Source organism: Bradyrhizobium sp. SBR1B (assembly GCF_014198205.1).
Taxonomy (GTDB): Bacteria; Pseudomonadota; Alphaproteobacteria; order Rhizobiales; family Xanthobacteraceae; genus Bradyrhizobium.
Map to the genome: position 1 here is coordinate 169,764 of NZ_JACIHC010000003.1, position 52,600 is coordinate 222,363.

A 52,600-nucleotide genomic window follows, 5' to 3' on the forward strand; every position below is an offset into this window, starting at 1 on the left:
CGGCGATGCCGTGGTCCGAGGCCGACTACGACCGTCTTACCGACCTCTACGCCGAGCACGCCGGAAACGTCCGCATCATCGCCGCGCTGATGGGGCGGTCGGCAACCGCTATCTGGACGAAGGCGAGCAACCTCGGACTCGCCGTCACCGGCAACGACGTGAAGCTGCGCCGCTGCCTCGGCGAAGGCTGCCGCGGCCAGAAGCTATTCATGAGCCCCGACAAGGGCACCCGCATCTGCCCGCGCTGCAAGAACGACCGTCACCTTCCCTGGGGAGTCTACTGATGTCCAACATCGTCAATCTCAACGATCTCCGCAGCAAGCCCGAGCCCGCCGTGGTGCATGCCGACCGCGTCATGACCGTCTTCGGCCGCGAGTACACGGTACGCCGCAGCTCCATGAACGGCAGGATCGGCTGGTTCAGCGTCCGCGACGGCGAAGGCCAGATGATGTTCGTCCGCGCCGGCGATCTGCCGGACTCTCAGATCGCCGACCTGATCGGCGCCTGGGCCGACGGCTACTCCGTCGGCCGCAAGGAGGCGGCGCGCGCCGCCGTGCTCTTCAAGGGAGACATCGTATGAGCCGCCGCCGTCAGAACACCGATCTCTGGAAGCGCGTCGCGACCGCTCTGGAGCTGGTCTACAAGAAGTCGTGGCGACGCCGCGGCGAGGAGTTGTTTAGGCTCGAACGCGGCGAGCTGCGCCTCGCCGACAACGCCGCGCTCCCCGAGGACGCCGTTCGGACCACCGAGGACGTCGTGGCGTGGGCGATGCACGACCGCGTTGCCGCGCTGCGCGAAGAAGCCGACGCGCTCGAGCAAGCCGCCATCGCCTTCGAGAGCGAGAGCGGCGCGCGACGCGCCGCCGTCGACGCTGCGCGATACCAGGACGCGCAGGAATACGCGAAGCGTCTGCAAGATGCGTGGTGCGAGGCGAACGTGATCGACTGGAAGAAGATGGAGGCTGCGTGATGGTCGGAGGATTCCCAATCAAGCGCGCGGCGACGCCGGCGCGGGTCGAGATGCAGACGGTCGCCCCCGAGGCTATCCAGTACGACGAGGACGGCCGCCGCATCATCACCGCGCCGATCGTGCCGGCGCCGACGCGCCCTCCGCCGTCGTTCGCCCGCCCGCTGCCGCCGATGCCGACGGCGCCGCGGCCCGGTGGTCTGCCACCGCGGCCCACGACGCCGGTGAAGCCGACCATCAAGCGCGATAGTCCGCTGCCGACAGCGGCGAAGGCTCCGGCTCCGACCGCGGTCCGCCCGCCCCCGCCGACGCCGTACGTGCGCAAGCAGCCGGCGCAGTATGTGGATCCGGAAACGATCCCGTACGACCGTCCGCCTTCGTGGAGCAATCGCCGGTGACACAGCAGTCGGAGCAGCCGGAGATGGACTTCGGCGCGTTCGCCACGCCCGCCGCGAACCATGCCCGCAGCCGCAATTCGCCGCCGGCGCCTGACGCCGACGGTCTGTTCGACGCTCATGGCGCCTCGATCATCTGCGGACGCCGGCAGTGCTGGTTCGAGCCGGAGGGAGAGCTGTTCGCCGTCGTGCAGTTCAAGGAAACGCGCATCAAGCTTACGGCCATCGCGCCGGGACGCTGGGATCCTGTCGCCGTTCTCGCGGCCTGCATCAAGGCGCACGGCGGCCGGGTATACGAAGTTGACTACGAAAAGGTGGTGCCGACGAATCCAGGCGGCCTGGACGAGATCAGGATCGCGCGCGTCGTCGGCGCCGACGGACTGCGGCCGTATCTGTCGAAGACGGGCAGGTACTTCGAGGCTCCATATGGCGTGTGGGCTCCGGTCGAGCGGCCGCTCGAGACGGAGCAAGGATTCCACCAAACGTTCCGTGTGTCGGCAGGCAAGCCGACATGGGCGTTCAGGATACTGCTGTGGCGTCACGGCGCACCGCCAACGAGCGACTACCGCGTCCGCCGAGCGCTGCGCGCCCTCGAAGACGTCGGCCTCGTCCACATCAAGCTTGGCCCCCGCGGCGGCATGGCGACGGCCAGCTGCACCTGGACGCCGCGCGCCTATCTGGCGCCGGCGCAGCTCTCGCCTGCCGACGAGGAAGCCCTGGAGATGCTGGCATGAAGAAGACCGACGAAGCGATCCTGCGCGCGCTGGGCGCCGGCTGCAAGATGTTCGACGAGTACGAAGCGGGCTACAAGTCGCGGCGCGCATTCCAGTGGTACTTCGTGCAGCTCCCGGACGGCTCCGACAAGAAATCAGTGTCGAAGTCTGCGACACGGCGGCTCAGGTACGCCGGTCTGATCGAGGGCGACTATCGAAACACCGCATACGGCGTCGATTGGAAGATCGAGCTGTCGCTCACCGACGCCGGCCGCGAGGCAGCCGTCGAGCTGCCGCCGCTCGACCTCAAGAAGCACTTCGCAGAGAAGAAGCCGTACTGGAAGCCCGCCGAGCGCGCGGTGCTCGAAAAGATCCGCGCCGGCGTCGACGCCAGCGAAGACGGATGGTTCGATCTGATCGCAGACGGCAGCTGCGAGTCCCTGTACACCTGGACGCTGCTCAAGATGAGAGACGCCGGTCTGGTCACCAAGCGCCCCGACCGCAAGTATTACGGATCGCCGCTGCTCGTCTCGATCACCGACGCCGGCCGCGCGGTGCTCGCAAAGTACGCCAAGGCCCCTGCAGCGGCAGATGACGCATGATGATGCGGGTTAACGATTTCATCCGAATCCTAGTCGCTCTACGCGACGGCGGCGAGGTCGTCTGGCAATCCGATTTGGACGACCCGGACGGCGGTGTCTGCTCGGCGTCGCATCGTAGCGGGCTCCAGCGCGCCGTCCGTCTCGACGACATCTTACGCTGCGTCAGCGCTGGCCTCATCGTCCCCAACCATGGCTTCGATAACGGACTCCGCTTTCGACATGAGTACCGGCTGACCCCCGCTGGCATCAATGCCGCGAAGCACCTCAAGGTGCCCCTGGCGCGCGCGCTTGCGACGAAACCACGTATTACGAATTCGTAACCGTTTCACGGTGTCACCTCCGGGGGGAAGTAACGGGGGGTGTCGAGGAAGTAGACTTCACGCGTGACGGCGTCACCTGTAACGCTTCCTCGACATCAGACAGCAGAATGCGGGTAAGATACCGTGAGATAATGAGAAGCTAACGGGTACCCTTCCCTATGGCGCCGTCGAGCAGGCGGTGGATCTCGCGGTCGAGGTCGACCGGCGGCGCCTTCCTGGCGACCGAGAACCCCACAGGCAGCATCGCTTTCAGGTCACTGACCATCGGTGCCAAGATGTGCAGCAGGACGGCCGCCGCGATGCACGGCGGGATCGTCCAGCGCGCGATCAGGAGCAGCAGCTCGGTCACCGCTTCCGAGCCTTCTTCTTGGCGGCCGGCGGGCGCCGGTGCGCCGTCGCAGCTTCGGCCTGGCGGGCTCGGCCGGCGGGTCCGGGAAGTGCACGAAGCCGATCGGCTGGCGCAGGCCGCGACCGCTTTCGTGGGCGGTGATCGGCGGAGGCACCAGCGCGACGTCTTCCCCCTTGCAGTCCAACTCGCGTCGGCGCGGTCGCATCGTCTCGTCAGTGCTCTTAGCGGTAGGTTTCGCGGGCGCCGAGGCTGCCGAGGTCTAGAGTAACCAAAATGCTGGTGCCTCCTACTTCTCACCAACTCAGATCGACAAGCGGATGCGATGATTTCTGCAATTCTCGATCATCGACTTGCTTTTCGCCTGATCAAGAGCGACGCTATTCGGACCAGCCCCTTGGGAAGCAAACATGAGAGCATCAAATCATCCCTGTGATCGCTTGGTATCAGATGCAGTTGCTGCTTTCGAGCGTATCGCGAGCGGTAAGCCCGCAAATTGCGCGAAAGAGGTCACTGACGCACTGGCCAAATACGACTTGATTCAACCGACCGTTCGGGTGGTGGGGCGAGACTCCTTAGGGCCGGTTCTGCGACATGGGCATTCGTTGCTGCCTGACGTCGAAAAGCAGTGGATGTTGCTGCGAAGCAATGGCGCCGAGCAAGGACTTTAACCGCCCGTTCCTTGCACGACAGCTGGCTGGACTATCTCTACTGGGATAAGGAGCTGGGCGGTTGTCATACGCGTCTCTTCTTGTGTCGCGCACCCCATAAACGCGTCAAATACCCCATAAATGGGTCATGGCGTACTTCGTTAACCATGTTTTCCCTGCGCTCGCTTCTGCTTTCGCTCAGGTTACGACCAGCGGAGGCTGGCGCTGGCATTCGCGGGGCGCCACTTGCGACGTGAATGTCCCGATGCCTAGCTGCCGATCGCAGAGCCCATCACGCCCGTGAAGATCCGCATCTCGATCAGATGCGGGCTGGCGTGGCGGGCCCCTTAGGACGAAGCAGAGGCGCAGCAGCGGGCGCCGCCCGACGGATCGCTGCAGATCGTAGGCAACGGTGAAAAAGAAGACCTGCCGGCATAGACCACGGCTGCATATCCGTCGACAGGACCGTCGGCTCCAACTAGACCTGATACGAAGTCGTCCTCGGCAAGCGGAGAGCGCATGACCAAAGTTTGTTCGCGTTGTCTCCAGAAAGGGCCACTTCGCGATTGGATCCAGGAAGTCGGATCCGACGACGACTGCGATTTCGATTCGACTCACACTGGCGTCGCCTGCGTCGAGGTAGAAGAACTCGCCGAAGAGGCGGATCGCTGGTTCCAAAACCATTATCAGCCTGGCGGTGAAACGGTCGAGATCGATTCCGACCCGGACAGCGACCGGGTCTATCACGGCACTTACGGACAACCGTACGAAGAGATCTTCGCCGAAGAGTTCGGCTCGTCGGGCGATGTGCTTCAAGCCGTACTGGACGCGCTGCCCGATGCGTCCCACTACGAAATCGCGCAAGGCGGGGAGCGCTACTACACGGACGCGTACAACTTCGAACCGATCGAAACCGCTCGCGCCAGGGAAAAGGCCGATCAGGACGATTATTGGTTCGCCAACAGGTACACGTTCGAATGGGAGGACTTCTGCAAGGAAGTGCAGTTCTCCTCGCGCTTCTTCGGCATCAAGGAACGCCTCGATGCCCTGTTCGGCAAGCCCGAGGAATATGGCGAAGGTCCCGTGAGGCCACTCTACGAACTCGCCCCAGGCCAAACTCTTTATCGCGCGCGCCTAATGCACTCCGATCTGAGCGAGCAGGCGCTACAAACAGATGGCGCACGGCTCTTGGGCGCTCCACCGGCCTCAAGGACAACGAGTGGGCGCATGAATGTCGAATTCATCCCAGTTTTCTACGCAACGTTCGCTGGCGCGACCGCAATCGCCGAACTCAGGCCAAGCATCGGTGACTCGATCGCAATAGGCAGATTCACCACTCGCGTGCCCCTCAAAGTCTTCGACTTTACGGTTTTTGACCGTCGCGCCGCCGATCGGGCGCACTTCCACATGCACAGCCGTTACGAATTCATCGACCAGATGCAAGCCCAAATCAGCCGGCCTGTGCGACCGCACGAACGGCAACGCGAGTACATCGCCACGCAAATCGTCGCGGAATACCTCAAGTCGTACTTCGGTTGCGACGCGGTTATCTTCAAGTCGTCGATGCAGAGGGACGGCACAGAAGACAACCGCAACATCGTCATTCTGCACCGGGATGTCTTCGTGGCAGACGATCATCCCGGTGTGGTTACGTACGTCGACTGGTCGATGAGGAACGTCGTCGACGTCAGATATACCGTCGTCGACGGAATGGCGTTCTAGGACGCACCGATCCTTAGCGGCCCAGCGACGTGATGATGCCTAGGCGACCGCGATCCACGTGCATTCCCTCTCTGCGGTCGCTATCCGGCGACCACGCCTGCGTTCCGTTCGCCGGAGCGAGCCCAAAGCAGCGCAAGCGGTCCGAGCGAAATCCCGACGGCGAGCACCACAAAGACCAGCAGCCACCCGCCCGCGCTTTGCGGCCCTCCGGCGAGATCGAGGGCCAAGCCCGTCCCCCAGGCGCCGGCGGCCGAAAGTCCGAAGCCGACGGTGGAATGCAGTGCCAGCGTGGCGCCCCGGTGATCGCGGGTAGCCGCCGCCGACATGCCGGCGGTCAGCGCGCCGGAATCTGCAGGCACTGTCAGCCCGTATGCGAGCAGCAGGAGCGCGAGAGTCCACACCGGGGCATCCACGTTCAGTCCCAGCAGCAGAGCCACCGCCGCCGACGCAACCATCACGACCGTGATGGCGCGGTGACGGCCGAACTTCAGCGCTGCTTCGTTGCCCAAGATGCTGGCGGGCATGGACAGGATGGCGAAGACGAAGCTCACCGTGACGGGCGATAGCCACGCAGGGGCGCCCTGATGCGCGATCACAAAGGTCCAGAATCCGACGAGCCAGGTCCGGATGCCGTAGAGCTCGAAGCAGTGAGAGCCATAGCCGAGAATATAGCCGAGCGCCTCGCGGTTCTTGAAAACCGGGTTGAAGTCCAGGAGGCGCCTCTGCTTCGGCTCGGGCCGACGCGCGTCCATCAGGACGCATGCGATCACCATTGCGATGGGGCCTAGGCCTGTAAGAACGAAGGCCCACCGCCAACCCCACCCGTCGGCTATGACCTGGGCAGCCAGGAAGGAGATGCCGACGCCCAGCGAGAAGCTCGACGTGTAGAGCGTGACAGCGCGCGAGGTGTCGCCCCCTGGCAGGCGGTCGGTTAGAGCTTTCAGGCCAGGCATGTAGGCTCCGGCAAAGCCAAGCCCCGCCAAGGCCCAGATGGCCGTGCCCGACCAAAAACCCTGCGCGAACACTCCGAATGCGATCGTTGCCAATCCGCTTACGACCGAGCCACAGAGCAATACCAGACGCGCGTCGATCCGGTCGGTGAGCGTCGTCAGCACCGGAACAGCGAGCATGTAGCCGAACGCGTAGCCGCTCGCCATGAGCCCGCCTTCCGCAGCGCTCAGTCCCCACGCCGGCATGAGATGCTGGGCGAGATTGGCGGAGAGGGCGACATGCGGCAGCAGATTACCGATCTGTCCGACACACATCGCCAAGATCAGTGACTTGCCGCTCAGGGCTGCGCTTCGACCGATCATCTGTCCGTCCGGCCGATTACGAACACCCGCATCCGGCGGCACCAGTCTTTTTCGCGGCTTCATCCGCCGCACAGCAGGCGGTGGGTTCGCTCTTGGCCTGGCCGCCGCAGCATCCGGATGCGGCGAGCAGGCCCTCGACCCCTCCTCGCGTGCAGACGCCGGTCTCTGGCAGCACAAGTTCGACTCGCTCGGCAGCCTTCTTATCTCCGGCGATGTCCGCGGCGATCGAGCGGACCTGCTCATACCCTGTCATCATAAGAAAGGTCGGAGCGCGCCCGTAGGCCTTCATGCCCGCGAGATAGAATCCGCGATCATCCTGCTCGAGTTGGCGCGCGCCATGCGGCCGCACGGTGCCGCAGGAGTGCTCGTTCGGATCGATCAGCGGCGCGAGCGCGACAGGCGCTTCGATCGCCGGATCCAGCCGCAACCTGATTTCGCTCAGGAAGCCGAAATCGGGGCGGAAGCCAGTCGCAACCACCAGCTCGTCGGCCACGACGCGACGCCCACCGCAGCCGGACGAGGTCGCTATCGTAAGGCGGCCGTCCTCTTGCGCGATGGCTCCAACGGGGAAGCCAGCCTCGACCTGGACCTGTCCTGAGGCAACTAGCGAGGCGAAGTGTGTACCGAGCTCGCCGCGTGCGGACAGCTTGTCGTTCGCCCCGCCTCCAAAACTCTTTTCGGGGTTGCCGCTGCGGAGCAGCCAGATCGGGCGCGTGCCCGGCTCCTGCTGCGCGAGGGTGACCAGATCGATCAGGGTGCCGATGGCTGAGTGCCCTGCGCCAAGCACGGCAATGGTCTTGCCGGCATAGCGCGACCGGTCCCTGCCGAGGACGTCGGGCATGCCATAGGCGATCTTCGCCTGCGCCTCCCGTTCGCCGATCGCGGCCAAGCCGCCGGCGCCGGCCGGATTGGGCGAGGCCCACGTTCCGGACGCGTCGATGACGGCGTCGGCCCGCAGCGCCTCCGGCCCCTTGCCGTTCTGAAAGCGGACCTCGAAGGGCACGGTCTCGCGCCCCTTGGTCTTCGCCTTGTCGAAGCCGACCCGCCCGATGGCCGTTACACGGCTGTTCGTCCGGATCACGTCGCGCAACGCGGTCTTGGTTGCGAGCGGCTGGATGTAGCGTTCGAGGAGTTCTGCGCCGGTCGGGTAGACGTGCGGATCCGGCGAATTCCAGCCGGTCGGCGCGAGCAGCCGCGCCGCTGCCCGGTCGACGTTGTATTCCCAAGGCGAAAAGAGCTGCACGTGCTGCCACTGCCGCACGGAGTGTCCGGCTTCCGGCCCGCCCTCGAGCACGATTGGCGTCATGCCTCGCTCCACCACGTGGGCCGCGGCCGCGAGCCCGACGGGACCGGCGCCGATGATGGCGACCTTCTTCGCTTCGCTCATGCATATTCTCCCATGAAACTAGAATGATCGAAATTTGGCGCCCGCGAACACTACGCGGCGCTCTTCGTCTCCTTGCATCCGGCCTGGTCGGCGCAGCACTCGGCGACGAGGAAGTCGACCAGCTCGCGCATCGTGCCGTAGTTGGCGTGGCAGACGAGCGTCGTGGATTCGCGGACCTGCGTGATGAGGCCTACCGACACCAGCGTCTTGATGTGATGCGAAAGGGTGGACGCGGCGATCTTCAGCCGGTCCTGCAACTTGCCGACTGGCATCCCGGGCTCGCCGGCGCGGACAAGCGTCCTGTAGATCTTGAGGCGCGTCGGATTGCCTAGGGCTTCGAGATGGGCCGCGGCGTCGTCGAGCTTCATGACGTCCTCATGACATATTTACTACGTTGCTCCTACAATATTTCTGGAATATTCGAAATACAAGCCCCTTTTCGTTGACCATCGAATGATATTTCGATAAGTCTGGACAGGTCGAATTCCAGGGGAGCCTCTATGAGCGACCGCGTCTACAACGTCCTCTTCCTGTGCACCGGCAACAGCGCCCGCTCGATCCTCGCGGAGTCCATCATGCGTAAGGACGGGCGGGGCCGCTTCAATTCATTCTCCGCCGGCAGCCAGCCGAAGGGCCGCATCAATCCGTTCGCCCTCAAGGTTCTCGAACGGGAGAACTACCCGATCGACGGGATGCGCTCGAAGAGTTGGGAGGAATTCGCCAGGCCAGATGCCCCGGTCTTGGATTTCGTCTTCACGGTCTGCGACAACGCCGCCGGCGAAAGCTGCCCAATCTGGCCGGGACAGCCGATGACGGCACATTGGGGCATCGAGGACCCCGCCGTCATCGAAGGCACGGACATCGAAAAGGAGGCTGCATTTTTTGAGGCCTTCCGCTATCTGAAGAACAGGATCGGGGTTTTCGTCAACTTGCCGCTGCGCGGCATCGACAAGCTGTCCCTTGGGACCAAACTGCGCGAGATCGGCCGGATGGACGGAGCTACGACCCCTCATCCAAAGGCAAGCTGATGGACACGTTCGATCTGTCCCGGCGGCTGGCCGCGGAAGCGCTCGGCACCGGCATTCTCGTCGCACCGTCGTCGGATCCGGCATCATGGCCGAGACGCTCACCAAGGACGTCGCGCTGGCCCTCCTTTGCAACACCCTGCCGACCGGTGCGATCCTCGTCGTGCTGATCACGGTACTCGGACCGATCTCCGGGGCGCACTTCAATCCCGCCGTGACGCTCGTCTTCACGGGCAAGCGCGAGCTCCCGCCCCAGGAAGCGCTGCTCTACGTGGTCGCGCAGGTCGCCGGCGGCATTGCCGGCACGATGGCCGCGCACCTCATGTTCGCTCTGCCTATCATCGACTTCTCGATGAAGGCCCGAACAGGCGGCGCGCAATGGTTCGCTGAGGCCGTCGCCGCCTTCGGCCTGGTGGCCACCATCCTCGCCGGCATCCGCTTCCAGCGCGCGGCCGTACCCTGGCTGGTCGGCCTCTACATCACCGCGGCATACTGGTTCACCGCTTCGACCTCATTCGCGAATCCGGCGGTGGCGATCGCCCGTTCGCTGACGAACACCTTTTCGGGAATTCGCCCGGCGGACCTGCCGGGCTTTATCCTCGCCGAGCTGGTCGGCGCATTCGCCGGCATGCTGCTGATGAACTGGATGCTGGGGCGGCCGAAGGCGCGCGGCCCGGTGCCGATCGCGGAGACACTACGATGACCGTCACGATCTATCACAACCCTGACTGCGGCACGGCGCGCAACACCCTGGCCATGATCCGCCAGAGCGGCGAACAGCCGACAGTCATCGAGTACCTGAAGACGCCGCCGAGCCGCGAGAAGCTGGTGGAGTTGATCGCGGCCATGGGAATTCCCGTTCGCGACCTGCTGAGGAAGAAAGGCACGCCCTATGCGGAACTCGGCCTCGACGATCCGAAGTGGACCGACGACGATCTGCTCGACTTCATGGTAAAGCATCCCATCTTGATCAATCGACCGATCGTCGTGACGCCCAAGGGCGTGAAGTTGTGCCGGCCATCCGAAGCCGTGTTGGACATCCTGCCCAACGGGAGGATCGGCCGGTTCGTGAAGGAAGACGGTGAAGTGATTGATGCGTGAGCTACCCGACCTGCCCAACCTCTCGCCGTCCGTCGTTTCTCTTCCTGATCTCTCCCGTCTCAGACCCGTACCCTCCACCCACAAACCGCGGATCCTCCTGCTGTACGGATCACTGCGTCAGCGCTCGTTCAGTCGTTTCGCGGCGGAAGAAGCCGCGCGGCTGCTGGAGGCGTTCGGCGCCGAATGCCGGATCTTCAATCCGTCCGGCTTGCCGCTGCCGGACGATGCGCCGGCGGACCACCCGAAGGTCGCCGAATTGCGCGAACTGTCGGCCTGGTCCGAAGGACAGGTCTGGAGCAGTCCGGAGCGTCACGGCAGCATCACTGGGATCATGAAGGCGCAGATCGACTGGATCCCGCTGTCGATCGGAGCCGTACGGCCGACGCAGGGCAAGACGCTCGCCGTCATGCAGGTGAGCGGCGGCTCGCAGTCCTTCAACGCGGTCAACCAGCTTCGCGTGCTCGGCCGCTGGATGCGCATGATCACGATCCCGAACCAGTCCTCCGTGGCGAAGGCCTACGAACAGTTCGACGATGCCGGGCGGATGAAACCGTCGCCCTACTACGACCGCCTCGTCGACGTGATGGAAGAACTGATGAAGTTCACGCTGCTGACGCGCGATTGCTCCGCCTACCTCACGGACCGGTACAGCGAACGCAAGGAAGAAGCGGCTAAACTGCAGGAACGGCTCGCCTTGAATGGAGCTTTGTGAAGAGGGCGGCCCCGACACTGGGTCGGGGCCGAAAGGCTCACGCCGTGTAGTCGAGCGACTTGAAGCTGAGATGCTTCACGCCCTCGGGCGCATCCGCGAGCTTACGGATGTTCGCCCACGTCTGCTTGTAGTTCGGGATGATGAATTCGTTCACGCCGGGTGAGACGACGTTCCCTTGCACGCCGTTTGCCTGCGCGAAGACCATGAACGTCTGCTTCGGCTTCGCTGTCGGCGTCGGATAGACCATCGCCTGGGTCGAGCCGTTGTCGTTGTAGATCTCGACGAGATCACCCGGCTTGAGCCGCAGCTCGTCCATATCTTGCGGGTTCATCTGAAGGTACGGATACGGCGTCCGATCCGTGACGAACTCGTTGTCCTGGTCGAGATAGGAGCTCTGCCAAGTGATGTTGGCGCGGCCGTTGTTGATCAAGAACGGGAATTTCTTCATCTCGTCTTCTTTGCCGGGCGCCTGCAAGCCGCGCCACTGCGTCTCCATGAATTTGGCCTTACCGTCCTTGCTGTTGAACTTGCCGTCGGCATAGAGTCGCTTGGTGCCGAGGATCCGCTCGGTGCCGCCCGACGCCGGCGACGCCGCCGTCGTTGCGGCAGCCCCCGTGGTTTGGACCGGCTCCTTTCCACGGGCGCCTTCGATGGCCGGCCCCTTCAAGACCTCTCCCGTCTTTGTGCCGGTCGACGTGCCGGCGGCAACAGGGCCGGTAGTCTCAAGCCCGACCGCGGGCTCCTGGAAGCCGTTCGTACCCATGGCGCGCAGCCGGGCATAGGTGACGAACTCGCCGCCCTTCTCATGCTGGTGATAGCCGTCCATGAAGGCATCTTCTTCGGTCTTCCAGTCGAAGCCCTTGAAGCGATCGGCGATCTCGGCCTTGCCCTGTTCGCGCAATACCCGCTCCATGTGATTGGCGATGCGGGCGGCGATCAGGCAATCGGGCATCGCCTGTCCTGGCGGGTCCATATACTTCTCGGTGAGCCGCATACGACGTTCGCCGTTCATCGAGGTGAGATTGGCCTCTCCCGACGTTGCTGCCGGCAGCCAAACGTGGCTCGCCTCGCCGATCTTGGTCGGCACGATATCGACGTCGACGGCAAACAGCCCACCCTTCTTGACCGCGTCGACGATCGCGTTGATCATCGCGGGCCGGTCGCCATAGGGCGCCGTCATCATGGCGTCCTTCACCATATCGGTGCGCTTCTTGTAGGCCTGCTTGAACTTGAATGCGTTCAGCGTGGTCTTGTAGTGATCGCATCCCCAGATGTGATGGACACCGCCCTTGCCTTCGATCAGGAGCTGGTCGACGTATGCGGCGGGCCGTCCCACATGCGCATCGGACGGCCGGGAGTAGCCTTCCTGGTGTCCGCCCATGCGGACGCAACCGCCGCCAGGCCGACCGATATTTCCGGTAGCGAGTGCGACATTCACCAGGGCGCCGTTGGTGCGGTAGTTGTCGTTGCCCCAGATCAGGCCCTTCTCATACGCAAACATCGTTCGCCGCCGCGCGTTGGCCGCCTTGGGCTGCGCGATCCATTCCGCCGACTTGCGAATTTGGTCTGCTGTGAGACCCGTAATCTTCGCTGCGTCCTCAAGGCTGATCTTGTTGGCGGCCTTCATCTGATCGAAGTTGGTCGTCGAGGCGTCGACGAACGCCTTGTCGACCCAGCCCTTGTCCGCGATGTAGTTCGTCCACGCATTGAAAAGCGCGAGATCCGTGCCGGGATTGATAGCCAGATGCATGACGTTGTCTTTGCCGGCTTCGACCTCGCAGGCGTTGACCGTCACCGTTCGCCGCGGGTCGACAATGATGACCTTGGCGGGCTCCACCGGTTCGGAGCCGAACTCGGCCTTCTTCTTGTCGAGCGACGTCCCGCGCAGGTTCGGGACCCAATGATTCAGGAAGTAGTTGGTCTGGGTTTCGAGCGCGTTTGTGCCCACCGCGACGAGAGTGTCCGCCAGCTCCGCATCTTCGTAGCAATTGTTGAGCTCGCCCACGCCCATGTCACGGGTGGCGTGGACTTCCGAATTGTACGCCGGCCGATTGTGAATCCGGATGTTCTTCACCTTCATGGCGCCGAAGTAGAGCTTGCCGGTGCCCCAGGTATTCTCATAGCCGCCGCCAGCGCCGCCATGGTCGAACGCCGAGACGAACACGCCATCTTCGCCCATGTCATTCATCACTGCGACCGTCACGCGTGCGACGAGGTCGAGTGCATCGTCCCAGCTCGTTGGCTGCATCTGCCCGTAGCCAGACCATGGGGTCCGTGAGGCGCTGGAGTTGCGTATTGCGCTGCTGCGAGTAGCTCATCTCCGCCATGCGGGCACCGCGGACCGAGCCCAAGCCCGAATTCACGACGCAGTCCTTGTCGGGCTTGATGACGATGTGCACATCCTGCCCGTTCTGCCGGACGATGTTGTACATTGAAGGCGAATACCACGCGACGGTCTCCGCGCCCTGCTGCTTGCTCAGATCCACACCGAACTTGTTCTGATTGGGCGCCGTTCCGCCCTGTGTACTGGCGGCCCAGGTGTAGGCCTTGTAGCCGCAGCCGACGATGCAGTAGTGGCAGGTTACGTTGGATTCCTTGGCGTCCGCGGGGATGATCGGGAGCCGGTCGATTTGTCGCTTGTAGGTCATGGTCGTTCCTCCCCTAGAGCACGTTGGAAAGGCGGCCGTAGAGCAATTCGTCCAGGCCTTCGGCGTAGATGTCGCCCTTGTCATCGACGCGCAGCACGTACTGCGGGAGGTTTTGCGTCGCCTGGCCCCAGATTTGCTGGCCGCCCGCCTCGCAGTCGAACCGAGAGTAATGGCCGGGACAGTTCATCGTCCGGTCGCCTGTGCTGTAGTTGAGGGTGAAGCCCTTGTGCGGGCAGATCGTCGTGAAGCCTACGATGTCGCCCTCGGCGCCCACCCCGCCCGGCACTTGCTTGCCGAGCTTCAAGAGCACGCCGGGCGCGTTCGCGTCCGGATAGGACACGTTCAACGGCTCGTTCGGCTTGAGGTCCTTGACGTTGGCCAGGCGGTTGACGGGATAGTCCACCCTTGCGGCTGCTGTCGCAGCTTGGGTGGGGGGTGGCGAGATTGAGCTGACGGCAACGCCAGCAGCGGCAAGACCCGCCCCGCTCATGAAGCGACGGCGGCCGACATCGACCATACGATCGCAGCGCGACATGGTGAAAGCTCCTCGGGTTCGCCAGTACGCCTACCGGCGGGCTGTTTCCTCGAAGATCGGCCCGGTACGCCTACCGGCCGGAGCGCTCGCTTCTGTCGCACGCCCTTCACATCGAAGGGCTACGATATGTCGATACGTCTCGACATATTTAATAGTCGAAACGTACTGGCTTGTCACGTGAGCTGTGGGTTAAAGATGACGCACCTAGATGAGTCGCGCGGAGACTACGGTATGCGGAAATCGATGCTGGCCGTTGCCAGCCACGCCAGCACCCGGCCAGTACAAGGCGAGCTGTCCGAGCCCCATGCGATTTCCGCTCTTGCTGCACTTGCTCAGCCCACGCGCCTGGCGATCTTCCGGCTGCTCATCAAGCACGAGCCCGTCGGCATCACCGCCGGCGTGATCGCCGATACGATCGGCGCGCCGCACAATACCCTCTCTAGCCACCTCGCGATTCTGGTGCGGGCCGGCCTATTGCGCTCGTCTCGGGAGGGCCGGACCATCATCTACCGCTCCGACGTCGAGGGCATGCGGTCCCTGCTCGCGTTTCTGGTCAACGACTGCTGCGACGGACATCCGGAGCTTTGCGACCTGGTCGCCGCCGACGCCGTGGCCTGCTGCGCGCCGGCACCGGCGAAGGCGCGACCCACAAAGAAGCCGGTCAAGCGCAAGAGCTGATCCCATAACACCGTGAGGACTAGCGATCCTGAAGCTTGCGGGGCTGTTCGGCGGTCACGCAACCGCCGGGGCCGCGCTCAAAGATCGCTTCGGACTGGTCGGCCACAGCCTTGCCCGCGGGGCCCTAAGCGGCGCATTCCTGCAGGAGACCGCGGTCACTATCGTCACGGGTGGCGGAAGTCTGAATCCCTCGACAACCCGGAAACTATCGTCATCGTCATCCTGACCGGCGCCGTGGCGTCACCCTGACCATTGGCCTCCTGATCGCGGCGCCCGCCGGCACTGACGTTCGGGAGCCGAACTGCAAGAGCCCTCACCGGACAACTACGGGATCGGACAGCAACATCTTGTTGAAGTTGCGTCGATTCGCCGGCCATCACTCTGGTTGATTTTCGCGGACTCAATTACACGCATATCCATGAAAGCCATTTGGGACTACCTGAAAGGCCTGTTCGGGGGCGAGGAAGGGATGCCGCTGCACGGCAAGATCGCCTTGCCACTGGTGGCCGTCGGCGTCGCGCTCCTATCTCCCGGATGGAAAGATGCGGGGCTCGCCTATCTTAACAAGACCTACGGTCTGGGACTGTCGCTCGACGCGCCCTGGTGGGCGGGCGCGATCTGCATAATCCTCGCGGTCGTGGTCTTCCTGGTCGGACATCTGACGTCGTCCCGAAAGCCCGCCGGGCAATTCGTCGCCATCCGGCATCAATCTTTCCAGCCGCTCACCGGACCGCTCCCGCCGGAAGCGTTGCCGCGCAAGATGCGAGGCCGAAAGATCGTTACGTACGATTGCGACCAGTCCAGCTTTCTTAGCCTCGGCGCATTCGACCCGATCGGAGCGGTCAGGCAGCAGCAACGGATGATCACCGAGATTGCCGGCATTCTGAAGGCCGATTCGTCGGCGGCCCTCGGTTACTACGGGATCGTGCACATTCCTCTACAATTTTTGGCGGGATGCGGCGTGTCGTCATTTCCGCAGGTCACGCTTTTCGATCTTCACCGCGAAACGAGCACTTGGCGCGAACTGCAGGCAGGGGCCGGTCCGGACCTTGCGGTGAAGACGGTAAGAACGATCGATCCTCCGCATCCAATCGCCTGCGTGATCCGCGTGGAGGTCAGCTATGGGGTGCGAGACGAAGATGTGGCCGAGGTCGTAGCCGGCCCGTACCGCGACTACTCAATTTCGATAGGCAAGCCGGGCATCGACAAGGTCACGCACTACGGCCAGGTCGACGAGATCAGCGCCGCTTTCCGCAGCGTTCTCGACGAGATCCACGGCGAACTCCCAAGCAACCTCGTCGTTCACCTCTTCTACTCCGGCCCGGTCGGGCTAGGCTTCACCCTCGGCCGTCGCATCAGCAGGACGATCCACAACCCGGTGGTCGTCTACAACTACACCGCCAACACGAAGCCGGCCTATGCCTGGAGCGTGGAGGTCACGAAGGAAGGCAGGCCCGAAGACATGGTGGTGATCTACAAATGACCATGTTCGACCTCAGCGCCGATCTCCAGATCTTCTACGACAAGCATGTCCGGCTCGGGGTGGACCGCCGGAAGAAGCTCGCCGACAATCGCGATCTCAACATCGTTCGACTGAAAAACGGGCTGGATGATCTAGCCGAAGAATCGAAGCGTCCTCGCCCGCATCCTTACGATTGGCAGAATCAGGGCGGCTACGCGATGCACACCCTGAATCAGGATCCCCGCGACGACAACGACTACGACATCGACGTGGCACTGCTGTTCGAACGTTCGGCCCTTCCGGAAGATCCACGGGCTGCGCGTCAGCGTGTCGCCGACGCGCTCTGCAAGCGCTGCACCAACTTCACGCAGGAGCCGACGGCACGCACCAATGCCGTGACGGTGTGGTACGCCGAGGGTTATCACATCGACTTCGCCGTCTACCGAACCTACACCGACGAATTTGGTCGGCAGAGAATGGAGCACGCCAGCACCGAATGGAAGGAGCGGGATCCTCAGGAAATCAACAAATGGTTTCAGAACGCAGTGGGCACGAAAAGCCCGGCCGGCGGCCTCTTGACGAAGGTGCCGGAAGGACAGCTTCGGCGTATCGTGCGCTTCCTGAAGTGGTTCACCCGGTCGCGGCCGTCGTGGAGCCTTCCCGGCGGCCTGATCGTCTCAACCCTCGTCGTCGAGTGCTATAGGCCCAGTTTCGACCGGGACGACGTGGCGCTGTACGACACGATCGTCGCGCTCCGGAACCGCCTCGCCGCCGACATGAGGGTGTACAACCCGGCCGATCGCTCCGAGTTCACGGCCAACTCCGAGATCGCCAATCAGGTGAAGAGGTTCAAGGACCAGCTCGACATGGCCGTCGGCAAGCTCGCTGTGCTCTTCGAAAAGGAATGCAACCGATCCAGGGGGCGGGGCGCTTGGGACTGGATCTTCGTTCATGGCTTCTGGGGCGACAAGGAAGTGGCCAAGGTCGCCATGGACGAGGCGCTCGCAACCGCCGCGCTGCCGACCCCCTACTTCGTCAAAATCCGATGCGAGCTCGCGAGAACAGAAGGGGCAAAGACTTACAAGCGGTACGAAAGCGGCTCCTCCGTTCTGCCGAAGAATGTCGCGCTGAAATTCACCGTCGAGTCCACCAACGTGCCGGCTCCTTACAAGATCGTATGGCACGTGGACAACCATGGAGACGAAGCGGCCGAACATAAGCAACTGACGTGGGAAACGCCCCCCTCCGATAGCTTCGAGAAGTGGACGAGCACGGCCTTCAAGGGGTCCCACCGTATGATCTGCCGCATCTGGAAGGATGGCCGCGTGCAGGCGGAGACATCGCACATCGTCAAGATTGCGCCAGGACGCTGGTGGAGACGGTAGGGCAACAGAGTGGGCCCCTCTTTTTTGAACGCGATGCTGCAAAACTGGCTGCAGATCGGGTTCACCACTCCCACGCTAGACGATAGACCCAGTTCTGCGACGGCTTGTCGATATTCCAGACGATGGAGTGTCCGTCTGCGCTTTTTTCGGCAGTCGGCTCGTTCACTAGATGGTTCTCGGGGGTCTCGCTGCGCGGATAGGCCGCGCGCTGGAAAGAGCCGAAAGCCCTGCTGGAAGAACGAACCTCGAGTCGGATGCTTTGGGTAGGAAATTGGACCGGAATTCCTATCCACTGGCTTTCTGGCGTGAGAAAGACGTTCCAATAGACTGAGTCGACCTTCACATCGAACCACTCGCCGACCGGTTCGTTCGATACATCGATCAGGACGTCATACAGTCGATTGATCGGGCGCCATTGGATTAGCGGCCGTTCCGACGCGTCCCTAACCGTGAGCCGGTGCGTGCTCGACGAAAACTCCGGCTTCACGTCGCCGGTGACGGCGCGCCTCATGGCGAACGTTCTGATGTCGTCACGCAGCCGCTTTAGTTTGAGGCGATCGTGCCAAATGGTTTTGGAAGTCGGCAAGGACAGCGCCTCGTCGGGCACCGGCTTCCAATCGGATAAATCTACGACACGGTCCTGATTGAATATCTCGAAACCAACCTGCGGAGGGGGAGGCGGAGGGGGCGGCGGCTTAAGCAGCCCAATCACGTACATGGCCAACGCAATCGCGATGGCCGCAAGGAGGATGTACTTGATCTTGAAGATCGAGATGAGCCTCACCCACAACGGGGGGCTCTCCGCCGGAACATCTCCGTCTTCGACGTTCTCCTTGTCCTCGCTCTCGAGAACTTTGACCCACCTGTCCTCGCAGAACTTGGCGTTCAGGAAATAGCCGTGGCCCGCGCCGTTGTAATACCTGTCCCGGACCCCGGGACGTTCGAATCCGTATGTGCCCGCAGACCCGTACCCGGTGGTTACGCTCTCGGCCAATGCAGGCCAAGGATCGGCCGTCCCGACCTCGTTTACGATGGATCCTTCGTAGCGATCGTCGATCTGCTCGAACGGGAACTTGCTCTGCACCACGCTACCGCAGAAGATGACGCGGCATAGCTGCAGGTTGAACTGCCGCTTCAGCAGGGTCGCCACAATATAGGTGCCGAAGCTGTGCGCGATAATCGACACTCGCTTGCCCGGGTGTCGCCTAATCGCGTGCTGTATCTGGATCCAAACGTCGTCGATAGCCTGTCGCCTGAAGTATGAAATAGGCAATAGGAATTCGATCAGGTTCATCCTGCCGTAGTTCGTCGGCTCCACGGCGAAACCGGCCTTTCTCAGAGGAGCCGCGACCTCGGATTTCCATCGTGCGATGTCACGGATTCCGTGGACGAGAATGACCAGGTGTTTTTTTGGTGAGAGATTCTGCGCAGCGTTTTCTACGGTATCTTCGGTCAAGGGAATCACCAATTCGATCAGGCAATGGCCGAGCAGACATGGCCTTCAACCTAAGGCAAACACGGGCGTCTGGCGACCGTCATGGTAGCACGGCCTTCGGCCGCGACGGTAAGCGCTTAGTCGCCGAGGCCAATTGCTCGAACTGGCCACCCCAACCAATCCAGGAGCTATGTTGCGTTCGCTTCAGATGTAGAACTTGAAGGGCAGCGGAGCATGGGGCGTGATCGGGCCTGCTGTCAGGATCTCGCCTACCAGATCGGCGAAGCGCAGGGTGACCGGCAGGCCGTCGCAAAACTCGGCGCCGTTGAAGTTGAGCTTCGTCAGCGACATGACGTCCCGCATCACCCGCTCAATGTCGGCCGTGCCACGCCTGATCTCGACCGTCAGCGGATTTGGCACCTCGCGACCCGGATAGGTCCTCAGCCGCGGAATATACCCCCGCGTCCAGAGGTAACCCGACGTCTCGGACGTCACGACTGCCGTGCCGCGCATCACGGCGTTGGCGCCGTACCGAAAGACCTTGATGTCGGCGTTGTCGCGGATCTGGATTCCGACCAACTTCGTCGACTGCGGGACCGCGCTGGCGAATCCGGCCCATTCTTTGGCTTCGAAGTTCGTCTTGCCATGGATGAAGAGTTCTTTCGGCGCCTCGCCGTGATTGTCCTTGTACGCGCGGACGATCATCTCCATCAACTTGGCCGCTTGGTCCTGATCAAGGTGGAAGGCGTCGTTCGTCTCCGAGTACCAAGGCCCGACGGCTCCCCTGAAGACGAGACCGTCTCCCGACCCGAGGAACATCTGCGCGCCGCAGCAAGCGTTGTCGCGCCCGCTGGGCCGATCGATCCGCTTGAACACAAGACCCACGTAGCAGACGCCATCGCGAAGGTCCGCGATGCGCCAAGGCCGACCGCCGATCTTGTAGAAGCTGGTGGTCGACAGATTCCAGGCGATGGTTGCGGGATCCTGCATCTGCGCCTTAGCCTTCTCGGTTGGCGGGTCGAGCGTGGCTTCCTTGACGACCTGGATGACTTGGCCGGTGTCCATCACCCGAGCCTTGAGCTGGTTGTGGAAGTTCAATTCGTATTCGTAGACGGCTGCCGCCTCCATCTCTTCCGGAAACATCGAACCACCGGTCAGAATTGCGCGGGCCGCCTTCATGCCGAGATGGCGCGTGCCCGGCGTGCGAAGCTTCAAGGGCACGGTCGATTTCGGGCGCCCGTACTTGTAGACATCGTCGGGGACGACCGCGAACCACAACTGAGGCCTCGCGTCTTCCTCGCGGAGGTATTTCCTCAGAGCCGCTTCGTACAACGCGACCGCGGAATAGACCGCCTGGTGCCGGTCGGCTCCGAGAATGCGGCGGCTGAGCTCGGCCGCGTCGATCATGCATGTCGCGAACGGCTTGCCCGGCCAGGCAGCGCCGTAGACCGCCTCGAAGCCTGGCCAGACGAAGGTGTTGGCGTCGTTGCGCTTGCGGTTCGGCGCCGGCGGTGGCACGTCGATGAATTTCTCGATAGAGGCGATCCACTTCGAATACTTCTCGAGACCGGCCGGCGTCGCGATCACGCCGACATCCATGCGCGCAGGATTCTGGCCGGACGCGACCGGACCGAACAGGAAGAGACCGTCCTTCGGATGCTCGGCGCACTGGTCGTGCCCGAACGACAACCGCGGTTCGTCGATGTGGATCGCGCGCCAGCCTGTCGTCATTCCTCGTCCTCGTCGTCGATCCCGTCGTCGGGCTCGTCGCCATCATCATCTACGTCGTCCGGCTCCTCGGGTTCGCTCTCTTCGTCGGTGACATCCAAGTCAAAGGGCATGCGCATTTCCGCCGTGAGCTTCAGACCGTCACCGGCGACGGTCCAACTCCGATGCTCACCCAACGCGATCAGCACGCTCTCCGAGCCTGCGCCGAAGAACTCGAAGAAGGCTTGCCAGAGCGGTCGCCACACGTGGTTGAACCAACTCTTGCAGAAGCGCCGCCGCAGCTTGGTCATCTCGCCGGCGTCCTGCAGCGGCGTCTTGCCGTCCCTGGTGAAGACGACGTAAGGGCGCAGCCGCAGCGTCGGGGCCTCGCCGAGGCGGACGATCGCCCGCATGCCGAGATGCCAGTGCGCGTTAAGCCTTTTGCTCTCGCCGACGACCTGCTTGTAGGTCCGCTTGCCTTTTGCGTTCATGTAGTAGACGCGATCGTCGATGAGCAGCCCTTTCGGAAAGAACATGACCGTTCCGGCGGACGCGGGGTAGGGAAGCAGCCCGCGCGAGGCGAGGTGCGCCTCGAACGATTCCCGAAGCATCCGGACCGCCCAGGAGTTCGCGTCGCGGCGCTGCGGCCCCACGGGATCCGTTAGCTTGCCTTCCAAAAATGTGGAGAAGCTCGCCGTCCCGCGGAGCGATACGGTCATCTCGGGAGGCAGATGCGCCTGGATCTCGTGCGCAGCGGCGAAGCTGACCAGCAGTCTGTTGTGCATCGCGTGCGGATGCGGAACGGTCTCGAGTGCCTGCTCGAACTTCTTGTTCTCGCCCTCGTATTCATAGAACGAGATCTCGTCCGGTAGTCGGGCTATCGGCATGATGCTGGTAAGCAGCGGCTCCTCGCCGCGCTCTACGATCACGTCGGACCGCACGGAGGCTTGCCGCCACCGATCAAACTCGGCGGAAAGGTCGGTGACCGCACGTGGCACATCTGCCTTTGCCAGTGTGTTGACCAAGTCAGCAAGCTTCCCGCCCCATCCCGTCGTGAAGTCGATTGCGTTGAGCCGATGGATCTGGATCGGTAGGTCGCCGAACGCGATGTCATCGATCCGCACCGGAATTACGAAGTCCGGATCCTTGAGGGACTTCTTGACCGCGTCGGCCACCGAAATCTCGTTCTGAACACCCGTGCGGTTCGGGTCGCAACTGGCCTTCGAAACCACAAAGATCACCTTAATGGTTCGCTTCCGCAGCGCGTCCTCGATGCTCGTCCAAAACGGTGTACCACCAGCCAGATCGAAGATGTCGGCCCAAACCTTGAACCCAATGCCTGTCAGTCTGGTGCCGAGCCAGCGTACGAACTCGTTGTCGTCCGGAGTAGCGTGGCTGATGAAGATGACGTCACGCTCGGACAATTCGAGGCTCCCGGCCGACCTTCCCGTCGGCACTAACGTTCCGTGGGCAGTATTTGCGGACCAGCGCCCCGACCCCGCGTCTTTTAGCGTCGACCTCGCCCAGCCTCGCTTCTGCCGACGAGAGCCGCCGACGCATCAAGGTTGTACCGCGGCCGGGCGCTATCTCTCAGCAACATTGTCCTCAACTGACGGGAGATTCGGCAACCGTCGTTTTTTCGCTTTGCCGGCTTTTGTTGCGACGCTCGCAGAAACCTGAGGGAAACTACGGACTCGACTCTTTTGTTCGTGATATGTTCTAATCGGGCATGACCCATCGACCCGCGAGCTGGCGCATGCCCACGCCCCGACAAAGGGAAAAGATGGCCCGTGAGGTCGGCAGAAAGGCACCTGCCACACCCGGACCGGCGCCGAGCGACGACCTGCCGCCTGAATACTGGCAGGCGCTTCTAGACGGCCCTTTCGCCGACCGGACCAATCCCATCGCCCGTGCGTCCGGACGCGCGCTGCGGTTGGACGAAATTCCACCGCATTTACTGAGGGTGGGCTGCCGGCGCTGCGGCCGAACCGTCGAGATTCAGAAGGCCGACGCCATTCGGCTGTACGGTCCGGATGCCGTTTGGAAGGACGTCGGCCAGCGGCTGCTGGACAACACGTGCACGATCCGGACGGGTCGCCATGAGGAAGACGGCTGCTGGCCGTCATACGACTGACGGCGGCCGGCCGTGGCGCCGAAGCACCATCCCACCCCGCTCAGCGGTGGCGACCGCAAGGCCCTGCAGAAGGAGCTCGGCCGGGCCCGCGCCATGACCGGCATCCTCGCCTCCCAAGCCGCCGAGGCCCGCGCCAAAGGCGAGGCCCTGATCCGTCAGGCCGACAAGCTGCTCGCGGAAAGCTGGAACGAGCGCATGTGAGCCGACGGCGAGCCGATCGATCCGTCGCCGACCGTCGACCAGGCAATCAACGGCGGCTATAGCTGGCTTCAGATCGAATGCTCGCGCTGCAAGGCCGCTCGCGACGTCGATCTGGCCTCGCTTGCTCACCCATCGACGACCTTCGTGCACGACCTGGCCAGCCGGCTTCGTTGCAGCAAATGCGCCAAAGCCGGCAGGCGCCCGGCCGCCACCCTGCTGCAGCTGGCCCAGCGCGCCCGGCATCCGGATCCGGAGACCTAAGCGTGTGTAATCTCTATTCGATCACCACCAACCAGGCCGCCATCAGCGCGCTGTTTCGAGTCGTCAATCGGTACGTCGGCAATCTCGCGCCGATGCCCGGCGTCTTCCCCGACTACAAGGCACCGATCGTGCGCAATGGCGCCGATGGTCGCGAGCTCGCGACCGCAAGGTGGGGGATGCCGTCGTCCCAGCAAGCTCTCCTGCAGGCGACCAAAAAACGAGCCGAGAAACTGCAGGCGAAAGGGAAGACGGTCGATTTCAAGGAGCTGCTGCGGCTGGAGCCGGACAGCGGCACCACCAACATCCGAAACGTGAAGTCGAAGCACTGGACGCGCTGGCTGGGTCCGGAGCACCGCTGCGTGGTGCCGTTCAACTCGTTCAGCGAGTTCAATAAGGCCGAGGGGGGCGACATCTGGTTCGCGCTCGACGAGACCCGGCCGCTCGCCTGCTTCGCCGGCATCTGGACCGAGTGGACATCGGTCCGGAAGGTCAAGGAGGGCGAGACCACCAACCACCTCTACGCGTTCCTGACGACGGAGCCGAACACGGAGGTCGCTGCGATCCATCCGAAGGCGATGCCGGTGATCCTGACGACGCCCGAAGAGGTCGAGACCTGGATGACCGCGCCGGCCGACGAAGCGCTGAAGCTGCAGCGGCCGCTTCCCGATGGGGCGCTGCGGATCGTTGCCCGCGGCGTCAAGGAAGATCAGGCTGCCGCGGCCTAGTCTCAATCGCTGTCTTCGCACTGCTTGAGCTTGTCCACGACCGCCGAACTCTCGACGACCTTGCCGTCGCGGCTGAGCGGCACGTACGCCGCCTTGCGGCCCTCGGCGTCAGTTACTTCGATGACCTGCGGCATGGTGTCGGGGTACTCGCCGGCGTGTTCTCTGGTCTCCACGCGATAGCCCTCGAAGCGCATGTCACTGCCGTCCATGCCCGGATCCTGCGGCCGCTTTTCGGGCGGCATCGGCGGCAGGTCGGGATCGGCCGCATTCCGAGGCGGCAAACTCCAAGATGGCGGACTTCGATCGAGAAGGCGCCTAAGCTCGTCGACGGCCTCGCCGCGGCGTTCGAGCTCCTCCACCGCAGCGACGACCTCGTCGCGATCGAGAACGTCGAGAAGGTCGTTGACCGTCCGCTCGCAGTCCCGGTCGCCCGGTTCCACGTAGCGCGCCAGGATGGCCTGGGCCCGGTCGACGGCTTCCAGTACCTGCTTTTCCGCGGTCATCGGCCAACTCCACGCAACTCGCACTCGCCGATTCAATGGGCGCACGGACGCGTTGTTCCTCTGTCGGCGCAGCCCGGAACACGTGGAAAAGCGCAGCCCCGGTGATTTCGAATCCCTGGGCTGTGATAGCAGCGCGGAACGCACGGCGGCCGACAAGGATTCGTCGAAGGCCATGGAGCTATTTCGATGCTGATGTTCAAGGAAAGGCGGCCCGTGACCCGGACGCTGCGGGGCTGGGCGATATCGGTGCTGCAGGAAGCCGGCGCCATCCGCGAGTGCGAGGAGCACGGCTGGGTGCAGGACCGCGCCGATCCGCACGCTCGCGAGCGCGCCTTCGAGATCGCACGTCAGGATTCGCCGAGCGGCTTGTCTGCGGAAGAGGCTGTCGCCGAGGTCCGGGATGTTCTGGATTCGATCGGAGACTCCTGCCCGGAGTGCCCGCCCGAATAGACCGCGGCTTCAGCTACCGGGACGTTTTCGACGCGCGTGCGCGAGTTGCCGACCTTCTTGGCGGCCTTCTTCACCGCCGACGCAGAACGGCCGGTCTGCTTCCTATTCGTACGACACCTGTAGTTCTGTCCGCCGGCCACGCGCTGCCGAAACGGACTGACGCTCACATACTTCGCCTGGATGCGTGGCAAAACAATCGCCACGATCCAAGCGGAGCCATGACTCGCTGCGAGAGCTGAACCCTCGTCCTGCGCCAGCTCTTACGGGCGGACCTGAATGATCGTCTTACCTTGACGTCGCTGGGCCGAGTTGAAGGTGGCGACCGCATCGTCGAGGGAGGAGACCTTTCCGATGTTTGTCCGCAGTCTTCCGTCCCGCACCCTCTGGACGATCTCACTCAATTGACCACGATCGGCCTCCACAACGAAGTCGATGGCCAAACCGTCTTGCGGCCGAGCCTCCGCCGGGCTGACGACAACACCAGCGTCCCTCCGGCCCTGACGACCGCTGCAGACTGCTTCTGGATGTCGCCGCCGATGACATCGAATGCAAGATCGACGCTGCCGACATCTTTGAGGGCGTCATTCTCCAGGTCGACGAATTCATTCGCGCCGAAGTCGAGCGCTTTCTGTCGGTCGGCGGCACGCCCTGTTCCGATGACATAGGCGCCGGCCTCTCGCGCGAGTTGAACGACGAGAGAACCGACCGCGCCGGCCGCACCGTGCGCAAGCACGCTTTGACCTGCCTGAAGACGGCCGTGCTGGAAGAGCCCTTGCCAAGCGGTCAAGCCCGAGATCGGCAAACTTGCGCCCACCTTGAAGTCGACATCGCCAGGCAATGGCGCGAGATTGCGCGCCTCGATGGCAATGTATTCAGCAAGCGAGCCATCGCGGTACCAGTCGGCAAGGCCGAATACGCGCTGTCCCACGGACAGTCCCGTCGTGCCGTAGCCAAGCGCCGTGACGATGCCGGCGAATTCATGCCCAGGGATCGACGGAGTTCTGTCCTGTTCGCGGCGATCGGTCCAGGTCGAGGGCCATTCCAATTCCGTCGGAACGAATCCCGACGCGTGAACCTCTACGACGACGTCGTTGATCGCTGGTTGAGGTTCGGGCCGGTCCACCAGCTTCATCCCGCCAAACCCAGCAGCTTGGTTCGTCACAATAATCGCTTTCATCTTCGACTCCTTTACGTGTGGTGTTTTTTCAGGTTCCGGACTTCCCGACCGTGCTCAGATCGAGCCGGCCGGTGCCACCGCGGGGAAGTCCCTGTCGGGATGGAACACGTTGTTGAAAAAGTTCGTCAGCGAGTACATGGCGACAAGCGCGACGATCTCCATGACGTTCGCATCCGTGTAGCCGGCATCGCGGACGGCTTGCAGATCGGCGTCGGTGATATGACCACGGCTCTCGATGATCTTGCGTGCAAACTGGACGGCGGCATCCCGCTTCGGGTGGGTTGCGTGACCCTTTCGGGCGAGGATGATGTCCTCGGCCGGCAGCTTGGCCATGCGTTCCGCCGTGAAGCTGTGCACCGTCAGGCAGTAGTCGCAGCCGTTCACTTCGGAGACCGCAAGGCCGATGCTGTCGCGCGTCTTGACGTCGAGCGCCTTGCTCAACGAGCCGAGCAGAGCGGCCCATGCGTTGAACGCGATCGGACTTTGCGCGAAGGTCGCCAGCATGTTTGGCGTGAACCCGATGTTCTCAGTGAACGCATCGAGGGTCGGTTTGGAAGCAGCCGGCACGTGTTCCGGCCTCGGAGCAGCAGCTCTGGCCATGATGTTTCTCCTTGGATGATTGATTTCGGGGTTGGTTATGCGAAGTGCAGCACGTCGGCCACGGGCAGACGCGGCTTCTGCGGCCAGTTGCCGGGTCGCTCCGGCCCGACGGTCAGCAGCATGACCGGGATTTCGTCTTCGGCCAGGCTGAACTCTCGTTGCACGGCTTCTGCATCGAAACCGATCATCGGTGTCGAACCGAGGCCCAGCGAGCGGGCTGCATAGACGATGGCCGCGGCGCCGAAGGTCGCGGTGCGTACGGCCTCGTCGCGCTGGCGCTGCGGGTGATTGTCGTAGAGGCCGCGCGCAGGCCCCTCCCATTCCGGCACCAGATGTGCCGGCATGATTCCGGCTTCCACGACCGGTGCCAGGCGCGCAGGGACGGTGCTGGCATCAGCCAATTGGCCGATGATGATGAAAGTCACGGCCGCTTCGATGATTGCGGGCTGATTCCAGGCGATCGGAAGCAGCCGCGACTTCGCTTCGGATGAGCGCACGGCGATGAAGCGCCAATTCTGCAGATGGAAGGATGTTGGCGCTGAAGTGCCTATCCGCACCAGGTCGCGGATCTGATCATCGCTTAGAGTGGCGGTCGAGTCATAGTACTTCGCAGCACTGCGGCTCAGAATGGTTTCGATGACGGCGTTTGTCGGAAGCTTTCCCCCGAGCCAGCGGGAAGTTTCGCGGTGGGCAGCGGTTGTCGCGGTGTCGTGCATTGGGTGACTCCCTCATCAGGTGATAACGGAGCCCAACCTACTGACAGATTTGATCGTTTCGAGCCTCTATCGGCTCAAATTGATGCTCAAAAGGATCGTTCTGGGGACGACCCGGACTCATCGCCGTTGTGCGCCAGTCGGCGCCATTCCCCTGGTGTCATCCCCATCCTCTCCGCAAATACACGCCGGAATGCCGAGACGGATTGATACCCGACCCTCTCAGCCACATCTTCCGTGCTGATCCTTGGCTTCTTGAGCTCGTTGGCGGCCATGCTCATGCGAAGATCGGTCAACAGATCGAGGGCGGAGCGGCCCAACTTGTCCTGAAACTGGCGCATGAATGTCGCGCGTGACATGCCGCATAGATCGGCTAGATCGGGAAGCTTCCAAGGTCGCGCAGGATCCGCAAACATCGCCGCAATCGCCGGTGCCAATCTCGGATTGCCAGCAAGGGCCAACAAGCCTTCGGTGGATTGGCCGGCTTCGCTCGCGGCGCGCAGAACGAGAGTGAACAAAACCGAAGAAAGCGCGTTGAGAATGGCGCGTCCTCCCGCTCTGTCACCAGCCGACTCCAATCGCATCAAGCTCACCAGTCCGGAAAGTTGACTCGATGCCGACGCGATGTCCTCTTGCCCGTGGTTCTTCATAGCCCGCACGACCAGATTTGATGGCAGGTAGTTGCGGATCAATCGATCATGAGGTGGCACGACGAAAAATCGTCCGCAGAGCAGATCGAGCCGCTCCCCGGATTCATCGTTCTCGCTCAACATCCATCCAGCGGAGCCCCTGCTCTGGTGCGTGCTGACGGGCGTTTTGCCGCTGCCGTCGTGCAACGTATGCGATGAACCGTGAGGAAGCAGCACGATATCTCCGCTCTCAAGCTCCTGCACCGTCTTCGAATCAGGATCTTCGAAAATGGCGCGGCCCTTGACTATGACATGGTAGGGGATCTCGTTTGCCGCTGCCCTGGGCCAGATAATCCGCCATGGTGCGCCGTAGGCGCAGCGGACCTCAAGTTGGCCGGTAACGCTGATGATCTGCAGCAGATGACTCAACCAGTCGCTTTGAGACATAAGACCTCAAGACGTGAATCGCGACGGAGCATATCAATTTAGCGGCTCCTCGGCCAAAGGCTTGGCGTTCTGTCCTTCTCCAGCGCGGCGCTCGACAAACGAGCGCAGAGCGCGGAGAACCGCTTGACCAGACGGACGAACCTTTCTTGCGAGGTCCGCGTCAAACTCGAACCAGCGCCCTCTATGCGGCCAAGCCGCCAGATGGAGCACGTCGACGCTTCTGATAGGTAGTTTCCAACGACAGATCGCCATGCGCTGGCTCATTCCCGCCCTCCAAATCGTCATCGCGTTCGCGAGCGCGTTCAACGTCATCCGTTTCAGGTTGGACAACCTGCTGATAGAGGGGGCGGCCGAGCTCGATCGACTTACGCTTGCGGCTCTCGTCGCAATCGCCGTGCTCACGGCTGCCGTCCTCGCTCTCTTCTGGCGAGTTCCTGCCGTATTGCCGCGGCGCGCGCCGCTGGCGTTTCTTATGGTCGCGTTGAGTGCGGTGTGCGGCTTTGTGCCGCAAACACTTCAGAAGCAGCGCCGTGCCGCGGAGTACGTTGCAAGCCAGGCGCGAGAAGAACATCGCGATAAGGTGTTGGCGCGCGAACTGCGCTGGTGGGCCGAGGATATCGATAAGCGCATCGCTGCGTCGCATCCGCTTGAACAAGATCAAGCATGGGCCCTTCTCGATGCCGTCAGCAGCGCCGGCGACAGGGACGATGGCCCTAACCCTCAGAGCGCTCGAGCACTGGAGCTCCTGCGAATGGCCCTTGCGGCGAGGCTCATCGACGTCAACGCCGATGAACCCGGCCATCGGCTCAAGGATCCGATAGCCCGACCGCTGTTTCTGCAGTTCTACATGGAGCGCATCGGGCCTCTCCGGTATTCGCTTGCGAGGCAGGATTGGGAGATCGTGCGCCTGCTCGCGAGCAGTGCCGAGCTTTCGCGGTCTGATGCTGCGCCCCTGCTCGCAGATCTCAAGAAGACAGTGGTGCCGGGTCCGTCGCGTTTCATCAGTCTTAAGTAGGCTCGGGCGGAGCCAAAAAGCAGGCAGGGGGATGCACCATCTCGCGCGATCTTGCCGACGAGCGCAATGAAGTGCCGACACCTTCTGCGCCTGACAAGGTCGCGCGGATCCATGTGTTCGCTAGGGCTTCGTAGGGCGACTATCGACATCCGGATTGCGCATCGAATTCTCGAAACGATTTTGTTTCGTTCATCCAGTCGGAGGCTCGAAATCGTAGGAGATGCGTCCGGCCGGCAGATAGAACAGCGCGATCACCGCGCCGCCCCTGACCTCGGGATAGTGCCTGCTGCCCGGATCGGGCGCCGTCCAGCCCGGGCCCTGCCAGCCCTGCAATCCCTTCAACTCCGCGCCCTTGTTCAAGGGCACCACCAGGTTGAGCTCGCCATAGGGATGGCCATGGTATTGTCCGCGCAACACGTCGTGATCGTCTTCGTCCTTGAAGCGGCGCGGATCGGCGCTGTTCATGTACACGGCGGTGATGCTGAACTGGAACGTTTCGGGAGTGGGCTCCAGGATGCGGCTGCGCCGGTAATTCGGGCCGTCCACCTCCTGGTTTGCCGCCCATCGCTCCTCGACCCCGATTTTGATCAGGCGAGCCAGATCCTGGTAGAGCGCGCTATTTTCGCCATATGTCTCGTTGAGCCAACGTTCCATCTCGGCGCCAGGCGTCATGTCCTTGACTTCCCGGAGAAACGGAATGCTGCGCTGAATCAGTTCTTCCCGGCTTCCCATTGCGATCTCTCCTCTTCGACTATTACCTTTCGAATCCTACGAACGTGGCGAACTCATCAATGTCCGCCCGCGGCATCAATCTATCCGGCCGCTCAACTTTGGCCTTGCCGACCGAGATGCCGCACACCACCATCTGCTCCGCAGGAATTGACAGCAGCGGACGCAAAATACGATGGTATTTTGCGAACGTTTCCTGCGGGCAAGATTGAAGCCCGCGTCCCGCCGTCGCGAGCATGACGCTCTCACGAACATTCCTAGGTCGAGCCAGCTTCCGACTTCCAGGCGACGGTCGATGGTCCCGATCAATCCCACCGGCGCGCCGAAGAATGTGTAGTTCTTCGCGGTTTGTTTGAGTCTCGCCTCGAGATCGATTTGAGCGATTCCGAGCGATTCGTAGAACAACCGGCCAAATTCTTGCCGCCGTTTAAGGTACGGGTCTGGTAAGTCGCTGCCGTAGTATTTGTATTCCGAGACGTGCTCGTCGCGCGAATTTTCGTGCGCGTCCAGCAGCGCCGTCGAGACTCTGTCCTTGGCCGCGCCAGCCAGCACGTAGACGTGCCAAGGCTGGATGTTCGCCCCGCTCGGCGCGAACCGCGCGATACGGAGGATCTGCTCGATCGTCCGTCGCGGACCGGAGTGCTGCAAAACTCGCGGCACGCAAACGGCCCGGCCAAGATCTGATCGATCGGGCTTTGCGCAACGACACCACCCTCACGCCTGCCGACGGTGGCTCGTTCAGGACCCGACATCATCGTACGGTTGGTATCCATCTCGGCCTCCTCGGCTCGGAGCAACGAACGCTCAGTGCGGCCAGGCTGAGCCAAGGATGATCGAGCAGAAGTTCTGACGGACATAGTTCGTGTCCTTGAGCGCCAGGACGTCGGCCTTCACGTTTCCAAACGTCGTCAGCGGCTTCTTGATGATGCCGCTGGCGAAGTGATCGATGATGTTCTCCTTGAAATTTGTCTCGCGCGGATGATGGACGCAGACATGGTCGCGCTGTTCATGCGTGAAGTCGTGATAGGCGATGCCGAGCACGTCCATCTCCACACCGGCGGTCACCAGCGCGATGGTCGGACGCATATGCTCGGGGATCCCCGGCGTGGTGTGGAGCGCGATGGCTGTCCAGACGTCCTCGACGTCACGCTCGGGGACGCCGTAGCTTTTCATGAAGTTCCGAGCGGCATTGGCGCCGTCGACCTCGAAGCGCAGATCGGGGCTCGAATATTTCTCGGTGAGACCCAGATCGTGGAACATAGCGCCGAGGTAAAGCTGCTCCGGGTCGTATTTCAGCCCGCGGCGCTCGCCCGTGAGCGCGCCCCACAGGAAGACACGGCGACTATGGTTGTAGAGCAGGTCGTCTTCGGTATCGCGCACAAGCTGCGTGGCGGCGCGCGCGATGGCGCTGTCAGGCACGCGGATGCCGGCGATGATCTCGGACATGGAGCAATCTCCTCGGTTGAATAACGGGCTGGTTGCTTGTCGGGATTAGGCAACAGAGCTCCGCTCCGGACAACAAGCGGGATGCTACGGATCAGGACAGCCGTACGTCGTTTCCTGACAAAGGGCCGCTCTGAGGCTTCGGGGCAGTAGGAGCCCGCAGTTTTGTGCTCGGTTAGCTCGCGAACTATTCCGTTTCTGCTCGCCGGAAGCTGGCGCGATATTGGACAGGGGTCACGCCGAGACGGGTGCTGAAGACAATCCTCATCCGATCCGCCGATCCGAAGCCGCAATCGAAGGCAATGGCCTTCAGCGGTCGGTCGCTTGCTTCCAGCATCATGCGCGCGGCATCAATACGGGCGCGCTCGATGAATTCGTGTGGTGTGGTCCCGGTCGCCTGCCCGAAATGCCGGGCCAGATTCCGGGGGCTCATTCCAGCGACAGCGGCAAGCGACTCCAGCGTGTGACGATCCCCAATGTTCGCCATGACATGGTCCTGGATGCGTGCGATGGGCGATTCAGGATCGGCAGGTGCCGTGAGATAGGGACTGAACTGCGACTGTCCGCCCTGGCGCTGCGCAACCACGACCAGCCGCTTGGCAACCTTGAGCGCCGTTTCCGCGCCGTGCCGCTGCCCGACGAGCGCCAAGCCGAGATCTATCCCAGCCGTCACACCCGCCGCGGTGATCAGCCGTCCATCCCGCACATAGATCAAGTCCGGTTCGACTTTCGCCTTCGGGAATCTCGCCGCCAGCGCCTGTGCATCCTGCCAATGGGTCGTGACTCGCCGATCGTCGAGGAGTCCGGCATAGCCGAGCACAAAAGCCCCTGTGCAGATCGAGCCATACACGCTCGAGCGCCACGGCAGCTCCTTGACCCACTGAAGCAGGGACGGTTCGGGCTCCGCTTCCGGTGGCGTCGGAGTGCCGGCCACCAGAACGATGTCGAAGCCGCCCGCCGCCTCCTCGAAGGTCAGGTCGGCGACCATGCGTATGCCGTTCGACGCGCGCAGCGGATCGCGGTGAGCAGCAACCAATACGGTTTCGTAGCGATCCGCGCTGCCGAGAAACGTGTTCGCCTCACTGAACACGTCCATCGGACCCGCCACGTCCAGAGCCTGAACCCCCTCACAGACGACGATCGCGACAGCTTGTACCGGCACCTGCTACTGCCTCTCCACTCTGGAGGCATATTATGCAGGTAGTCCGGCCCCCGCAAATGGCCTGCGCGATCCGGGAGGCAACAGAACGAACATTCGCGCATCCGGGATCAACCAGGGGCTATAGACTTCTAGCAGTTGGTTTCGCTGGCGTAGCCGCCAACCAAGTGGTCCTTGCAACTCCCCAAAAGGACCGTCACGGCCATTGGCGAGCTCGTCGCGCCATTATTGCGATCCCGGCGCCTTGTCTGGCGTGGTCAAGGGCTCGTCCTTGGATTCCACGACGAAGACCGCCAGCAAGCTGGCGGACTCGTTGTCACTCGCGTTCTCACTGACCCTGTGATGTGAACCGGGCATTTCGTAAAAGCTTTCGCCTGCGTGATAGATCTTCGCGGGTTCGTCGCCGACTTGACTACGGATGATCCCGGACAGCACATAGGCGTAGATAAAAGCTGACGCTGCGTGGTGATGAGCGAGCGATTTGGCTCCGGGAGGATAAGTCACCGTCACAGCAACCAGCCTCTTTCCCTCGACATTCGGCAGTGCGTGCGCGAAGGCGACTTTCACCTGCTCCCGGTCCTGCGCGATCGCCGGCGAAGCTCCCAGGGTGATCGCTGCTACTATCGGCGGGACGGCGGCCGCTCGCAGTGCTCTTCTCGCTGCTTTTGCCAACACACCTCGACGGTTTGATACAGCACCAGTCCCATAGGCAAATCCACTGATCGACATCATCGCACCATCTCCTCTAACGAGCTCATCGTGACCGGATTGTGCTGCTGGAGCACGGATAGGTCCTAGTCATGATGGTGAGCCTTGTGCTGGGAATCCGGGAAGGGCGAAGCAGCGATCAGGTCGCAGGCGTTTGGGCTCTTGAACCCCGGGATGAAACGTTCGCAGACAGCGGCGTTGACGGTGCCATACGTCGTCGCTGGCTTGTGCGCAAAACCGGCGAAATACTCCCGAATGAAGCCTTCTTTGAAATTTGTGCGCGGGTACTTGGCGACGATTTCCTCGCGCAGCTCAGCTGGGAACTGATCGAACCCCACCCCGATGACATCGAGAAGCACACCGGAGTTCAGGAGCGCGACTTCAGGACCCATGTACTTCGGGATGCCGGGGGTAGTGTGCAGCGCGATTGCTTCCCAGACGGTCTGTACCTGATCTTCAGCGATTTTATGCGTGCTAAGAAACTGCCGGGCGGCATTTGCGCCATCGACCTCGAAGCGCTCGTCTGGGCTCGAGAACTTCTTGATCAGACCGAGATCGTGAAATGCGGCGGCGACATACAGAAGCTCACGGTCGAAGCGCAGATTCCTCTGACGACCCTGCTCAGCAGCGAACAGATAGACTCGGATCGAGTGATTAAACAGCAGATCGGTGGAATGTTCGCGCAGGATGTCTGTAGCCTCTTTGGCAAGCAAGGAATCGGGAATGACGAGAGCCTGGGCGAGATTTGGGGTTGTCATTGTTTCTTCCTTTCAAGTTAGTTTGGACTTGGCTGCGCGCTACGCGCGAGCGCAACGATGAAATGATCCTGATCAACTTGCTCCGACGTCGAGCACGATCTTTCCTTTCGGCTGAGGCCGCACGCGTTCCAGCATCAAATGAGCCTCGCGCGCATCCGCGAGGGGTAAGACTGCCCCGACGTTTGTTCGCAGCTTTCCACCATCGATGATGCGGGCGATCTCCCTCAGATACTGATTCGTGACGTTGACCAGAAAGAAATTGGCGTCGACACCATCGCGCGTAGCTAGATCCTGATCCGGGCGGGACACTGCGGAGACCAGCCTGCCGCCGCGACGAAGGACCTGGAACGAACGGGTTTGCGTTTCGCCCCCAACCAGATCAATGACGGCGTCCGCATCGCGCACTACTTCCTCAAAGCACTGGGTCCGGTAATCAATGACGGTGTTTGCGCCGAGGTCGCGCGCGGCGGAAATGTCCCCCGTCGATACGGTTGCGATGGTTTGCACACCTGCCTGACGAGCCAATTGAACCGCATAGGATCCCACGTTACCGGCCGCGCCGTGAATGACCGCCGTTTGACCCGCTTTGAGTTGGGCGTGATCAAACAGTGCCTGCCATGCGGTGATGGCAACGACAGGAACGGAGGCGGCTTCAACGTGGGTTAGCGAGGTTGGCTTAGTCGAAACCATCCCTGCGGAAGCGACAGCGTATTCGGCGTAGGCCCCGACAAACCGCGGGTTCGTAACACCGTACACTTGATCCCCTACGGCTAATTCGGCGACGTCAGGGCCCACGGCGACGATTTCACCAGAAAGATCCGAACCCAAAGTGAGAGGAAGCGGTTGCGGCAAAGCGCTCTTGCCGGCCCTGATCCAGCCATCCCATGGTCCCACCCCGGCGGCTTTGACTTTGACCAGGACCTCGCCAGCGCGTGGCTCAGGCCGTGGAATGCGCTCGAACTTCATGATCTCTGGTGGCCCGAACTCGCGAACGCGCCAAGCCATCATTGTCGAAAGAGTTCGTTCTTCAGTAGCGTCACGAATGATGCTGCTCGGAATCATCTGAAACTCCTAGTGCTTAGCTGGCTTTTCCGTATGTGGCCACGGAGCGCCGCTTTGAACAACAAATCCGATCCTACGGATCGGGACAGCCGCACGTCGTTTCTTGACAACATAAGCTGGGAACGGGCGCGCCCTATCGGTGCCATCGAATCGCGCCTGACGAAGCGACTTGCAGAACACAACCTTCTCTAGGCGATGTCAGAGACTTTCTGTGCCGCGGAGATCTGCTGGAAGTTGTTGGGGGAGCTGCCACTCTGTCTGCAGCGAGGCGACCGAGATTCCCAGCTTCACGGCGCCCAGGCGAACCCGGCCCTTTTTCGGCGCCCTTGTGCTGGCGGTACGCGAAGACGATGCGTAGCGGTACATCGGCCACGTCGGCTCCGGCTTCAGCCACCAAGTTCTCGAAGAGCTTCACAGCAAACTCATGCAGCTCAAGACTGGCAGGTCTCCCTTTCCTGCCAAAGTAAAGGATGAGAGGTCACGACCTGACCAGTACCGGCGATTATTTGGAGAAGGCCGAGCACTACAGGCGAGCGGCTGACACGCAAGTTGGCTCGGAGCACGTGGGCCGTGATCAGCTGGACAGCTGCGAAGGTCCAAGACCGGCGCCGTGACGAAGCGGAGCTTGGACTCCTAGGCACTCCGGGCCCGCTTCGTGTCATGTAGCGTTGTGCACAGCGCTGCGGAACAGGTGGACAAGCTCCAGCCCCAGCGATTGCGAATCCCTGACCCGTGCTAACCGCCTGGAACGAGCAGGCGGGCGGAAGGATTCGTCACGGCAGGAGCTATCTCGATGCTGATGACGAACCAACGACGGCCGGCGATCCGGACGCTGCGGGGGTGGGCGATCAGCGTCCTGCTCGAAGCCGGCGCGATCCGCGAATGCGAGGAGCACGGCTGGATGCAGGACCGGGCCGACCCTCATTCCCGCGAGCGCGCCTTCGATGTCGCCCGTCGCGATCCGCCGCACGGCGTCTCTCCGGAGGAAGCCGTCGTCGAAATCGCAGAGGTGCTGGATGGGATCGGCGATACTTGTCTGGAGTGTCCCGGGGAAACCTGAGGGCCGCCGTGCTCACTGCGCTGCGAAGGCACAGGAGCTCGCTTTGTTCGGATCTTCTTGTTCGCTTCCGCCGCGCGAAGCTTTCCCGTGGCCCGACGGCGGCCTACGACGGCGTCCTTCATGCAGCCATTAACGCTGGCCGCGCAAGCGGGCGGCGACGACCGGAGGCGGCCAGGCCTCACAGTCATGTGTCCGCCCCTCTATTGACGTACGATCGTAATTTAATATTATGAACGTAATGCAATAAGCCGCCCCGCCCTAGGGCTGCGAGATGGGGCGTCTCAGCTCATTGCGAGGATCCATGGACGATACGACCGCCGCTTCACGCCGACCCGCTCTTCGGGAAACGGCCGATCTGACTTCGCTCGGCGTCGCGGCCGCTGCAGCCGCAATCCGCAACGGCGACATCACCTCGGAGAACTACACAGCGGCGCTTTTGCAGCGCGCCCGGACACTGGCCGATTTGAATGCCTTCATCACCATCGACGAATCCGCCGTGCTCGCGTCCGCGCGGGAAGCAGATAAGGCGCGTGCAGGCGGGTCGGCCGCCCCGCTTCTGGGAGTGCCGCTCGGGGTAAAGGACAGCTATCTGACGAAGGGACTGCCAACGAGCCTGGGCCTCGACGGGCTTGCCCAGTTCGTGCCGCAAGAAGACGCAGACGCAGTTCGCGCCATCAAGGATGCGGGCGCCTTGGTCTTCGGCAAGAACAACCTGGTGGAGATGTCCTACGGCTTGACGGGACACAACGCGCGCTATGGCCAAGTGAAGAACCCGCACGCCCGAAATCACGTGTCGGGCGGCTCTTCGAGTGGCTCCGCCGCATCCGTCGCTGCCAACATCGTGCCCGCGTCTCTGGGGGGCGATACCGTCGGATCGATCCGGGTGCCGGCGTCGTTCTGCGGCGTGGTGGGGTTCAAGCCGACGACCGGGCGATGGCCGCGCAACGGTGTCGCGCCGATCTCCCATACGCTCGACACCACGGGCGTGTTCGCGCGTCGTGTCGAGGACTGCGCTCTCGTCGATCAGGTCGTGACCGGTCAACAAGCCACGGAGTTCTCCGACGGCGGCCGCGGCCTGAAGGGAATCCGGCTGGCCTTCGCACCGCGGCAGTTCCTCGATCTGGTGGACTCGGAGGTCGAGGCTCGCTTCCGCGAGGAGGTGCGGCGGCTGCGGGACGTCGGCGCCGAGGTCGTCGAAGTTGATCTCGGCGACGATTTCAATGCCCTCATCCAAACCGCGACGTGGGGCATCTTCGCTTATGAGACGATGGATGCGATTTCGAAATTCCTCCGCCATCACGACGTTCCGACCACCTTCGAGGCGATCTACACGGATCTAAAGCCCCAGCTTCACCAAGCGTGGGCGCATATCGTATTGCCGGGCGGTGCTGGCGTCACCTCGGCAGAAGGCTATCAGACAGCGCTCAACGTGAGCCGCCCGGAAATCAAGCGCCGCCTCGACAAGGCGTTCGTCACTCAAGGAGCACAGGCGATCCTGCAGCCGACCACGCCGTGCACGGCCCCTTTGATCGAGGAGCAGACGACGGTCCATATCGCGGGCCAAGAAGTCAGCTACCTCGCTTTGGCGAACCACACCGTCTCGGCGAGCAGCGTGGGTCTGCCGGGTATCAGCCTTCCTGTTGGCTTGTCTCGCGGCGGACTGCCGATCGGCCTTGAGCTGGATGCCCCGTTAGGGAGCGACCGTGCGCTGTTGGATCTCGCGCGCAGGGTCGAAGGCGTTTGGAAACCCTAGTACGATCGGCAAATCGAGCCCTGAGCCAAGCGGAGCGATAGACGGGAACAAGCGATGCGTTTCGAGAAAGGTCACAAGGCGGCGACGCGAAGGCATATCGTCGAGGTAGCGTCCAAATGCATTCGTCGAGACGGCGCGGCTGCAGCCGGGATCGGCGGGATCATGGGAGAGGCCGGTCTGACCAAAGGTGCCTTCTCTCCTCATTTCGGGTCCAAGGAATCGCTTGTTCGAGAAGCGCTGGCGAGCGCCCTCGCCAGCCAGCAGAATCATCTCGATCAAGATCGGCAGGACGGCGCGGACCTTGAGGCTGTGATCCGGAGCTATCTCAGGCGCGCCCACCTCAAATATCCGGCGGAAGGGTGCCCCTCGGCCGCGTTGCTTCCGGAGATCGCGCGACAGCCCCTACCCACGCGAATGGCCTATGAAGAGGGAATGCGGAGCTACGTCTCGGCGCTGGCGGCCCTGCTTCCTATAACGGATGCCGAAGCGAGCCGCCGTCGCGCGACGGCCATCTTCGGGCTCATGGTCGGAACCCTCCAGTTCGCACGGGCCGTGCCAGATGTTGCCTATGCGGAGCAGATCCTGGAAGGCGGCATTGAAGCTGCGTTGCACCTCGCGCGAGCTCCATACTCCGGGGATTGAGCGCCCTTGGCAGCCTACTCCCGCGCCCTCCGCAGCGCGGCTTGCAGCCGCTCTCTTTCCTTTTCCCAGCGATCGTCCTCGGACCGAAGCCGCTTCTCGATAGCTTCGGCTTCGGCCTGAAGGTCCGCCGCCCTCTTCGCATGTTCGCGCTCGGCCCTGTCCAGTGCCGCCTGCAGTTTTGCGGTGGCCTTCTCTCGTCGCTCCCGCTCCTTGACCGCGGCAGCCTTTTCGCGCCGACGCTCGGCTTCACGGCTCCTCTGCTCCTTCTCGAAATCGGCGGCGGCTTTCCTTGCCTCGCGTTCGCTGATCTTGGGAGACGCCTGGTGCGCAGGTCGCTTCGCCGGCTTCGCGCGACGCCTTTCCCGGGTAGCCCCGTTGTCACCGCCCAGGTCGGTGGGGAGCTCGGATTCTTCGGCGAATCGCCCGTTCGATCCCGCCGGCCGCTTGAGCACCACGCCAGGCCTCGACATCGTCGCGGCGACCACGTCGGGGTCGTCCGTCTCTTTGGCGATCCCTTGATGGAAGAGGTTGCTGCCGGCGCCCCACGCCTCCAGTGCAGCCTTCATCGAGGGAGCCGCGATCGCGAGATCGTAAAAGCCAAGCGAGGTCTGATACGTCTTGAGCTTTCTAGCCATCAGGCGTGCCGGGGTTCGCGACTTCCTAGCGGCGGCGCGCGACCCAGATGCCGAGCAGGAAGGCGACGAGGAGCGACTGCAAGGGCGCCTTCACCGCGACCTCTCGCAGCCGCTCGGCCCAGCGCAACGCGACGTCCTGCGAAGGCCGCCGGAGCGGTCGCCGGCGCGCTCCATAAATCCTGTCGTTGCCATCCTGCTCGTCGACCAGCCCTGAGGCTTCCGTCATCGCCGAGGCGGCTTCTTTCATGTCCATGCGGTCACTCCTACGAAGATATCGGGCCGACTCCAACCGCCTCCAGGACATCCCGGTTCCCGCGAAAGAGGCAGCAGCAGGCTGAGCTTGCTGCCGAAAGATCAGTCCAGCGCTAGTCGCGTCTTGAGGCGCGGCGTCATCCAATTCAGGAATGCGCGTAGCTTCATCGGTACGGGTTTCCGCGGAGAATAGACGATATGGACGGGAAGCGGCTCAGGTTCGAAGTCGTCGAGCACGATGGCAAGCGTTCCAGCCTGCTTTGCCGCGTCCATCTTGTACGACATCACGCGTGTCAATCCGGCGCCAGCGATCGCGGCCAGCACGGCTGCTTCCGAGGTGTTGACGCACAGCCGCGACTTGATCGGGGCTATCTTGGCCCGACTGCCTCGCACGAAGCGCCAGACAGGCGGCGCACCGCGATCGTCGATGGTGACGCAATCGTGGTCGGCCAGGTCGGCGAGCTGCCGCGGGCGGCCCCGAACCTCGAGGTATGAAGGGCTTCCGCAAACGACGATGCGGATCGAACCGATCCGGGTCGCGATCATGCCGCTGTCGGGCAGCGCCCCGACACGTATCGCGATATCGATATCCTCCTCGGTCGTCTTCACTATGCGATCGGTCAACATCAGCCGCAGCGAGATCTCAGGGTAGGCCTGGAGAAACTCGATGGCCAGCGGCACCAGATGCATATGGCCGAGACCCCATGGCGCCGTCACGGCCAAGCCCCCCTTTGGAATTCGGTACTCCCCCGATACCTCCCGTTCGGCGTCGTCGACCTGCTCGATTATGCGCTTGCAGGCGTCGATATAAGACCTTCCGGCATCGGTCAGAGTCATCCGACGGGAGGTCCGCTGAAACAACTGGGCCTTCAGCCTGGATTCCAGGTCGGCGACTTTGCGGCTGACGGTGGCGACCGGAGATTTCAGGCGACGCGAAGCGGCCGAGATGCTGCCCGTCTCGGTTACGGCGATGATCACCGACATCGCATCAAGGCCGTCCACGGAAGGCTCACCTTTCCGAACTTTGAGAAGTTCCTTCTCGATCTTAGGGGCTGCGCGACCGCGCTGCAACGCGGTACCCCTAAAGAAGTCCGGTCCGATCGGCCGCAGAAAACGGGAGTTCAACGATGAGCACCGTCACGACCAAAGATGGCGTCGAGATCTTCTACAAGGATTGGGGCAAGGGACAGCCGATCGTCTTCAGTCACGGCTGGCCGCTATCGGCCGACGACTGGGACGCGCAATTGCTCTTCTTCCTCGACAAGGGCTACCGCGTCATCGCTCACGACAGGCGCGGCCATGGCCGCTCCTCCCAGGTGGGCGACGGTCACGACATGGACCACTACGCGGACGACCTCGCGGCGGTCACGGGTCATCTCGAACTACAGAACGCGATCCATGTCGGTCATTCGACCGGCGGCGGTGAAGTGGTGCGCTACCTCGCGCGTCACGGTGACAACCGCGTCGCCAAGGCGGCCATCATCAGCGCAGTGCCGCCTCTGATGGTGAGGACCGAGGCCAATCCGGCCGGCCTTCCCAAGGAAGTGTTCGACGACTTCCAGGCGCAGCTCGCCACGAACCGCTCGGAGTTCTATCGCGCCGTGGCGGCGGGACCTTTCTACAACTACAACCGGCCGGGCGCGAAGCCCTCGGAGGCGATCATCCAGAACTGGTGGCGCCAGGGCATGACGGGCGGCGCCAAGGCCCACTACGACGGCATCGTTGCATTCTCGCAGACCGATTTCACCGCCGACTTGCGGAAGATCACCATCCCGGTACTGGTGATGCACAGCGAGGACGATCAAATCGTTCCTTACGCCGATGCCGGACCGCTGTCCGCCAAGCTCCTGAAGAACGGCACGCTCAAGACGTACAAGGGCTTCCCTCACGGCATGCCGACCACGCAGGCCGAGACCATCAACGCCGATCTTCTCGCGTTCATCGAGGGCTGAGGCCGCCATGATCTCGAGAAAGCATTCCATGTCGCGGCGCGGCTTCTGTCTGTGCTGCATCGGAGGCGCGGCCTCCGCGGCCGCAGGAGCCTGGCTGACGCCGCGACAGGCCTTCGCCGAGGCGCGCGGCATCGTCAGCCTGATCAAGGACAGCGCCGCCTCGTCGCCGATCGTCACGCACAAGCTGCGCGGCAACATCTGTGCGCTCGAAGGCTCCGGCGGGACCGTGGCCGTGCTGACGGGTCCCGACGGCAAGGTGCTGATCGACGCCGGCATCGCCGTCTCCCGCCCGCAAATAACGAAGGCCCTTGCCGAACTCGGCGCCGATCCGATCACGCATCTGGTCAACAGCCATTGGCATTTCGACCATACCGACGGCAACGCCTGGCTCAACGCGGCCGGCGCGAAGATCATCGCCCATGACAACACGCGCAAATACCTGTCCCAGGTGCAGCGCGTGGAGGAATGGGACTACAATTTCCTCGCGCTGCCGCCGGCCGGACTTCCGACCGAAACGTTCGCCGACGCGCGCAGCCTCAAGCTCAATGGCTCGACGATCGCCCTCAAATACTACGGTCCTGCGCATACCGACAGCGACATCTCCGTGACGTTTCCCGAAGCGAACGTCGCGCACCTGGCCGATACGTTCTGGAACGGCATCTATCCGTTCATCGATTACTCCACCGGCGGCAGCATCGACGGGATGATCGCAGCCTCCGATGCCAATCTCGCGGCGACCAACGAGGAGACCATCATCATCGCCGGCCACGGCAAGGCCATAGGCACCAGGGCCGAGCTCCGCGAATTCCGCGACATGCTGGCGGGCATCCGCGACAACGTCGCCGCGCTCAAGAAGCAGGGGCGCTCGCGCGACGAGACGGTCGCGGCCAAACCGACAGCCGCCTCCGACGCCAAGTTCGGCAACTTCGTCATCGATCCCGCCTTCTTTACCCGACTGGTCTACGAAGGCGTGTGACCGCAAGCGACATCGGATTCACCAATCACTCCGAAATCGGAAGCCAACATGGATCGATTGTCAGGGAAGATCGCACTGATAGCGGGAGGTAGCAGCGGCATCGGGTTGGAAACTGCCAAGCTGTTCGCGAAGGAAGGTGCGTTTGTCTTCATTACAGGAAGGCGACAGGCAGAACTCGAGAAAGCTGTCGCAGCGATCGGATCGAATGCCAAGGGCATTAGGGGCGATATCGCCAATCTCGGCGATCTTGATCGCCTCTTCGAGGAGATCAAGGAGGTCAAGGGACGCTTGGATATTCTCTTCGCAAATGCTGGCCTCGGCGAATTCGCTCCTTTAGGAACGATCACCGAGGCCCACTTCGACAAGACTTTTGGCGTCAACGTGCGTGGGACCCTGTTCACCGTACAGAAGGCCCTGCCCCTCATGGGCGAGGGATCCGCGGTCGTGCTGAACGCTTCGATCGCGGCCATCAAGGGAACTCCGGCGTTCAGCGTGTACGCGGCGACTAAGGCCGCGATCAGGTCGTTCGCACGCGGCTGGAGCGTCGATCTGAGAGACAGGAAAATTCGGGTAAACGTCGTGAGCCCAGGTACGGTGCCGACGCCGGCTTACGACGGTTTCGGCATGACCGAAGACCAGATGGCTGGCTTCCTGAAAGGTCACAGCGATGTAGCACCGGTTGGAAGGGTCGGGCTGCCAATCGAGATCGCCGAGGCAGTCCTATTCCTGGCATCCGACAAGAGCTCCTTCGTGAATGGCTCCGAACTGTTCGTTGACGGTGGCTTCGCACAGGTCTGATCTCTTCGAGCCATGGATCTTAGTGCGGGGCGAAGTCCGCGAAGCTGACGAAGTAAGGCTGCTCATCTAGTCTTCGTCCGGCTCGCGCACGACCGCCGGCTCGTCGGCGCCTTCGTCCTCGTCGTCCTGGTCGTCTTCCTCTTCGTCCTCGTCGGGATCTCGAGGCGGCATGCCGTCAATGATCGCAACCGGATTCCGGTCGATCAACCTGGCCGAAAATTCTTCGGGAAAGAATGGGCTCATGTGCTGCTCCTCGGGTGTGTGCCCCCAAGGGATACCGCGCGCTGCGCGTGGTTTGCCGCTCACGCCGACTTGCGTTGCCGGCCGGGCGCGGGCTTCTTCGTCGCCGTTTCCTTCTCAGGCTTCTTGCCTGCGATTGGCATCAGCATCTCCTTCTGGCCGGCCGAGGCCTTCTTCGGCTTCTTGGCGGGCTTGGCGGCCTTCGCCGGCGCGGCCTCCTTGCCGACGGATCGACGCAGCGCCTCCATCAGATCGACGACGTTGGTCGATGCTGGGCGCTCCTTCGGCGTGATCGGCTTGCCGGCGCGCTTCTGGTTGATGAGGTCGATCAGCGCGGTTTCGTAGTGGTCCTCGAACTTGTCCGGATCGAACCGCCCCGCCTTCTGATTCACGATGTGCTTGGCGAGGTCGAGCATGTCCTTGGTCAGCTTCACCTGCTGGATGTCTTCGAAATACTCCTGCTCACTACGCACCTCATAAGGGTAGCGCAGCAGCGTGCCGACGAGGCCCTTGTCCAACGGCTCGAGTCCGATGATGTGCTCGCGGTTGGTCAGCACCACGCGCCCGATCGCGACCTTGTTCATCTCGCGGATGGTCTCGCGGATCACCGCGAAGGCGTCGTGCCCGACCTTGCCGTCGGGGCGGATGTAGTAGGGGCGGATCAGGTAGCGCGGATCGATATCCGATTTGTCGACGAACTCGTCGATCTCGATGGTGCGCGTGGACTCCAACGCGATCTCCTCGAGCTCCTCCTTGCTGACCTCGATGAACTGGTCCTTCTCAAGCTGGTAGCCCTTGACGATGTCCTCGTTCGGCACCTCGTCGCCGGTGTCGGCATCAACCTTCAGGTACTTGATGCGATGTCCGGTCTGCCGGTTGAGCTGGTTGAAGCTGATCTTCTCGGCCTCGGAGGTGGCCGGATAGAGCGCCACTGGACAGGTGACGAGGGAGAGTCTCAGAAACCCTTTCCAGTTCGCTCGGGGCGCCATGTACGCAGAACTCCGTTGGGGCAGGCCTGGATTCAAGACGAACGGCAGGCCCCGGTTCCGACATCGTGCCGCCGCGAGCCCGATTTCGTCCATCCCCGGCCTGACGCCAGTGAAGACCTGTTCCCTGGTCGAGGACTCACTGCTTCTGCGACGGCTTTGGCCAAGTCACAGGAGGAGGGCCGAGCTCATCCAAAAGCTTGCGCGACTGCGCCAGTCGCTCCCTCGAATGAGCCAGCATGATGCGTGTGAGTTCGGTGCCGGCACTTGTTTGCTCGCGCGCGTGCTCGACATAGGACGCGAAGATTTCCAACTCATGGGACTTCCCCCGGTTGCTTGTCCGCCGATTAACCTACGTTAAGAAATGGGTCGGGGCACTCACAATGTGCAGCCGCCGAGGACGACGGGCGCCCGCCGGCGGCGGCAAATTTGGGCGGACGCCCCATTGACTCCATCGGAACAAACAAAGAACATAAGTCGTGCCCGCTGCACCCCAGCCTGCCGCGCCCGCCGAGCGCGACCTGGAGCTTGCCGCTGACCAGGCCATCGAAGCCTGCGAGGCGACGCCAGAGAGGCGGTGAAGGCGCTGATCGTGGCTAACGACTTCCTCGAGGCCCAGCTCGACGAGCTCCGGACGAAGGTGTCGACCGGCTATGCCAGGGGACGGCTCTTAGGAGCGCGAGAACGCAGGGGTGAGGCAGATGGCTGACGTGACCTATTACGTCGCTCTACCGTTCGTTTTCTCCGATGACGGCCTGGCCGCCGGCGAGGCGACGGAGTGCCTGAGCGCCAACGCCGCGGTCATGCGGGCCGAAGCGCTGTCCCGGAAGCCCGGTCACGCCGGCGCCATCGCGTTCTCGCGGACCGGAGATCCGTCCAGCGGCGACTTCAGTGACGCCAAGCTGATCCGGAAGTTCGGGGACGTCCCGGATGATCTCAGCACGCTGTGACGGACCTCGCGATGGTTTCCGAAGTCAGTGAATCCTCCCATCGAAAGCTCGACTGGGTGCGCAATGAGATCGAGCGCATGCGCGGTCAGCTCCGCGCCCAGGAGCGCGAGATCCGCATGCTGCAGCGCGCCGGCGTCGCGACGGCCTCGGCCGAACTCCTGCTGACGAGGATGCGGGCGAGGGTCGAAGACCTCTGCGGCCAGCGCGATGCGTTGCGGAAGGGCGCCGCTGCTCGACCACGCGAAGTTGAGATGGGTCAAAGCGAACCGCCCTCGGAGGCGTAGAATTGGTTTCGTACCGAGCGGCATGCGCGCGCGCCGGTGCTGTTACGGTTGCGGAGACCCGGACTCCTAGGCACTCCGGGCTCCGCCCCACAGTTTGCGACCGCAGATACGGCGTCGGCTCCGAGAGCGATCCGCGGGCGTTCGATGGAACGAAGCCCGGACCCGCGGGTTGGACGGCGAAAGCATTCGGACAGTTAGAGAGCACGATCGGCCTCGGCAGCAATAGGGCTGCCGGGGCCGATCTGCATTCGATCCTATTCCTCGCTCGACGCGGCGGCATTGCCGGGCTCGAGCAGGCTGAGCGAGGTCGCGATCTGCGCCAGCAGCCGTTCGATTTCCTCGCGTTCGTTCGGTCCGGGATCGCTCTCCAGCCGCTCCATGAGCGCCCGCTTGCGCGCAAGCAGCTTTGCCACGGTCGACATCGCACCTCCCCGCGTTTGGAACATACAAACGATTTGGTGCGCCGCCGACGAGCTTGCCAGTCCTCGCCGCGATTTGTCGGTACATGGATCAGGCAGAGCGCTGAGCGTGGTCGGGATCGCCGCTGCTTGCTAGGAGCTTGCCGGTCGTGCTGTTGACGAAATGCAGCGCCATGCAGGCCGGACAGCGCACGGGTACGTAGGTGTTTCCCGGCGGCGCCTCGGGCCGATCGTCGTCGAGCCGGTGCTGGACGTTCATGCGGTGCGCGGACACTTGAACAGGATGTGGCGCTCCATATCGCCAGCATGCGCCCGGTCGTGAGCGAGCGAAATTGCGGATGATTACTTAAGGGCTCCGCGGCGCAGGCCTTCGGGGATGGGCAAGGCGATGGAAACCGCGCACGGTTCCTCGTCCGAACGGCGCGACCGCCCGGGATTCACGTAGGAAGGTGCTGCACAGGTCCGGAGCTGAGACCATGTCATAGGCGAAAGTGTCGATCCCGGCGTTCGGCTTTCGCAAGAACGGCCGAGCGACCAGCGGCCTGGGGCTGGTTTAGGCCGGAGGCGCTCGACCGCCTGGCCGCGGGGCAACCCGCGGCCAGGCACTAAGGTATCGATCGCCTCCGCGAGGTTCAGGGTCTCAAGATACGCGCCGGAGATTAAATTTCGGACAAGGCGAACGGGGCGACCAGAAGCAAGGCCGCTCCGGCCCGAAGCCGCCTCCGGATTTGTCCTGGGCCAGCTTCACCGCTTGACGAGGCCCCGCCAGACCTTGCCCGTGTACGGCCCGATGAAGTTTCCGGATTGCATGCAGGCATTGCCGGCGGCGCTACACTTCGCGTCCGCGTCCGGATGCCAGGAGCCGTCCTGTTTGCAGTGCGCGATGGCTTCAGAGCACGTCTCAGCGGACGCGGGCAAGGCGACCAGGCAGACCAACGAGAAAACGACGACCGACAGCAATCATGGCAGCAAACCTCGGGTGCAGTCGAGCGATCATACCAGAACGCTCGCTTGGCAAACGCACCCCTACTTGGCCGGTGCCCGTAGCGGGCTATCAGCCCACCTGCGGGCGGCGGGATCGTGCATCGGATCGGTATCGCAGTGCGTACAGACATAACGCTGCCGCCCCGCGACGACGTCGTCGGGGACAGCCGTCATCGGCTTGCCGCACGTCGGACAAAGCTTCCGGCTTGAAAACAGCACAGCCATCGGATTTCCCCTGCCGGCCGCAGCGTAGGTCCATCCGGGCTCCGGTTGCAACAGTATCGCGGAAAGTTGTCAGCGATCTCCTCGCCTCTTGACCTCTCCGCCGCCCGATATTGAAATCGGGCTTTCAGTGATTGTTGCGGGGGTGGCGTCATGGAAGAGTTCTACAGAGGCTTCGCGCAGCGGGCACGCGATTTGGCGGAGAAGGCCGACCCGTTCACACGCAGAAGACTGCTCGATCTGGCCAAGAGGTACGACGCCAAGAGCAAGCCCGCCGGCAGCGCCAGGCCACTGCCGCCTCCACGCACCAGCCCGCCCTCCACGCTCTTCGGCGGCGCCGGCGAAGCATGAGAAGGGGCGGGGCCGTAGAGATCAAGTGCGACGCCTGCGGTGGCACCGGCCACCAACCGACGGAAAAGAGCGACCCCGGCCGTAGGATCTTCACGGGCCGTTGCACGAAGTGCGGCGGCAAGGGACGGACGCCCAAAACCGAGTGAACTTCACTCTCTGTCGGCTCCCGCCGTTCCCGTGCGCGGCTCAGAGATCTCAGAACCCGAGCGACGTCTGGCTCAGGGCACAAGACCGTTTGAACAGCCCTCCAGTCACGCTCGCCCAGGCGCGCTTCCGTCGGGAACGACCACGCAATTGCATCGTTCGACATGCGTAACTGATGCTATCTCAAGTGAGCCGCCAGTGAGCGTACTTCCAGTGAGCGTACTTCTCGTCGAAGACGACCCCCTGATCCGCGAATTCGTCGTCGAAGCGCTGCGGGATGCGGGCTATCACGTCATCCACGCGAGCACTGGCGAGGAGGCTTTGGAGTGGTGCAAGCGCCACGTCGCGGACGTGCTTGTCACCGACGTCAGGCTGCCCGGACAGGTCGACGGATGGCAGATCGCGGAGCGGTGCCGCGAGCACGATCCGGAACTGCCGGTCATCTATGCCACGGGCTACTCGCCCGCTGCACCACGCCCGGTGCCGGGCAGTCGCATCGTGAAGAAGCCCTTCCATCCGGACGAGGTCGTCCGAATCGTAGGGGAGCTCGGCGGCGACAGGCGCATGCCGCCGAACTAGAAAGATCCGAGCTTCCGCATCACTTGCGGTCGGGCTCCTTCGCGGGCGGACCGCTCTTGTTGCCCGGGAGACCTTTGATGTTGGAGGTGTCCTGCTGCTGGACTGTCGGATTCTGCTGGTTCGAGCTGGCGCCGACGGTCTCACCCGGCTTGACGGCTGGACCATTCTTGTTTCCCGGCTGACCGGCTATTCCGGTGCCCGAGTTCTGCGCGCTAGGAGCGCCGGAAACGTCCGGCTTCGTGGTCTGGGCAAGTGCGGCGGGAGCTGAAAGCGCCAGAGCAAAGGCCAGCGCGCTGGCTATGGACCTCATGTCTCTCCTCCTCTGCAGGAATTCGGAAGCGCGGATTGCAACTACCTTCGACTCGAACGTCGCGTTGCCTCGCGCGTTCCTACCATTGCGGTGCGACCGTTCTTCTTTTCCGCTAGAGCCATCAGCCTTCGGCATCGTTCTGGGATCTGCGTGGGCGGCGCCTGCCTGCCCCTCCTCTCTCCGCTGCGACCGCCTTGGCGCGCTCCTCGCAGCGGGCGCGCAGCTCCTCCAACTCGTCCGCCGAAAGATGCTCGATGCCGACGAAGGAATTCTGGACACTGCCGGTTCGGATGAGCTCATCCAGCTTGACCTGGATCGCAGCGCTGTCCCGGTTCTGCGAGTTCTGTATCAGGAAGACCATCAGAAATGTCACGATGGTCGTCCCTGTATTGATGACGAGCTGCCACGTGTCAGAGAAGTGGAAGAGAGGCCCGGTAATGGCCCAGATGACAATCACCGCGCAGGCCAGGACGAAGGTCGCTGCGCGGCCGGCCGCCTGCGAGGCCCCGTTTGCGATCGACGCGAACAACCGCCGCGGGCGATGGCCGCTTTGTTGACGTCGCATGCAATCCTCCCTTTGATCCACAACCAAACGCGAAGGACATCCCCGCCCGAGTACGAACGGATCGGAACGCCAACAACGCTGCGCTGCTATCACTGATGCTTGGGTTTCGCTTCATCAGAACTGCAGCTATGGCCAGTTCGGAGTGTAATGCCGGGCCCGAACATCGCAAGAAGGCGGCCTAGCGCGGTCTTTCAGCGTTGATATGCAGAACGAACAGAGGATTGCGAAACTCGTCCACTACTTCCATGCGCCATTCCCGGCCGGGTACCAATTTCCCGTCGATATCTTGTAATACGCGGCCAGCCATTACGGTCGCCTCGTTCCAAGCTGCGTGCTTGTCAGGGAGTTCTTCGCGATCTACATGCAGGACGTCGAGCCAACCGTGCAGAGGCTGACCGCCTTCACACGGTTCTCCGGTCGGATCTGAGGCGGTCTAGCGGCCTAGCCGCTTCTCGACGCGCTTGCGGGAATTCCCGACCTTCTTGACGGCCTTCTTCACCGCTGACGCCGACGCGGTCCTGTTTGCGTCCAAGCGCGGTCTTCGCTGCCGCCATCGGCTCCTCCACTTGCGGATGATGACTGCGCAACGTCCGAAGGATTCGCGGGTTCCGGAAACGTATCCTGAGGGCGGGCCTGGCAGATTTCTAGGCCGTGAACGCAGCAGCTCTCGTAAAGTCTCAAAGAGGCTTTGGCCCGCGTTAAAGGCGCAGATCTTGTTGGCAAAATTTTCCGCTCTCGACGCCGTGGCGTTCCCTAGCAGCGACAAGTCCCGAGGGGGAAGCCTAGGAGAAGCCAATGAGCCGGTCGCGTACTTGGGAGCACCCTCCTTCAAGACCGGGAAGCATTAGGATCGGCATTGGCCTTGATCGCGGTATCCAACGTCCTGGCCATCCGCCGGAACCTCTTCGCCAGCCGCGCGAAGCGTTCGCGCTTGGCGGGATCAGCGGCAAGTTTGCTGATCAGCGTGCAATCCTCGGCGTCGGCTAAAAGCTTTTCCAGCTTCTCGGTGGGGTCTATGGGCTGCTTACGTTGGGCTGTTGGCCCGAAGACAGCGATGAGACGATCTAGCGCCCATAGTTCCGCGCCATGCTCATGCGGTAACCACGGCACGCGTTCTTTGGCGGCTTCATCGTCGGCGCATTCTAGGTCGATCCGGCTGGCGACATGGCCGGTCTCTTCCAAAAGGTATGCGCGATAGGTTGCCATGACGGCGTCCCCAGCCAAAGGAACTTACCACTCTTTCCCGGACGGTGGGGAACTTAAATTTGCGACGAAGCACGCAACGAAAGCATCAAAAATTGGCTTGCGTGGCAGGATTTTCGGGTTTTTGACCTTAATTGAAGACCTGGAGCGGCGCCGACCCCTGATTTCAAGCCGGCACAGCAACTTTTTGGACGCTTTTTCCCAGGTCGCAACTGATCGTAAACCCTGCCGCAGCTAATGGTTGTAGGATGGAAGATCACGTAGCCGAACCATCCTTCAGCGCGTGGCGTCATAGCCTCCGGCGACTTGCGGCTTGGATGGTGCGTGGAAACAGAATCGAGGAGCCGTCACGTGCTGCCGTGGCAGCGCGGGCGCCGTCGCCAGCTAGAAACGAAGCGCCCCCACGCCAAATGCTTCCGCCGCGCCCCTAAAGGAACCCGGCACATCGAGCGCTGTTGGATCTCTATGCCTAGAGAGATCGCAATAGCACTCTGGTCACTTGCCGCCGCCTGCGTGCTGGCGTTCGGTGTGGCCGCGATGGTTTCTCCTCATTGATCGAACAAGAGGCAGTCTGGATTGAGGGCGCTTTCACCTCATGCCGCTCGCCGATGTCATCTCGTGGTCCGCCGCAACCCAGAGCGCGGCGTGTCCGCTTCCGACAAGTGGCTGCGGAGCCATCAGCGAGCATGGCAGCTTGAGACCATCGCCACACGGCCTATGAGCTTATCCCGATCGATTGCACGGCTTGGCCGTTAGCCCTAGGCTACTCCCCTAAGCCGGCGGAAAGCCAATGGTTGTCGAGACGCGGTATGTGACCAGCGGCGAGGTCTTCGTCGCGTACCAAATATCCGGGCAGGATGGTCCGGATTTGCTCATGACGCCGGGCTTTGTATCGCATCTGGAACTGTCGTGGGAGAATCCCCACGCCGCGCGTTTCCTTAACGATCTCGGCTCGTTCTCGCGACTGATCCGATTCGACAAACGCGGCACCGGTCTCAGCGATCGTGGCGTCGGTGTCCCGCATCTCGATGAAAGGATCGACGATATCCGCGCCGTGCTCGACGCCGCGGGTTCTCAGAGGGCCTACTTGTTCGGTGTCTCGGAGGGCGGGCCGATGTCGATCCTGTTCGCGGCGACATATCCTGAACGGGTCGCCGGTCTTATCCTATTCGGCACGTATGCGCGTACTGTTGGCGCCTCCGTTCCGTTTGACGATTTTGCGGCCTTGGAGCGCGATATCCGGTCCAACTGGGGTACCGGTAAAAGTCTGCCAAGTTTCTCCCCGTCGGCAGCCGCAATCCCCGGGGCCATGGAGCGCTTCGCCAAGTTCGAGCGCTCGGCGGCCAGCCCGTCTGATGTGATCAACCTGATGCGTATGAACCGCGAGATCGACGTAACGGCCATCCTGCCGTCGATCCGCGTTCCTACGCTTGTCATGCATCGGCGCGACGACGTACGCATTCGTGCACTCGCCGGCCG

The 52,600-nt window shown here is 62.7% G+C and carries 61 protein-coding genes and 6 pseudogenes (2 of these 67 only partly in view); 32 read left to right on the forward strand and 35 right to left on the reverse strand.

What is annotated here, in order from left to right:
* The 7 genes in view from GGD61_RS09105 to GGD61_RS09135 are tightly spaced (each overlapping or abutting the next) and all read left to right on the forward strand, a layout consistent with a single transcriptional unit that may run on beyond the window.
* On the forward strand, positions 1-284 hold the 3' portion of the coding sequence (locus GGD61_RS09105) for a hypothetical protein (RefSeq protein ID WP_183230563.1). The gene continues 52 nt to the left of window position 1, outside the view; 284 of the gene's 336 nt are visible here — the last part of the coding sequence; its start codon lies beyond the left edge, outside the window; it ends in the stop codon at positions 282-284.
* A complete protein-coding gene (locus tag GGD61_RS09110) occupies positions 284-580 on the forward strand; it encodes a hypothetical protein (protein ID WP_183230564.1) in 297 nt (98 codons plus the stop codon). The genes GGD61_RS09105 and GGD61_RS09110 overlap by 1 nt, the downstream gene beginning before the upstream one ends.
* Positions 577-969: a hypothetical protein gene (locus tag GGD61_RS09115; RefSeq protein ID WP_183230565.1), complete on the forward strand. Its 393-nt coding sequence runs from the start codon at positions 577-579 to the stop codon at positions 967-969. The genes GGD61_RS09110 and GGD61_RS09115 overlap by 4 nt, the downstream gene beginning before the upstream one ends.
* Complete coding sequence (locus GGD61_RS09120) at positions 969-1,364, forward strand: hypothetical protein (RefSeq protein WP_183230566.1); 396 nt, start codon at positions 969-971, stop codon at positions 1,362-1,364. The genes GGD61_RS09115 and GGD61_RS09120 overlap by 1 nt, the downstream gene beginning before the upstream one ends.
* The gene (locus GGD61_RS09125; protein WP_183230567.1) at positions 1,361-2,095 is read left to right on the forward strand and encodes a hypothetical protein; all 735 of its coding nucleotides are present in this window, start codon (positions 1,361-1,363) and stop codon (positions 2,093-2,095) included. The genes GGD61_RS09120 and GGD61_RS09125 overlap by 4 nt, the downstream gene beginning before the upstream one ends.
* Positions 2,092-2,676, forward strand: coding sequence for a hypothetical protein (locus GGD61_RS09130; RefSeq protein WP_183230568.1), 585 nt, complete (start codon positions 2,092-2,094; stop codon positions 2,674-2,676). Before GGD61_RS09125 ends, GGD61_RS09130 begins: the two co-directional genes overlap by 4 nt.
* Positions 2,673-2,996, forward strand: coding sequence for a hypothetical protein (locus tag GGD61_RS09135; RefSeq protein WP_183230569.1), 324 nt, complete (start codon positions 2,673-2,675; stop codon positions 2,994-2,996). Before GGD61_RS09130 ends, GGD61_RS09135 begins: the two co-directional genes overlap by 4 nt.
* 139 nt (positions 2,997-3,135) lie before the next feature.
* On the opposite strand, the gene GGD61_RS09140 is transcribed toward GGD61_RS09135, so the two are convergent.
* Entirely contained in the window at positions 3,136-3,345 is a 210-nt protein-coding gene (locus GGD61_RS09140) for a hypothetical protein (protein ID WP_183230570.1), read from the reverse strand.
* A gap of 1,166 nt (positions 3,346-4,511) precedes the next feature.
* Between GGD61_RS09140 and GGD61_RS09145 the strand changes: the two genes are divergently transcribed.
* Complete coding sequence (locus GGD61_RS09145) at positions 4,512-5,714, forward strand: RES family NAD+ phosphorylase (RefSeq protein ID WP_183230571.1); 1,203 nt, start codon at positions 4,512-4,514, stop codon at positions 5,712-5,714.
* An 80-nt stretch (positions 5,715-5,794) separates the two neighbouring features.
* On the opposite strand, the gene GGD61_RS09150 is transcribed toward GGD61_RS09145, so the two are convergent.
* The 3 genes from GGD61_RS09150 to GGD61_RS09160 all read right to left on the reverse strand — a co-directional run bounded on the left by GGD61_RS09150 (position 5,795) and on the right by GGD61_RS09160 (position 8,782).
* Positions 5,795-6,979 (reverse strand): MFS transporter, encoded by a 1,185-nt coding sequence (locus tag GGD61_RS09150; protein WP_183230720.1) that lies wholly within the window; start codon positions 6,977-6,979, stop codon positions 5,795-5,797.
* A 64-nt stretch (positions 6,980-7,043) separates the two neighbouring features.
* Positions 7,044-8,414 carry an NAD(P)-binding domain-containing protein gene (locus GGD61_RS09155; protein WP_183230572.1) on the reverse strand — a complete coding sequence of 457 codons (1,371 nt, stop codon included), beginning with the start codon at positions 8,412-8,414 and terminating at the stop codon, positions 7,044-7,046.
* A 50-nt stretch (positions 8,415-8,464) separates the two neighbouring features.
* On the reverse strand, positions 8,465-8,782 hold the full coding sequence (locus tag GGD61_RS09160) for a helix-turn-helix transcriptional regulator (RefSeq protein ID WP_183230573.1): 318 nt from the start codon (positions 8,780-8,782) through the stop codon (positions 8,465-8,467).
* 132 nt (positions 8,783-8,914) lie between these two features.
* Between GGD61_RS09160 and GGD61_RS09165 the strand changes: the two genes are divergently transcribed.
* The 4 genes and pseudogenes from GGD61_RS09165 to arsH all read left to right on the forward strand — a co-directional run bounded on the left by GGD61_RS09165 (position 8,915) and on the right by arsH (position 11,252).
* Positions 8,915-9,442: an arsenate reductase ArsC gene (locus tag GGD61_RS09165; RefSeq protein ID WP_183230574.1), complete on the forward strand. Its 528-nt coding sequence runs from the start codon at positions 8,915-8,917 to the stop codon at positions 9,440-9,442.
* Positions 9,442-10,142, forward strand: a pseudogene (locus GGD61_RS09170) (aquaporin). Before GGD61_RS09165 ends, GGD61_RS09170 begins: the two are co-directional and overlap by 1 nt.
* Positions 10,139-10,540: an arsenate reductase (glutaredoxin) gene (gene arsC, locus GGD61_RS09175; protein WP_183230575.1), complete on the forward strand. Its 402-nt coding sequence runs from the start codon at positions 10,139-10,141 to the stop codon at positions 10,538-10,540. The pseudogene GGD61_RS09170 and the gene arsC overlap by 4 nt, the downstream one beginning before the upstream one ends.
* On the forward strand, positions 10,533-11,252 hold the full coding sequence (gene arsH, locus GGD61_RS09180; RefSeq protein ID WP_183230576.1) for an arsenical resistance protein ArsH: 720 nt from the start codon (positions 10,533-10,535) through the stop codon (positions 11,250-11,252). The genes arsC and arsH overlap by 8 nt, the downstream gene beginning before the upstream one ends.
* 37 nt (positions 11,253-11,289) lie before the next feature.
* Here the strand turns inward: arsH and GGD61_RS09185 are convergent, their stop codons facing one another.
* Genes GGD61_RS09185 through GGD61_RS09190 form a run of 3 tightly spaced genes read right to left on the reverse strand, consistent with a single transcriptional unit; the run spans position 11,290 to position 14,435 of the window.
* A complete protein-coding gene (locus GGD61_RS09185) occupies positions 11,290-13,500 on the reverse strand; it encodes an arsenate reductase (azurin) large subunit (protein ID WP_246785904.1) in 2,211 nt (736 codons plus the stop codon).
* Entirely contained in the window at positions 13,433-13,900 is a 468-nt protein-coding gene (locus tag GGD61_RS40415; protein WP_246785905.1) for a hypothetical protein, read from the reverse strand. Before GGD61_RS40415 ends, GGD61_RS09185 begins: the two co-directional genes overlap by 68 nt.
* Before the next feature lie 13 nt (positions 13,901-13,913).
* Positions 13,914-14,435, reverse strand: coding sequence for an arsenate reductase (azurin) small subunit (locus tag GGD61_RS09190; RefSeq protein WP_183230577.1), 522 nt, complete (start codon positions 14,433-14,435; stop codon positions 13,914-13,916).
* 231 nt (positions 14,436-14,666) lie between these two features.
* Here GGD61_RS09190 and GGD61_RS09195 point away from each other — a divergent pair, with 231 nt between their 5' ends.
* From GGD61_RS09195 to GGD61_RS09205, 3 genes are all read left to right on the forward strand, one after another.
* Positions 14,667-15,113 (forward strand): helix-turn-helix transcriptional regulator, encoded by a 447-nt coding sequence (locus tag GGD61_RS09195; protein WP_183230578.1) that lies wholly within the window; start codon positions 14,667-14,669, stop codon positions 15,111-15,113.
* A 418-nt stretch (positions 15,114-15,531) separates the two neighbouring features.
* Positions 15,532-16,596, forward strand: a complete 1,065-nt coding sequence (locus tag GGD61_RS09200) for an SAVED domain-containing protein (protein ID WP_183230579.1) — start codon at positions 15,532-15,534, stop codon at positions 16,594-16,596.
* The gene (locus GGD61_RS09205) at positions 16,593-17,960 is read left to right on the forward strand and encodes a nucleotide-binding domain-containing protein (protein ID WP_183230580.1); all 1,368 of its coding nucleotides are present in this window, start codon (positions 16,593-16,595) and stop codon (positions 17,958-17,960) included. The genes GGD61_RS09200 and GGD61_RS09205 overlap by 4 nt, the downstream gene beginning before the upstream one ends.
* 61 nt (positions 17,961-18,021) lie before the next feature.
* On the opposite strand, the gene GGD61_RS09210 is transcribed toward GGD61_RS09205, so the two are convergent.
* The 3 genes from GGD61_RS09210 to GGD61_RS09220 form a co-directional block, all read right to left on the reverse strand.
* Positions 18,022-19,416, reverse strand: a complete 1,395-nt coding sequence (locus tag GGD61_RS09210; RefSeq protein ID WP_183230581.1) for a triacylglycerol lipase — start codon at positions 19,414-19,416, stop codon at positions 18,022-18,024.
* 183 nt (positions 19,417-19,599) lie between these two features.
* Positions 19,600-21,126: a hypothetical protein gene (locus GGD61_RS09215; protein ID WP_183230582.1), complete on the reverse strand. Its 1,527-nt coding sequence runs from the start codon at positions 21,124-21,126 to the stop codon at positions 19,600-19,602.
* A complete protein-coding gene (locus GGD61_RS09220; RefSeq protein ID WP_210311012.1) occupies positions 21,123-22,526 on the reverse strand; it encodes a toll/interleukin-1 receptor domain-containing protein in 1,404 nt (467 codons plus the stop codon). The genes GGD61_RS09215 and GGD61_RS09220 overlap by 4 nt, the downstream gene beginning before the upstream one ends.
* Before the next feature lie 305 nt (positions 22,527-22,831).
* Between GGD61_RS09220 and GGD61_RS09225 the strand changes: the two genes are divergently transcribed.
* From GGD61_RS09225 to GGD61_RS09235, 3 genes and pseudogenes are all read left to right on the forward strand, one after another.
* Positions 22,832-23,236 (forward strand): hypothetical protein, encoded by a 405-nt coding sequence (locus GGD61_RS09225; protein WP_183230584.1) that lies wholly within the window; start codon positions 22,832-22,834, stop codon positions 23,234-23,236.
* A 12-nt stretch (positions 23,237-23,248) separates the two neighbouring features.
* A pseudogene (locus tag GGD61_RS09230) lies at positions 23,249-23,698 on the forward strand (hypothetical protein).
* A 2-nt stretch (positions 23,699-23,700) separates the two neighbouring features.
* Positions 23,701-24,423, forward strand: coding sequence for an SOS response-associated peptidase (locus GGD61_RS09235; protein ID WP_183230585.1), 723 nt, complete (start codon positions 23,701-23,703; stop codon positions 24,421-24,423).
* Between the two features lie 2 nt (positions 24,424-24,425).
* On the opposite strand, the gene GGD61_RS09240 is transcribed toward GGD61_RS09235, so the two are convergent.
* On the reverse strand, positions 24,426-24,926 hold the full coding sequence (locus tag GGD61_RS09240) for a hypothetical protein (protein WP_183230586.1): 501 nt from the start codon (positions 24,924-24,926) through the stop codon (positions 24,426-24,428).
* Positions 24,927-25,112: 186 nt separating this feature from the next.
* Here GGD61_RS09240 and GGD61_RS09245 point away from each other — a divergent pair, with 186 nt between their 5' ends.
* Positions 25,113-25,376 (forward strand): hypothetical protein, encoded by a 264-nt coding sequence (locus GGD61_RS09245; protein WP_183230587.1) that lies wholly within the window; start codon positions 25,113-25,115, stop codon positions 25,374-25,376.
* Between the two features lie 26 nt (positions 25,377-25,402).
* Here the strand turns inward: GGD61_RS09245 and GGD61_RS40420 are convergent.
* The 5 genes and pseudogenes from GGD61_RS40420 to GGD61_RS09265 all read right to left on the reverse strand — a co-directional run.
* Positions 25,403-25,567 (reverse strand): annotated as a pseudogene (locus GGD61_RS40420) (DUF3606 domain-containing protein); the annotation flags it as partial.
* A 69-nt stretch (positions 25,568-25,636) separates the two neighbouring features.
* Positions 25,637-26,553: pseudogene (locus GGD61_RS09250) on the reverse strand (NADP-dependent oxidoreductase).
* A gap of 54 nt (positions 26,554-26,607) precedes the next feature.
* Positions 26,608-27,153: a carboxymuconolactone decarboxylase family protein gene (locus GGD61_RS09255; RefSeq protein ID WP_183230588.1), complete on the reverse strand. Its 546-nt coding sequence runs from the start codon at positions 27,151-27,153 to the stop codon at positions 26,608-26,610.
* A gap of 35 nt (positions 27,154-27,188) precedes the next feature.
* Positions 27,189-27,869, reverse strand: a complete 681-nt coding sequence (locus tag GGD61_RS09260) for a nitroreductase family protein (protein ID WP_183230589.1) — start codon at positions 27,867-27,869, stop codon at positions 27,189-27,191.
* A gap of 86 nt (positions 27,870-27,955) precedes the next feature.
* On the reverse strand, positions 27,956-28,942 hold the full coding sequence (locus GGD61_RS09265) for an AraC family transcriptional regulator (RefSeq protein WP_183230590.1): 987 nt from the start codon (positions 28,940-28,942) through the stop codon (positions 27,956-27,958).
* 250 nt (positions 28,943-29,192) lie between these two features.
* Between GGD61_RS09265 and GGD61_RS09270 the strand changes: the two genes are divergently transcribed.
* A complete protein-coding gene (locus tag GGD61_RS09270) occupies positions 29,193-29,957 on the forward strand; it encodes a hypothetical protein (RefSeq protein ID WP_183230591.1) in 765 nt (254 codons plus the stop codon).
* Positions 29,958-30,146: 189 nt separating this feature from the next.
* Here GGD61_RS09270 and GGD61_RS09275 read toward each other — a convergent pair whose 3' ends face one another.
* The 7 genes from GGD61_RS09275 to GGD61_RS09305 all read right to left on the reverse strand — a co-directional run bounded on the left by GGD61_RS09275 (position 30,147) and on the right by GGD61_RS09305 (position 35,816).
* On the reverse strand, positions 30,147-30,689 hold the full coding sequence (locus tag GGD61_RS09275; protein ID WP_183230592.1) for a DUF4863 family protein: 543 nt from the start codon (positions 30,687-30,689) through the stop codon (positions 30,147-30,149).
* Between the two features lie 75 nt (positions 30,690-30,764).
* The gene (locus tag GGD61_RS41620; RefSeq protein WP_409362457.1) at positions 30,765-31,346 is read right to left on the reverse strand and encodes a nitroreductase family protein; all 582 of its coding nucleotides are present in this window, start codon (positions 31,344-31,346) and stop codon (positions 30,765-30,767) included.
* A gap of 144 nt (positions 31,347-31,490) precedes the next feature.
* Positions 31,491-32,132, reverse strand: a complete 642-nt coding sequence (locus GGD61_RS09285) for an HD domain-containing protein (RefSeq protein ID WP_183230593.1) — start codon at positions 32,130-32,132, stop codon at positions 31,491-31,493.
* Positions 32,133-32,316: 184 nt separating this feature from the next.
* Entirely contained in the window at positions 32,317-33,291 is a 975-nt protein-coding gene (locus tag GGD61_RS09290) for a GlxA family transcriptional regulator (RefSeq protein ID WP_183230594.1), read from the reverse strand.
* A 222-nt stretch (positions 33,292-33,513) separates the two neighbouring features.
* Positions 33,514-33,936 carry a cupin domain-containing protein gene (locus GGD61_RS09295; protein ID WP_183230721.1) on the reverse strand — a complete coding sequence of 141 codons (423 nt, stop codon included), beginning with the start codon at positions 33,934-33,936 and terminating at the stop codon, positions 33,514-33,516.
* Positions 33,937-34,082: 146 nt separating this feature from the next.
* Entirely contained in the window at positions 34,083-34,754 is a 672-nt protein-coding gene (locus GGD61_RS09300) for an HD domain-containing protein (protein WP_183230595.1), read from the reverse strand.
* A gap of 72 nt (positions 34,755-34,826) precedes the next feature.
* Entirely contained in the window at positions 34,827-35,816 is a 990-nt protein-coding gene (locus GGD61_RS09305; protein WP_183230596.1) for an NADP-dependent oxidoreductase, read from the reverse strand.
* 277 nt (positions 35,817-36,093) lie between these two features.
* On the opposite strand from GGD61_RS09305, the pseudogene GGD61_RS09310 reads away from it, so the two are divergent.
* From GGD61_RS09310 to GGD61_RS09325, 4 genes and pseudogenes are all read left to right on the forward strand, one after another.
* A pseudogene (locus GGD61_RS09310) lies at positions 36,094-36,291 on the forward strand (DNA ligase); the annotation flags it as partial.
* A 318-nt stretch (positions 36,292-36,609) separates the two neighbouring features.
* On the forward strand, positions 36,610-36,876 hold the full coding sequence (locus GGD61_RS09315; RefSeq protein WP_183230597.1) for a hypothetical protein: 267 nt from the start codon (positions 36,610-36,612) through the stop codon (positions 36,874-36,876).
* A 301-nt stretch (positions 36,877-37,177) separates the two neighbouring features.
* The gene (locus tag GGD61_RS09320) at positions 37,178-38,629 is read left to right on the forward strand and encodes an amidase family protein (protein WP_183230598.1); all 1,452 of its coding nucleotides are present in this window, start codon (positions 37,178-37,180) and stop codon (positions 38,627-38,629) included.
* Positions 38,630-38,683: 54 nt separating this feature from the next.
* On the forward strand, positions 38,684-39,271 hold the full coding sequence (locus GGD61_RS09325) for a TetR/AcrR family transcriptional regulator (protein WP_183230599.1): 588 nt from the start codon (positions 38,684-38,686) through the stop codon (positions 39,269-39,271).
* A gap of 14 nt (positions 39,272-39,285) precedes the next feature.
* Here the strand turns inward: GGD61_RS09325 and GGD61_RS09330 are convergent, their stop codons facing one another.
* From GGD61_RS09330 to GGD61_RS09340, 3 genes are all read right to left on the reverse strand, one after another.
* Positions 39,286-39,906 (reverse strand): cell envelope biogenesis protein TolA, encoded by a 621-nt coding sequence (locus GGD61_RS09330; RefSeq protein ID WP_183230600.1) that lies wholly within the window; start codon positions 39,904-39,906, stop codon positions 39,286-39,288.
* A 25-nt stretch (positions 39,907-39,931) separates the two neighbouring features.
* Positions 39,932-40,159: a hypothetical protein gene (locus GGD61_RS09335; protein ID WP_183230601.1), complete on the reverse strand. Its 228-nt coding sequence runs from the start codon at positions 40,157-40,159 to the stop codon at positions 39,932-39,934.
* 101 nt (positions 40,160-40,260) lie between these two features.
* Positions 40,261-41,160, reverse strand: a complete 900-nt coding sequence (locus GGD61_RS09340; RefSeq protein ID WP_183230602.1) for a LysR family transcriptional regulator — start codon at positions 41,158-41,160, stop codon at positions 40,261-40,263.
* Between the two features lie 125 nt (positions 41,161-41,285).
* On the opposite strand from GGD61_RS09340, the gene GGD61_RS09345 reads away from it, so the two are divergent.
* The 3 genes from GGD61_RS09345 to GGD61_RS09355 are packed head-to-tail and all read left to right on the forward strand — an operon-like array spanning position 41,286 to position 43,884.
* Positions 41,286-42,110, forward strand: coding sequence for an alpha/beta fold hydrolase (locus GGD61_RS09345; RefSeq protein WP_183230603.1), 825 nt, complete (start codon positions 41,286-41,288; stop codon positions 42,108-42,110).
* A gap of 7 nt (positions 42,111-42,117) precedes the next feature.
* A complete protein-coding gene (locus GGD61_RS09350) occupies positions 42,118-43,086 on the forward strand; it encodes an MBL fold metallo-hydrolase (RefSeq protein ID WP_210311013.1) in 969 nt (322 codons plus the stop codon).
* 48 nt (positions 43,087-43,134) lie between these two features.
* Entirely contained in the window at positions 43,135-43,884 is a 750-nt protein-coding gene (locus tag GGD61_RS09355) for an SDR family oxidoreductase (RefSeq protein ID WP_183230604.1), read from the forward strand.
* A gap of 66 nt (positions 43,885-43,950) precedes the next feature.
* Here GGD61_RS09355 and GGD61_RS09360 read toward each other — a convergent pair whose 3' ends face one another.
* Entirely contained in the window at positions 43,951-44,127 is a 177-nt protein-coding gene (locus GGD61_RS09360) for a hypothetical protein (RefSeq protein ID WP_183230605.1), read from the reverse strand.
* A 59-nt stretch (positions 44,128-44,186) separates the two neighbouring features.
* Positions 44,187-45,113: a Ku protein gene (locus tag GGD61_RS09365; RefSeq protein WP_183230606.1), complete on the reverse strand. Its 927-nt coding sequence runs from the start codon at positions 45,111-45,113 to the stop codon at positions 44,187-44,189.
* 698 nt (positions 45,114-45,811) lie between these two features.
* Between GGD61_RS09365 and GGD61_RS09370 the strand changes: the two genes are divergently transcribed.
* Together GGD61_RS09370 and GGD61_RS09375 are read left to right on the forward strand one after the other, a co-directional pair.
* Entirely contained in the window at positions 45,812-46,060 is a 249-nt protein-coding gene (locus tag GGD61_RS09370) for a hypothetical protein (protein WP_183230607.1), read from the forward strand.
* Between the two features lie 11 nt (positions 46,061-46,071).
* Complete coding sequence (locus GGD61_RS09375; protein ID WP_183230608.1) at positions 46,072-46,344, forward strand: hypothetical protein; 273 nt, start codon at positions 46,072-46,074, stop codon at positions 46,342-46,344.
* Between the two features lie 254 nt (positions 46,345-46,598).
* Here the strand turns inward: GGD61_RS09375 and GGD61_RS09380 are convergent, their stop codons facing one another.
* Both GGD61_RS09380 and GGD61_RS09385 read right to left on the reverse strand, forming a co-directional pair.
* Positions 46,599-46,766 (reverse strand): hypothetical protein, encoded by a 168-nt coding sequence (locus tag GGD61_RS09380; protein WP_183230609.1) that lies wholly within the window; start codon positions 46,764-46,766, stop codon positions 46,599-46,601.
* An 88-nt stretch (positions 46,767-46,854) separates the two neighbouring features.
* A complete protein-coding gene (locus tag GGD61_RS09385) occupies positions 46,855-47,022 on the reverse strand; it encodes a hypothetical protein (protein WP_312012637.1) in 168 nt (55 codons plus the stop codon).
* 1,100 nt (positions 47,023-48,122) lie between these two features.
* On the opposite strand from GGD61_RS09385, the gene GGD61_RS09390 reads away from it, so the two are divergent.
* Together GGD61_RS09390 and GGD61_RS09395 are read left to right on the forward strand one after the other, a co-directional pair.
* On the forward strand, positions 48,123-48,320 hold the full coding sequence (locus GGD61_RS09390) for a hypothetical protein (RefSeq protein ID WP_183230610.1): 198 nt from the start codon (positions 48,123-48,125) through the stop codon (positions 48,318-48,320).
* 357 nt (positions 48,321-48,677) lie between these two features.
* The gene (locus GGD61_RS09395) at positions 48,678-49,043 is read left to right on the forward strand and encodes a response regulator (RefSeq protein WP_183230611.1); all 366 of its coding nucleotides are present in this window, start codon (positions 48,678-48,680) and stop codon (positions 49,041-49,043) included.
* Positions 49,044-49,062: 19 nt separating this feature from the next.
* Here GGD61_RS09395 and GGD61_RS09400 read toward each other — a convergent pair whose 3' ends face one another.
* The 5 genes and pseudogenes from GGD61_RS09400 to GGD61_RS40215 form a co-directional block, all read right to left on the reverse strand.
* Positions 49,063-49,353 (reverse strand): hypothetical protein, encoded by a 291-nt coding sequence (locus GGD61_RS09400; RefSeq protein ID WP_183230612.1) that lies wholly within the window; start codon positions 49,351-49,353, stop codon positions 49,063-49,065.
* A 121-nt stretch (positions 49,354-49,474) separates the two neighbouring features.
* Positions 49,475-49,918, reverse strand: coding sequence for a low affinity iron permease family protein (locus tag GGD61_RS09405; protein WP_183230613.1), 444 nt, complete (start codon positions 49,916-49,918; stop codon positions 49,475-49,477).
* Between the two features lie 178 nt (positions 49,919-50,096).
* Positions 50,097-50,225, reverse strand: coding sequence for a hypothetical protein (locus tag GGD61_RS41625; protein ID WP_409362458.1), 129 nt, complete (start codon positions 50,223-50,225; stop codon positions 50,097-50,099).
* Between the two features lie 126 nt (positions 50,226-50,351).
* A pseudogene (locus tag GGD61_RS41630) lies at positions 50,352-50,429 on the reverse strand (DUF3606 domain-containing protein); the annotation flags it as partial.
* 317 nt (positions 50,430-50,746) lie between these two features.
* On the reverse strand, positions 50,747-51,124 hold the full coding sequence (locus tag GGD61_RS40215) for a hypothetical protein (protein WP_210311044.1): 378 nt from the start codon (positions 51,122-51,124) through the stop codon (positions 50,747-50,749).
* Positions 51,125-51,911: 787 nt separating this feature from the next.
* Between GGD61_RS40215 and GGD61_RS09420 the strand changes: the two genes are divergently transcribed.
* On the forward strand, positions 51,912-52,600 hold the 5' portion of the coding sequence (locus GGD61_RS09420) for an adenylate/guanylate cyclase domain-containing protein (RefSeq protein WP_183230614.1). 622 nt of this gene lie beyond the right edge of the window; the window shows 689 of its 1,311 coding nt (coding positions 1-689); it begins with the start codon at positions 51,912-51,914; its stop codon lies beyond the right edge, outside the window.

What these genes read in the sequence shown, in the direction of transcription:
- GGD61_RS09110 (WP_183230564.1), top strand. Translation starts at nt 284, where the DNA reads ATGTCCAACATCGTCAATCTCAACGATCTCCGCAGCAAGCCCGAGCCC.
- GGD61_RS09115 (WP_183230565.1), top strand. Translation starts at nt 577, where the DNA reads ATGAGCCGCCGCCGTCAGAACACCGATCTCTGGAAGCGCGTCGCGACC.
- GGD61_RS09120 (WP_183230566.1), top strand. Translation starts at nt 969, where the DNA reads ATGGTCGGAGGATTCCCAATCAAGCGCGCGGCGACGCCGGCGCGGGTC.
- GGD61_RS09130 (WP_183230568.1), top strand. Translation starts at nt 2,092, where the DNA reads ATGAAGAAGACCGACGAAGCGATCCTGCGCGCGCTGGGCGCCGGCTGC.
- GGD61_RS09135 (WP_183230569.1), top strand. Translation starts at nt 2,673, where the DNA reads ATGATGATGCGGGTTAACGATTTCATCCGAATCCTAGTCGCTCTACGC.
- GGD61_RS09145 (WP_183230571.1), top strand. Translation starts at nt 4,512, where the DNA reads ATGACCAAAGTTTGTTCGCGTTGTCTCCAGAAAGGGCCACTTCGCGAT.
- GGD61_RS09150 (WP_183230720.1), bottom strand. Translation starts at nt 6,979, where the DNA reads ATGTGTGTCGGACAGATCGGTAATCTGCTGCCGCATGTCGCCCTCTCC.
- GGD61_RS09155 (WP_183230572.1), bottom strand. Translation starts at nt 8,414, where the DNA reads ATGAGCGAAGCGAAGAAGGTCGCCATCATCGGCGCCGGTCCCGTCGGG.
- GGD61_RS09160 (WP_183230573.1), bottom strand. Translation starts at nt 8,782, where the DNA reads ATGAAGCTCGACGACGCCGCGGCCCATCTCGAAGCCCTAGGCAATCCG.
- GGD61_RS09165 (WP_183230574.1), top strand. Translation starts at nt 8,915, where the DNA reads ATGAGCGACCGCGTCTACAACGTCCTCTTCCTGTGCACCGGCAACAGC.
- arsC (WP_183230575.1), top strand. Translation starts at nt 10,139, where the DNA reads ATGACCGTCACGATCTATCACAACCCTGACTGCGGCACGGCGCGCAAC.
- arsH (WP_183230576.1), top strand. Translation starts at nt 10,533, where the DNA reads ATGCGTGAGCTACCCGACCTGCCCAACCTCTCGCCGTCCGTCGTTTCT.
- GGD61_RS09185 (WP_246785904.1), bottom strand. Translation starts at nt 13,500, where the DNA reads ATGCAGCCAACGAGCTGGGACGATGCACTCGACCTCGTCGCACGCGTG.
- GGD61_RS40415 (WP_246785905.1), bottom strand. Translation starts at nt 13,900, where the DNA reads ATGACCTACAAGCGACAAATCGACCGGCTCCCGATCATCCCCGCGGAC.
- GGD61_RS09190 (WP_183230577.1), bottom strand. Translation starts at nt 14,435, where the DNA reads ATGTCGCGCTGCGATCGTATGGTCGATGTCGGCCGCCGTCGCTTCATG.
- GGD61_RS09195 (WP_183230578.1), top strand. Translation starts at nt 14,667, where the DNA reads ATGCGGAAATCGATGCTGGCCGTTGCCAGCCACGCCAGCACCCGGCCA.
- GGD61_RS09200 (WP_183230579.1), top strand. Translation starts at nt 15,532, where the DNA reads ATGAAAGCCATTTGGGACTACCTGAAAGGCCTGTTCGGGGGCGAGGAA.
- GGD61_RS09205 (WP_183230580.1), top strand. Translation starts at nt 16,593, where the DNA reads ATGACCATGTTCGACCTCAGCGCCGATCTCCAGATCTTCTACGACAAG.
- GGD61_RS09215 (WP_183230582.1), bottom strand. Translation starts at nt 21,126, where the DNA reads ATGACGACAGGCTGGCGCGCGATCCACATCGACGAACCGCGGTTGTCG.
- GGD61_RS09225 (WP_183230584.1), top strand. Translation starts at nt 22,832, where the DNA reads ATGACCCATCGACCCGCGAGCTGGCGCATGCCCACGCCCCGACAAAGG.
- GGD61_RS09240 (WP_183230586.1), bottom strand. Translation starts at nt 24,926, where the DNA reads ATGACCGCGGAAAAGCAGGTACTGGAAGCCGTCGACCGGGCCCAGGCC.
- GGD61_RS09245 (WP_183230587.1), top strand. Translation starts at nt 25,113, where the DNA reads ATGCTGATGTTCAAGGAAAGGCGGCCCGTGACCCGGACGCTGCGGGGC.
- GGD61_RS09255 (WP_183230588.1), bottom strand. Translation starts at nt 27,153, where the DNA reads ATGGCCAGAGCTGCTGCTCCGAGGCCGGAACACGTGCCGGCTGCTTCC.
- GGD61_RS09260 (WP_183230589.1), bottom strand. Translation starts at nt 27,869, where the DNA reads ATGCACGACACCGCGACAACCGCTGCCCACCGCGAAACTTCCCGCTGG.
- GGD61_RS09265 (WP_183230590.1), bottom strand. Translation starts at nt 28,942, where the DNA reads ATGTCTCAAAGCGACTGGTTGAGTCATCTGCTGCAGATCATCAGCGTT.
- GGD61_RS09270 (WP_183230591.1), top strand. Translation starts at nt 29,193, where the DNA reads ATGCGCTGGCTCATTCCCGCCCTCCAAATCGTCATCGCGTTCGCGAGC.
- GGD61_RS09275 (WP_183230592.1), bottom strand. Translation starts at nt 30,689, where the DNA reads ATGGGAAGCCGGGAAGAACTGATTCAGCGCAGCATTCCGTTTCTCCGG.
- GGD61_RS09285 (WP_183230593.1), bottom strand. Translation starts at nt 32,132, where the DNA reads ATGTCCGAGATCATCGCCGGCATCCGCGTGCCTGACAGCGCCATCGCG.
- GGD61_RS09300 (WP_183230595.1), bottom strand. Translation starts at nt 34,754, where the DNA reads ATGACAACCCCAAATCTCGCCCAGGCTCTCGTCATTCCCGATTCCTTG.
- GGD61_RS09305 (WP_183230596.1), bottom strand. Translation starts at nt 35,816, where the DNA reads ATGATTCCGAGCAGCATCATTCGTGACGCTACTGAAGAACGAACTCTT.
- GGD61_RS09315 (WP_183230597.1), top strand. Translation starts at nt 36,610, where the DNA reads ATGCTGATGACGAACCAACGACGGCCGGCGATCCGGACGCTGCGGGGG.
- GGD61_RS09320 (WP_183230598.1), top strand. Translation starts at nt 37,178, where the DNA reads ATGGACGATACGACCGCCGCTTCACGCCGACCCGCTCTTCGGGAAACG.
- GGD61_RS09325 (WP_183230599.1), top strand. Translation starts at nt 38,684, where the DNA reads ATGCGTTTCGAGAAAGGTCACAAGGCGGCGACGCGAAGGCATATCGTC.
- GGD61_RS09330 (WP_183230600.1), bottom strand. Translation starts at nt 39,906, where the DNA reads ATGGCTAGAAAGCTCAAGACGTATCAGACCTCGCTTGGCTTTTACGAT.
- GGD61_RS09335 (WP_183230601.1), bottom strand. Translation starts at nt 40,159, where the DNA reads ATGGACATGAAAGAAGCCGCCTCGGCGATGACGGAAGCCTCAGGGCTG.
- GGD61_RS09345 (WP_183230603.1), top strand. Translation starts at nt 41,286, where the DNA reads ATGAGCACCGTCACGACCAAAGATGGCGTCGAGATCTTCTACAAGGAT.
- GGD61_RS09350 (WP_210311013.1), top strand. Translation starts at nt 42,118, where the DNA reads ATGATCTCGAGAAAGCATTCCATGTCGCGGCGCGGCTTCTGTCTGTGC.
- GGD61_RS09355 (WP_183230604.1), top strand. Translation starts at nt 43,135, where the DNA reads ATGGATCGATTGTCAGGGAAGATCGCACTGATAGCGGGAGGTAGCAGC.
- GGD61_RS09360 (WP_183230605.1), bottom strand. Translation starts at nt 44,127, where the DNA reads ATGAGCCCATTCTTTCCCGAAGAATTTTCGGCCAGGTTGATCGACCGG.
- GGD61_RS09365 (WP_183230606.1), bottom strand. Translation starts at nt 45,113, where the DNA reads ATGGCGCCCCGAGCGAACTGGAAAGGGTTTCTGAGACTCTCCCTCGTC.
- GGD61_RS09370 (WP_183230607.1), top strand. Translation starts at nt 45,812, where the DNA reads ATGGCTGACGTGACCTATTACGTCGCTCTACCGTTCGTTTTCTCCGAT.
- GGD61_RS09375 (WP_183230608.1), top strand. Translation starts at nt 46,072, where the DNA reads ATGGTTTCCGAAGTCAGTGAATCCTCCCATCGAAAGCTCGACTGGGTG.
- GGD61_RS09380 (WP_183230609.1), bottom strand. Translation starts at nt 46,766, where the DNA reads ATGTCGACCGTGGCAAAGCTGCTTGCGCGCAAGCGGGCGCTCATGGAG.
- GGD61_RS09385 (WP_312012637.1), bottom strand. Translation starts at nt 47,022, where the DNA reads ATGAACGTCCAGCACCGGCTCGACGACGATCGGCCCGAGGCGCCGCCG.
- GGD61_RS09390 (WP_183230610.1), top strand. Translation starts at nt 48,123, where the DNA reads ATGGAAGAGTTCTACAGAGGCTTCGCGCAGCGGGCACGCGATTTGGCG.
- GGD61_RS09400 (WP_183230612.1), bottom strand. Translation starts at nt 49,353, where the DNA reads ATGAGGTCCATAGCCAGCGCGCTGGCCTTTGCTCTGGCGCTTTCAGCT.
- GGD61_RS09405 (WP_183230613.1), bottom strand. Translation starts at nt 49,918, where the DNA reads ATGCGACGTCAACAAAGCGGCCATCGCCCGCGGCGGTTGTTCGCGTCG.
- GGD61_RS41625 (WP_409362458.1), bottom strand. Translation starts at nt 50,225, where the DNA reads ATGGCTGGCCGCGTATTACAAGATATCGACGGGAAATTGGTACCCGGC.
- GGD61_RS40215 (WP_210311044.1), bottom strand. Translation starts at nt 51,124, where the DNA reads ATGGCAACCTATCGCGCATACCTTTTGGAAGAGACCGGCCATGTCGCC.